The organism is Ruegeria sp. AD9, from assembly GCF_056542305.1.
This window is the reverse complement of the sequence record NZ_JBQFZP010000003.1, coordinates 57,672-113,317: the sequence shown is the minus strand read 5'-3', so window position 1 is coordinate 113,317 and position 55,646 is coordinate 57,672. Positions and strand designations below refer to the sequence as shown.

Sequence of the window (55,646 nt, the reverse complement as noted above, 5' to 3'; positions counted from 1 at the left end):
GCCGAGGCAGAACCTGTCGCGGACACCCCGCCCCCGGCTGCTGACAGCATCGCGGCGAAACTGCAACGCATTCGCGCAGTCGTCTCTCATTCCGACGTGCCCGCTGCCGAGTATTCCGAAGACGAAGAGTCGCCGCTGCTGGCCAATACCGCCCCCCCGGTAGATGCTGTGGCCGCTGCGTTTGAGGCCGGTGCGCTCAGCGCAGAAGACTTTGCCGAACCCACAGAGCCTGAATCCCAGGAAACCGAAGAGCCCGCGGCACCTGCGATTGATGAGTTGCAGGATCAGGAAGCTGAAGAACCGCAAGCGGCTGAGACAGCAGAAGCACTGATCCCCGAAGGTGCTGAAACTCAGATCGAAGAAACCGTTGACTTGCAGGCGCCCCTGACCCCCCAGCCCCTGCATATCGACGAAATCGAAGACGCGCCGGTGGCGGATCAGTCCGCTGCCGAGCCTTTGTTCGCTGATCTTGAAGACGTTGCCGAAGACGATTTCGACGAAGAAGATGCCCCCAACATCCTCAACGTTGAAGACGTAGCAATTGAATCCGACGATGAACCGGTCGAGGAAGACCTGACGCAGGGTGTATTGACGGCAGAAGACGAAATGCACCTGTTGACCGAAATTTCCGAGATCGAACAGCACCTGTCCGGTCGTTCGAGCCAAAAACTGGCTGACGATGCGGATCCCGATCAGGATATGTCGCGCCTGATGGCAAAGACCGGCGAGCATATGGATGACCCCAGCAGCAGCGATGCGCGCGAAACCTATTCGCACCTGCGCACCGCCGTCGCAGCCACCGAAGCCGACCGCGACGGTCAGGCGCGCTCGAAAGAGGCGGCCGACCGGGAATACCGCGGCGATCTGGCATCCGTGGTCAGCCCACGGCGACCCGAAATCAAGGTAACCAGCATGCGTCCGGCACCGGAAGCTCCGGCGCCACTCAAGCTGGTGGCCGAGCAGCGCGTGGATGAACACGGAACATCCGCAAGTCCGGTCTTGCCACGTCGCGTCACTACAGACCAGGAAGCAACCGGATCAGAGGAAGGCGGTTTTGCACAGTTTGCACAGGAACAGGGTGCGCAATCGCTGCCTGATCTTCTGGAAGCGGCTGCCGCCTATCTGTCCTTCATCGAAGGTCAGGAGCAGTTTTCGCGCCCGCAGCTGATGAACAAGGTGCGTTCGCTGAAACAAGACGAGTTCAATCGCGAAGAAAGCCTGCGTTCTTTTGGGCAGTTGCTGCGCGATGGTAAAATCGAGAAAGCCGGAGGCGGGCGTTTCGCGGCGTCCAACCTGATCGGTTTTCGCCCCGATGACGAGCGTGCCGTAGGCTGATCACGCTTGAAGGTTATCAATCAAGGCCGGGTTTACCCCCGGCCTTTTTGCTTTTGGCCATTGGACCAAACGCCCATCCTGAATGACAAAGCCCGAACGTTTCGACTGTTACCAGACGGTCGTCACCAAAGCGCCGAGGACCACGCGTTTTCCCGCACGGCACTCAGCAGGCCCGGTCATTTACACGTACCTCACGAGCGCTAGGACTGATCGGGGTCTTCTTTACCGACGCCGCGAAACACGAACTTGAACGGCAGGGCCCAAAGGATGCCCAGCACGATATAAACCAGCAACTCAATCCAGATCGGAGGACGCCCCAGCAAGTTCACGATCGTCACCACGGCGATGATGTACAGCGGAAGGCCAAGCACAAGGATCACCAGCGACCAGCGCCGGCGTGCCTTGTAACTCAACCCTGTCTTCTGTTTCTCGCGCATCAGTCAGCAAAGGGGTCCGTCACCAGAATGGTGTCGTCCCGCTCCGGGCTTGTGGACAAAAGCGCAACCGGGCATTCGATCAGTTCTTCGACCCGACGCACATATTTGATCGCATTTGCAGGTAAATCCGCCCAGCTGCGCGCGCCTTCGGTCGATTCGCTCCACCCCGGCATTTCTTCATAAATCGGGGTACAGCGGGCTTGCTGATCAGCAGCGGTCGGAAGGTAATCCAAACGTTCGCCATCCAGCTCATACCCGGTACAGATCTTAAGTGTCTCAAACCCGTCCAGAACATCCAGCTTGGTCAGCGAAATACCGTTCACGCCGCTGGTTGCGCAGGTCTGGCGCACCAGACAGGCGTCGAACCAACCGCAGCGGCGCTTGCGGCCTGTTGTCGTGCCGAATTCGTGCCCGCGTTCACCCAGACGCTGACCGTCTGCGTCTTCCAACTCGGTCGGGAACGGCCCTTCTCCAACACGGGTGGTATAGGCCTTAACAATGCCAAGCACGAAATTGATCGAGCCTGGGCCGATACCAACACCGGTTGCCGCCTGCCCCGCAATCACGTTTGACGACGTCACAAAGGGATAGGTGCCGAAATCGATATCCAGCAGCGCGCCCTGCGCCCCTTCAAACAGGATGCGTTTCCCGGCCTTGCGCTTTTCGTTCAGCACTTTCCAGACGGGGGCTGCAAACGGCAGAATTTGTTGCGCGATCTCTTTGAGTTGAGCAATCAGCGCGTCGCGGTCAACCGGCTCGATACCCAGACCCTTGCGCAACGGATCGTGATGTTGCAATGCGCGGTCCACGCGGGCCTCCAGCGTGGCTTCGTCCGCCAGATCGGCAACGCGAACAGAACGCCGCCCAACCTTGTCTTCATAGGCCGGGCCAATTCCGCGACCGGTTGTTCCGATCTTGGTGCCTTTGCTCGCAGCTTCCTCGCGCGCACGGTCCAGCTCGCCATGAATGGGCAGAATCAATGGCGTGTTTTCAGCGATCATCAGCGTCTCAGGAGTGATCTCAACACCCTGCGCCCGGATGGTTGCGATCTCATTGACCAGATGCCAGGGGTCCAGAACCACGCCGTTGCCAATAACGCTCAACTTGCCGCCGCGTACCACGCCCGAAGGAAGCGCGTGCAGCTTATAAACCTCACCGTCGATCACCAGCGTATGACCGGCATTGTGACCGCCCTGAAAACGCGCGATTACGTCCGCCCTTTCGCTGAGCCAGTCGACAATCTTGCCTTTTCCTTCGTCGCCCCATTGGGCGCCGACAACAACCACGTTGGCCATATCCGGTCCTTTTCGTGCTGAGTGATCAAACCCGGCTCATATAGCGGGGCAAAAACGGCAGGGAAACCGATATTTCGCCGCAGAGGAAAATCGCGCTCGCGCGCGATGCCTCCGGCGGGGATATTTTTAACCAGATGAAGAGTGGATCCCCTGCTTCACCTGGCTGTAAATATCCCGGGGGAGGCGCCCGGAACGGGCGACGGGGGCAGAGCCCCCTAACCCTGTCGCCGTAAGTGGACAGGTTGCCCATGCGGAGTGGTCAGGTAAGCCTCTTCCCAGGCCTTATGCAGATCAAGCACATCTTTCGGCCTTGCAGCGCCCTGTTCGGCCAGCAATGCCTCAAGCGTTTCCAGCCACGCGTGGAAGTAATCGTCACCGCCATCCAATTCCCGGGCAAGCCCATTGTGTTTCAATGTCGCTGAAAAGCGCGCCGCCCAATCCGCCCACTCGAACCGCCCAGCCTCGTTCAGCGCGACGGTGACGGCAAAGACCTGAGCGTGCCAGGGTTCAGCAAAAACCGGCTCGGGGGCTCCGTGTGAGATACAGTCGTTCATGCCGGTTGCAGGTAGCTTTGCCAGAGGTCCAGCACCACCTGGTCGGCGGGATGTTCGGTGGCGGCCCAGAGTTCTGATGCCGCAAAAGCCACTGCATAAATCGGCTCTGGCGCCTCACCCAACCCATGCGCATTGGAATCGGGCAGAACATGGGTTCCGTGCAGGCGCAGGATTCGGCCCCTGGCACCGGATGCATAGACAGGCAGGCGCGTGTGACCTCCATCCACGAGGCGATTTGCTGTCGGTCGGACCGTGACAACCTCTTGCCCCACAGAATACAGCGCCGCGACATTGGAAGGCCTGTCCGCAGGCCCGCCTTTGGCCAGCGCAGCGGACACCGCATCAGCCTTGAGTGCTCTGTCTGCCAAGGGGTGCGGATTGTCGCCACTCACGCCACGCAGATCATCCAAAGTCAGAACACCCTTTTCAACCAGCAGATCAGCCAGACCGGATATCCATTTCTCATAATACGAAAACCGGGTGTAATCCTTCGGAGACAAGCGTTCGCGCGCGTGGCGCGAAACGTCGATGTTCCACTGCCCCAGAAACCCGGATGCAAGTGTCACCGCAAGAGCGCGGGCGTGCCAGTCTTCGGCAAAAACAGGCGCGTCCTCTGCCTCGGGGTGTATCGGACCATCACCGAAACGGCCTCCCATATCGTGAACGCGGGTCATGATGGCACCTTGGGAAGGCCCGTGCCGATCATGCTGTCGCGCGTCACAAGCGCAGCAAGCTCATCTTCGCTCATTCCGTCTGTGCCTTCAGGGCGCATGGGCAAGACGAGATAGCGAATCTCGGCCGTCGAATCCCAAACCCGTACAGAGGTGTCTTGGGGCAAGGTGACGCCGAATTCGGCCAACACCTTGCGCGGTTCTCGCACTGCGCGGGCTCGGTAGGCGTCGGATTTGTACCATCCGGGCGGGATACCCAGCAGCGGCCAAGGGTAACAGCTGCACAGGGTGCAGACGACCATATTGTGCCGGTCCGGTGTATTCTCGACCACCACCATATGTTCGCCCTGGCGGCCATAGTAGCCAAGGTCCGCTACGACCGGAGTGGCGTCTTCAAGCAGGGCAGCTTTGAAGGCAGGGTCGCTCCAGGCTTTGGCAACGACGCGCGCGCCGTTTTGCGGCCCGATCCTGTTCTGATAAGTGTCGATGATCTCATCCAGAGCCGCCGGATCGATCAGCCCTTTGCGGGTCAGAATCGTCTCGAGCGCTTTGACGCGCAATGCGGGTTCAGGTGGCAACAGGGCATGCGGGTGGTCGTGATCGTCATGTGGCATGGCCGCAGCCTGCGTCACAAATCAACACACTGTCCAGTCCCTTTGACGTGATGGGATACATCAAAGAAGTTGATGCCAACTCCTGACTTGCCCCCGCTGGCAAACTTGCATAAGTACCACGCGATACACGCCACGCTGTACAGGACCACCATGGAAAACGTCGTTCTCATTATCCATCTTCTTCTGGCTCTGGGCCTGATCGCCGTTGTCCTGATGCAGCGGTCCGAAGGCGGTGGCCTGGGTATGGGTGGTGGCGGTGCCATGGCCGGTCGCGCAGCAGCGACGGCATTGGGCAAGCTGACGTGGATTCTGGCGGCCTGTTTCATCGTCACCTCGATCACGCTGACCATTCTTGCGGCTCAGAAATCTTCGGGCAGCTCGGTAATCGACCGTCTGGGCGTTCCGGCACCGGCTTCGACCGAGGAAAGCGCTCCGGCTATTCCGTCGGTTGATGATCTTCTGCCGCCGGCACAGGACGACAACGCGCCGCTGATCCCGCAGGCGGATTGATCCACAAAACCTAGAAACCTGAGAGAGGACTGCAACAGCATCTTGCGGTTCTCTTGCGCTTTTGGCGCGAATCCTTTATACGTGAAGTCCCGTGATGCAGCGGTTTTTCGGAACCGCCGGGCAGCTGATTTTGACGTCTCACGGGAGCAGCCGAAAAACTATGGCACGTTTTATTTTCATCACCGGTGGTGTGGTTTCGTCCTTGGGCAAAGGGCTGGCTTCGGCAGCTTTGGGCGCTTTGTTGCAGGCCCGCGGTTATTCGGTGCGTCTGCGCAAGCTGGACCCCTATCTGAACGTCGATCCGGGCACGATGTCGCCGTTTGAGCATGGCGAAGTGTTCGTCACCGATGACGGGGCCGAAACCGATCTGGACCTGGGCCATTACGAACGGTTCACCGGCGTGGCTGCCCGCAAGACCGACTCGGTCAGTTCCGGGCGGATCTATTCGAACGTGCTCGAGAAAGAACGCCGTGGCGATTACCTTGGCAAGACCATTCAGGTGATCCCGCACGTCACAAACGAGATCAAGGATTTCATCGCCATAGGCGAGGATGAGGTTGATTTCATGTTGTGCGAGATTGGCGGCACTGTGGGCGATATCGAAGGCCTGCCCTTCTTTGAAGCCATCCGCCAGTTCAGTCAGGACAAGCCGCGCGGGCAGTGCATTTTCATGCACCTGACGCTGCTGCCTTACATCAAGGCCTCGGGTGAGTTGAAAACCAAGCCGACCCAGCACTCGGTGAAAGAACTGCGTTCGATCGGTCTGGCCCCCGATATTCTGGTCTGCCGGTCCGAAGGGCCGATCCCGACCAAGGAACGGGAAAAGCTGGCCCTGTTCTGTAACGTGCGCCCAGACAGCGTGATCGCGGCACAGGACCTGTCCACCATTTACGACGCGCCGCTGGCCTATCACCGCGAGGGGCTGGATCAGGCCGTTCTGGATGCCTTCCAGATCAGCCCCGCTCCCAAGCCCGATCTGGCCAAATGGGAAGATGTGAGCGACCGCATCCACAACGCCGAGGGCGAAGTGAAAGTGGCCATTGTCGGCAAATATACGCAGCTTGAGGACGCCTATAAGTCGATTGCCGAGGCGCTGACCCATGGCGGTATGGCCAACCGCGTGAAGGTCAAGATCGAGTGGGTGGATGCCGAGGTTTTCGACACCGAAGACGCGGCCCCGTATCTGGAAGGCTTCCACGCCATCCTTGTCCCCGGTGGGTTTGGCGAGCGTGGCACCGAAGGCAAGATCAAGGCGGCGCAATATGCGCGCGAGCACAAGGTTCCCTATCTGGGCATTTGTCTTGGCATGCAGATGGCGGTGATCGAGGCTGCGCGGAACGCTGCGGGTATTACCGAAGCCGGGTCCGAGGAATTCGACCATGAGGCCGGGAAGAAACGGTTTGAACCGGTGGTCTATCACCTCAAGGAGTGGGTACAGGGCAACCACAAGGTCGAGCGCAAGGTCGGCGACGACAAGGGCGGCACAATGCGCCTTGGAGCTTACAACGCAGTATTGGCGGATGGATCCAAAGTGGCCGAGGTTTATGGCGGCACGCAGATCGAGGAACGACACCGCCACCGCTATGAAGTGGACATCAAGTATCGCGACAAGCTTGAAAAAGCGGGCCTGAAGTTTTCGGGCATGTCCCCGGACGGTCGTCTGCCCGAAATCGTGGAATGGGCGGATCATCCGTGGTTCATCGGCGTTCAGTACCACCCGGAACTGAAGTCCAAGCCGTTTGACCCGCATCCGCTGTTTCGCGAATTTGTGCGGGCCGCAAAAGACACCTCGCGGCTGGTCTAATCTCTGACTGTGTCGGACTGTCACCCCACGTTGTTTCGTGGGGGCTGACCTCTTAACTGTGTGGAGAGGCAGGTTTTCTGCTTTTGCATTTCACGGTTTCAGGAGATTTCCGATGAGCAACGCAACAACGATCACCAACCTTCAGCAAGCGCTTCATATGGAGCTTACTGCCGCGCACCAATACCAGTTGCACGCGCACGTTCTGGACGATTGGGGCCTTGATATTCTGGCTGAGAAAATGCGGGGCGAGATGCAGGAAGAACTGGTGCATTCTGACGCCTTTATTGAACGTATCCTGTTTCTGGGTGGAACCCCCGAGCTTGCGTTTCAGAAAAGCCCTGCCGCAGCGGGTACACTGGAAGAAATGTTTGCCTCTGATCTCCAAGACGAGAGTGAGGCCGTTGTTTTTTACACCAATGCAGCGCAACAGGCGGCCGAAGTCGGTGATGTTGGTTCGCGTTCACTGTTCGAACGCATCCTGATGGAAGAAGAAGGTCACAAAGCCTGGCTGGAGACACAGCTGAGCCTGCTGCAACGTCTGGGCGAATCTGCGTTTAGCGCGAAATTCGTCTCTGGCGCCGCGGGCGAAGCCTGAGGCCTTGGTTTCAAACCGGTGGATGTCACAGGTACTTTGCGCAGCTGACGCAATCTGTGCCTGTGCCGTCACCTCAAAGTGACCTGTCTGGGTGCAAAAACTCTGGCCGGGTCATTTTCGCAGCGTTAGCTGTAGGATACGCGACAACAGGAGAGTTCCGATGACCAGCCAGTCCCAGAAAGCCGTGACCTTTACCAGCCTTCACAAGAAAGGCGATCCTGTCATTCTGTTCAATATCTGGGACGCTGGCAGCGCTGGCGCTGTTCGGGACGCTGGTGCCCAGGCCATCGCGACCGGCAGTGCCCCTGTTGCCATGGCGCAGGGCTATGGCGACGGGCAGAACATTCCACTTGAGGCCGCGTTGGACAATGCACGCCGCATCGTTGCAGCGGTTGACTTGCCCGTAACACTGGATTTCGAGGGCGCTTATGCCGAAGACCCGCAAGGGATCGCGCAAAACGTTCAGCGCGCGCTGGACTGCGGTGTTGTTGGTTTCAACTTTGAAGACCAGATCATAGGTGGAGACGGTCTCTTTGACATCGCCACTCAAGCCAAACGTGTTGAAGCGATGTGCGACGCCTGCGCGCGCGCAGGCATTCCCGCCTATGTCAATGCGCGCACAGATATCTTCCTGAAGGCAGCAGCGGACACCCATGACGACACGATGCTGAATGAGGCCATTGCCCGTGCCAATGCCTATGCTGATGCAGGTGCCAGCGGATTCTTTGCACCCGGGCTAAAGAACGAAGCCCTGATCGCCCGGCTTTGCGAATCCACGGCCTTACCGGTCAATATCATCGCCCTGCCCGGCACGCCGGATACGCCCACCCTGGCAAAACTGGGGGTTGCGCGGATCAGCTACGGTCCGGTTCCCTATCGCCAAATGCTGGCCTGGTTGCAAACCGCAGCCAAAGAGGCCCTGACCTGGTAATCACAGGTCTTTGTTTCCTCAGCACAAATTGCAACCCATGGATATTGGGCTATGATTGATTGTTGGCCGGTGTGTAACCGGTGCCGCGCCGCTCTGATTCAGCCTGGGACACACGCAATACCATAGAGCGACCAGCAATTCGTGCTTGGCCGATCACGACCTGTCGTCTAGGTGTTTGTTATGTTGAAAAGGTTCTTTAAGGCGCTCAGACCGCCTCATCATGAACAGTTGCCGGACCCGGATGCAGAACTTGCTCTGGGTGCTCTGATGGTGCGCGTCGCGCAGGCAGATCGCGATTACAAGCTGGAAGAGATCAGTCTGATCGACAAGATACTGGCCCGTCTGTACCAGCATAACGCGATTGAGGCAGCCAAGGTGCGTGCCACCTGTGAAAAACTCCATGCTGCGGCACCGGAAACTGATACGTTCGGCAAACTGATCCGGGAAACCACGGATCTGAAAGAGCGGCTGGCAGCCCTTGACGCGTTGTGGGAAATCGTTCTGGCTGATGGCAGTTCGGACGAGGGCGAGATAAAGATCGTCGAAGAAGCCCGCATTGCCATGGGCCTGAGCTACAATGACAGTCAGGCAGCGCGCGAGCGCGTCCAAAGCCGCTTGGATGTGAGTTAAGCGCCCGCTATATCTTACCCATGTTCAGTGACTTTCTTTCCAGGCTCACACAGCCCAAGCCCGACCCGCTTGTCGAAGATGATGCCCGCCTGGCCCTGACGGCCCTGCTGGTGCGTCTGGCACGATCTGACAACGATTATTCTGCCTCCGAAATGTCGCGCATCGACCGCATATCGGCAGAACGATACGGTTTGTCCCCATTCGAAAGCGCGGCTTTGCGCGCCCGTGCCGAAGATCTGGAGGCTGAAGCCCCCGACACGGTCCGTTTTACCCGCGCCATCAAGGAAGCAGTCGCTTATGAAAACCGGCTGGCGGTGGTTCAGGCGCTGTGGTCAGTGGCCCTGGCTGATGGCCACCGCACGGGTGAGGAGGACTCGCTGCTGCGTCTGGTTGTCAGCCTGCTGGGTGTCAGCGACGTGGATTCGGCTTTGGCCCGGCAAAAGGCCGCCAAATCTTGATAGCCATGCTTGGCATGTACGACATGCCCGAGGTTCAGGCCGCCAATGGTCGGTTCTGGGGGTTGATTCGCGCGAATCTGGGTTACGGGCCAGAACAGCTGACCCGAGACGCCGATGTTTGGCAGGTTTGGCTTGATCCCGATCTGGTGCTGGCACAGACCTGTGGAATGCCCTATCGCACACGCTTGCATGGTCGTGTTCAACTGGTGGGCACCCCGGATTACGGCCTGCCCGGTTGCCCTGCCGGGCATTATTGCTCGGTCTTTGTGGCGCGGCGCGACGACGACCGCACGCTGGCGGGAATGACTGACGGTATCTTCGCATATAACGAAGCATTGTCCCAATCCGGCTGGGCGGCACCCATCACGCATTTATCCCGGGAGAACCTGTATCCCGCGTCGTTGTTGGAGACAGGCGGTCACGCGCTGTCAGCGCAGGCGGTCTCGGAGGGGAAGGCAGATTTCGCGGCGCTGGATGCGTTGACCTGGATGATGTTGCAAGAACATACCGATCTGGGCGAAAGCCTGCGCGAACTGGCAAAAACCGCTTCTACACCGACCCTGCCCTATATTACCGGACCCGACCAAAACGCGGATCTGGTCGCAGACGCAGTTCGGGCAGCAATAGAAAACCTTGCCGAACACGACCGCAAAACGCTGCACATTCAGGGGCTGATCGACATCCCGGCGGAGGAGTACCTGTCCGTACCGACCCCGCCACCGCCATGCGCCCAGCGGATAATCTGATGGCCAAATTGTCGGGTGCATTTGGTCAATTTGACAGTTTCCGACCCTGAATTTGCGAATTGCGCATTGCATTGAGCAAATTTTTCGGCCCTAGTACCGCACCAACACCACAAACTACTGGACTGCCCGTGACAGAAACCGCTCCCGTCATCGAAATCAAAAACCTTCACAAAAGCTTCGGCAATCTGGAAGTGTTGAAGGGGGTGGACATCACAGCGCATGGCGGCGACGTGGTCTCGTTGATCGGGTCATCGGGGTCAGGAAAATCAACTTTGCTGCGCTGCTGCAATCTGTTGGAAGACAGCCAGCAGGGCGAAATCCTGTTCAAAGGCGAACCTGTCAAATGGTCGGGCGATAGCCATGGGCGCCGCCCCGCGGACCCCAAGCAGGTCCTGCGCATCCGCACCAACCTGTCGATGGTGTTTCAGCAGTTCAATCTGTGGGCGCATATGACCATCCTGCAAAATGTCATGGAAGCCCCCGTGACCGTTCTGGGCCGCGACAAGGCCGAAGTGGAAGACAGCGCGCGCAAATACCTTGAGAAAGTTGGCATTGGCGACAAATGCGACGCCTATCCGGCGCAATTGTCCGGCGGTCAGCAACAGCGCGCCGCTATCGCGCGGGGGCTGTGCATGGAACCACAGGCGCTGTTGTTCGACGAACCGACCTCGGCGCTGGATCCCGAACTGGAACAGGAAGTGATCAAGGTGATCAAGGATCTGGCAGCCGAAGGGCGCACCATGATCATCGTGACTCATGACATGAAAATGGCGGCAGATATCTCGAGCCACGTGGTATTTCTTCATCAGGGCCTGATCGAGGAAGAAGGTTTGCCCGAAGATATCTTTACGTCACCCGAATCCGAGCGGCTTCGGGGCTTTCTCTCCGCCACTCAGGCGGCTTAACTTCAAGAACAGAACCAAAACTGGGGAGTAACCAATGAAAAACCTGATTCTGTCCACTGCGGCCCTGGCGCTGACTGCTGGTATCGCCATGGCCGACACGATCCGCATGGGCACCGAGGGCGCCTACCCTCCGTACAACTTCATCAACGATGCAGGTGAAATCGACGGGTTCGAGCGTGAAGTCGGCGACGAGCTGTGCAAACGCGCCAACCTGGAGTGTGAATGGGTCAAGAACGACTGGGATTCGATCATTCCGAACCTGGTCTCGGGCAACTACGACACCATCATCGCCGGTATGTCGATCACAGCCGAACGTGATGAGGTCATCGACTTTACCCAAGACTATTACCCGCCGACCGCTTCGGCCTATGTTGCGACCTCTGACTCGGCAGACGTAACCGGCGGTGTCGTTGCGGCGCAAACCGCCACGATCCAGGCGGGCCACGTTGCCGAATCCGGCGCAACCCTGGTCGAATTCGCGACCCCGGAAGAAACCATCGCAGCCGTCCGTAACGGCGAAGCCGATGCCGTTCTGGCCGACCGCGACTATCTGGTGCCGCTGGTCGAGGAATCGGGCGGTGAACTGGTGTTTGTCGGCGATCCGGTTCCGCTGGGCGGTGGCGTTGGCATGGGCCTGCGTGAAAGCGACGGTGAACTGCGCGGCAAGTTCGACGAAGCCATCACTTCGATGAAAGCCGACGGTACGCTGAACGAGATGCTGATCAAGTGGTTCGGTGAAGGCACCGCCACATACGGTACTGACGGTTCGGTCGTCACCAACTAAGACCTGACCAATCCCGGTCCGGTGCCTCGGCACCGGGCCGATTCCGGCCTAGCCGGAACAGACGTTGGAAAGACGCCATATGTTCTCGTACTGCGCTGATCCTGACACGCTGGGCACGTTCCGCTGGTTTTCATGCTACCTGACCAATGGCGTACACTGGTCGTTCTACCTGTCTTTCATCAAGGTTTTGGCCTTGCTGGCTGTGACCGCGCCCGTCGCACTTGGCTTCGGGTTTGCAGGTGCCATGGCAGCGCGCTCGCATTTCCCCCCGCTCAGCTGGCTGGGCAAAGGGTATATCGCGATTGTGCGCGGCGTGCCCGACATTGCGTTTTTCCTGTTTTTCGTCATCGCACTGGATCAGGCGTTCGAGTGGACGCGGCATAAGATATTGTGCCCGGACTGGACCGACCCAATCCGCCAGGGCAATGATTTCCTTGTTTGTCAGGCTGCCAAGCTGCCACTCGGGACCGCGCCTGAATGGATGCATGAAACCTATGGGTTTTTCCTGGCGGTCATCACCTTCTCTATCGTTTTTGGCGCCTTTGCGGCCAATGTCCTGTTCGGGGGGATGCGCGCCGTACCACATGCGCAGCTGGAAACGGCCGAAGCTTATGGTATGAACCGCCGCCAGACCTTCTGGCGCATCCTGGTGCCTCAGATGTGGGTCTACGCGCTGCCCGGCCTGTCCAATCTGTGGATGGTGCTGATCAAGGCGACGCCCCTGCTCTTCCTGCTGGGTGTTGAAGATATCGTGTATTGGGCGCGCGAACTGGGCGGCACCAAAACCTCGAAATTCACGCAATACCCGCATGGCGACTGGCGCATGTGGTATTTCCTGTTCCTGCTGATCTTCTACCTTGGCATGACCCGTTTCTCGGAACTTGGGCTAGAAAAACTGATGCGGCGATTGTCCCACGGACAGGCCACTTCGGGCGGAGAGCTTCTGCGCAAGGAGACCACGGCATGATGATCCGCATTCAAGACCGCAACCGGGTGCCGCACGCGATTGCACAGCAATCTCCTTCGCGCACGCAATCTCCTTTCCAGGGAGCCCGAGCATGAGCTGCATCCAGACCATTCAGGATTACGGCCTGCGTTCGCTTGGCATTGGGGAGCGCCTGCTGCCCAAGACCGATTTCACCCTGTGCGAACAGTTCACCCTGATCGGATCGGGCATGATCTGGAACATCTATTTCGGCGTCATGGCGCTGGCGACCGGGTTCTTTCTGGCCACTGCACTGGCCGTCGGCAAAGCCTCGACCAACAAATGGCTGCGCAAACCTGCCGAATGGTTCATCTTCCTGTTCCGGGGCTCGCCGCTCTTTATCCAGTTCTTCTTTGCCTATTTCTTCTTCCTGTCGCTGAAGAAAACCTATCCAATGTTTGACGCCTTCACCTCGGCTTGGCTCGGCGCACTGATCGTGCTGTTCCTGAACACCGCAGCCTATTCAGGTGAGATTTTTTATGGTGCTCTGCGCTCGATCCCCAAGGGAGATATCGAAGCGGCAGATGCCTATGGTATGTCCGGCTGGTCGCGGTTTCGGCGGATCGTCTGGCCAACCATGCTGCGGCTGGCCTGGCCTGCCTACACGAACGAAGCCATCTTTCTGTTCCACGCCACCACGCTGGTCTTCTTCTCGGCCTTTCCGGCCTGGCAGCAGCGCGGCGACGCGCTCTATTACGCCAGCTATTTCGCGGACAAGACGTTCAACCCGTTTATTCCCTATCCAATTCTGGCGTTCTATTTCATCTTGCTGACATTGGTGATTGTCGGGGGTTTTGGCCTCATCAACAAACGCCTGAACCGCCACCTGCCCACTGCGAAACGGGTGAAAATGCGGTTCAAACTGAACCTGGCGCGCTAAAGATCAGCGCGCCGGACTTTCCGGCGTTCGAGCCTACACTATGTTTGTAATGCGCTTGGCGGTGCGAACACGGACAGTCGATTATGGGGGAATGGTACCGCCTCCCTGGCTTGAACAGGGGACCTCTGGATCCACAATCCAGCGCTCTAACCAACTGAGCTAAGGCGGCACTTCGTGAGGGGCGATGTACCGAACGCGTCCGGGGAATGCAAGAGGATTAAAGCCGAATTCTCCAGCTTTGTTCGACAAGATCGACCCCAAAGGAATGCACCGGTTTGCTGTCTATCAGTTCCCAGCCAAACGCCCTGTAAAGCGCGCAGGCGGCCGTATGGCTTTCATGGGTCCACAGAACCATTTCCCGATATCCAGCCTCGCGTGCAAAATCTGTACAGGTCTGTAACAGCCGTTTCCCCAACCCAAGTCCGCGCGCCTCGGGGACAAGCAGGAAGAGGCGCAGTTTGGCGGTTGTTTGGTCCACGCGCACGCAGAAGATGCTACCCAATCTTTGTCCAGCCCGTTCAGCAATCCAGCCTTTTTCAAAGGACGGGTCGTTGTCTGCAATGAACTCCTCAAGGATGCGCGCAACCAATGGGGCAAAACTGTCATCAAATCCTTCGTCGCGCGCATAGAGCAACCCGTGCTGTTCAACCAGCCACGCGGCATCATCGGGGCGAAACGTTCTGAGAACCACTTTATCCATGTCTTATCTGACCGCAAAGGTGACTTGATTCTCAACCCCGTGCACGCTAGCACGAATGCTCAGTCTCGGAGGCACAGATGGGCATCAATACCGAACGCGATATACAGGCCAACCTGCAAATCGGCCCGACCGATCAGGGGATGGTGCGCTTGTTCATCGAAGCCGACGGCATCGAGATTCCGATGGATTTCGATCCCGAGGAAGCCGAAGAAATCGCAGACGAGATCCGCGCCGCGATACAGGCCGCCCTCGCCGTCAAAGGCTGAGCTTTTTACAAGCGCGGATCGCGCAGTGCATGCAGTCGGCGTGCTGCATCTGTTGCAAATTTCTGGATCATCTTTTTGCGCCGCGCTGGAGCAAGCTTGTCCTCGGGCGCCATGCGCACGATCTCGGCATCATAGGCATCAGCAATGATCAAGCCCGTTTCGTCAGGTAACAGATCGGTCGGAAACTCGGTATCCACGGCCCAGAAGAATCGGTCGCACCATTCCAGATAGCCCTGCCATTTGGCATCCGATTGATAATCGGCACGGCTGGATTTGCATTCGATCACCCAAATCTCACCTTTGGGACCCAGCCCCATCACATCGACACGCAGACCACGTGCCGGAACGAATTCTTCAACAGAAACAAAACCATGCGCGGCAAGGTGGCGTGCGACGCCACGCGCCAGTTTCTGTCCGGGCTGCAGATCTAAAGTCATGTCAGAAATGTGAACAATTAGGGAACAAAAGTAAAGTGCTGCGTCGTACTTGACATGATACCTTTGGGTGTCGCATTAATATGATACCAAATGGTATCTCTTCTGGGGTTGCTTATGGATAACCGAACTCAAAACGCGTTTCGTGCGCTGGCCGATCCCACACGTAGGGACATTGTGCAATTGCTCTCGTCTCAAGACATGACCATCGGGCAGTTGACAGACCGGTTCGACATGACCCGGGCCGCGGTCAAAAAACATCTGACCGTGCTATCCGACGGCGGCTTGATCACCGTTGAAACCCGCGGCCGCGAACGCATTAACCGTCTTGAACCACAGGGGATGGCCCCCGTTCTGGACTGGCTCAGATATTTTGACCAGTTCTGGGACGATCGCCTCAATTCTCTCAAGGAAGCTGTTGAAAGGAAATCGAAATGACCGATTCAGTTCTGAATAAATCGATCTTTCTGAGGGCCGAGCCGGAAACGGTTTGGGCTTATCTTACAGACCCGGATCGTCTGGCGGAATGGTTCCACAAACCTCAACATACTCTGTCTGCTGGTCAAAAGCTGGAGATGTTTGGCACAACAAGCGGCGACCTGTTGATCTGGGGTGAGGTTCGCGTTGCCAACCCTCCCAAGTATCTGGAATACACGTTCACCGTAAAACCGATGGGCGACGCGGTGAGCGTGGTCAAGTGGACCCTGGAACCCGTCGCAGGCGGGACGCGCCTTGACCTGCGGCATGAAGGCCTGCCGCAGGGGGCCGATGCCTTTGGCCTGATCCTGGCGCTGGACAAGGGTTGGGACGAGCACTTTGGCAAGATGCGCACGGCATTGCACGAAACTGTTGATGCCTGACCCCTTGTGCGAACCCGTCATACGCCCTACTTAAGCGCGTGGCGGGTTCTGCCCTTCTTGTGAAAGGTAGCATTCTGGTGGCCTTAAGCAATTCCGAGGGGGCTGGCTCTGTTCAGGTCCTGGCCTGATTACCTGGCGCCCACCTGTATATACAGGTCCTCGGGAATCAAACCACACGGTTGTTTGGTGGTCCCGCCACATTTTCCACGGAAGTTCAGCGCCCTGCGCGGGCTTCCTGCTTTGCAACCGCCGGTTCAAAGCTGTGTACAACAGGTGTCCCCCGGCGCGGGCCTTGCGGCTTTTCTGCCATGCTCATGATCTTGTAGGCGAACTGAACACCGGCAAAGACAATGCCGTTCATGAACCAGATCATCACCAAAGCGATAAAGCCGATTTCCGAACTGGTAATCAGATGGCGGAGATTTGCGACATTCAGAGCCAACAGAACGCCGACAAACACAGCCGAAATGACAAAGCCCCAGGCAACTTGCGTGATATAAAGACGGATCAATTTGGGCATGGCGAACCTCTTTGCGCTATGACATTCAGGTTAGCGCATATCTGGTTCTCGTAAAGGCGTCAGAATGCCTCGGGCTGTGCCTCGCGCGCCATGTGATCCAGCACAGCGTTGACGAATTTCGGCTCTTTGCCTTCCGGGAAAAACGCACGCGCCACATCGACGAATTCGGTGATGACAACCTTTGGCGGCGTGTCGCTTTGGGTCAGCTCGGCACCTGCGGCACGGAACACCGCACGAAGGGTCGGATCGATGCGCGCGATCGGCCATTTGGCCACCAACGCACGGTCAGTCATCTGGTCGATGGCCGCCTGATAGTTCACCGCGTTGTCAACTAGGGACCTGAAAACCGAGATGTCGCCGTCCAGCATCTCCTCGCCCTCATAGACGGCGCCAAACCGGTGATCCAGAAACTCGTTCACGACAGCTTCGGTCGTTTGCCCGGACTGTTCCATCTGGAACAGCGCCTGCACAGCATAAAGCCGGGCGGCGGATTTCATCAGGCGTTTCTGGTTGGCCGGTTTCGGCGCGTCTGTCTTGGTCATGCTGTCGAGGGTCCGTTGCTGTCGCCCGCCACGAGGATGGACTCGGACGGCGGTTTGAAACCAACGCCCTTTTTGGAAGAGCCCCACTTACGGCTGAGCGCGATCAGATGCAAGGCCGCAGCAGCAGCCCCACCCCCTTTATTCATCTTTTTGGGGTTCGCGCGGACTTCGGCCTGCGCGTCATTTTCTACGGTCAGAATACCGTTACCGATGCACAGGCCCTGCAGGCCCATCAACTGGATGGCCCGGCTGGAGTCGTTGCAAACGGTTTCGTAATGCGTTGTCTCGCCACGAATGACGCAGCCCAGCGCGACGTAGCCGTCAAAGTTGCACTGACGATCGGCCATTGCGATAGCGGTCGGGATTTCCAGCGCGCCGGGAACCTCGACCACTTCGCAGGTTCCGCCCGCGGCTTCGATTTCGGCCTTCGCGCCCGCAATCAGGTTATCGGCAATCGCACGATAAAACGGCGCCGCCACGATCAGCAGCTTGACCGGCTTGTCAAATTTCGGTGTCGGCAGAACGCCATGTTCGTCTTGAGCAGCCATGATTAGTCTTCCTTCAGGATCGAACGGGTGCCGACGATGGACAGGCCAAACGCGTCAAGCCCCAGATATACGGTTTGCGGCGAGTCGGTTAGCAGGACCAGTTCCTGAATTCCCATCTTGGACAGGATCTGCGCCCCCAGACCGGTTTGTTTGATGGTGCGCGGCCCCTCGTCACCCGTGGCGTATAGCGAGTTGCGCGGTTGACGGAACAGGCAGACCACGCCCCGTCCTTCTTCAGCAATCTTTTCCATGGCGCGCGGCAGTTCGCGCGAGGATTTCGGACCAAGACCCAGAATATCGGGGGCCTCGTGCAGGGCATGGGTGCGGGTCAACACCGGTTCGGGTGTGGTGATGTCGCCCTTGATCATGACCACATGTTCGATGCCGTGGGTCTGATCGGTGAACAGCCGCATCTCCCACTCGCCGCCATATTCTGACGTCACCATCTGACGCGAGGTTTCGACCACCAGATTGTCATTGCGCGACCGGTAGGCGATCAGGTCACTGATCGTGCCGATCTTCATGTTGTGCTCTTGCGCAAACTCAACCAGATCGGGCAGACGCGCCATGGTGCCGTCGGGTTTCATGATCTCGCAGATCACGCCCGAGGGGTTCAGACCGGCCAGACGCGAGATATCAACGGCAGCCTCGGTATGACCGGCACGCACCAGCACCCCACCCCGCTTGGCGCGCAAGGGGAAGACGTGGCCCGGCGTTGCGATATGGGCCATCGTGTTCTGCTCGTTGATCGCAGTTGCCACGGTCAGCGCACGGTCGGCGGCCGAGATCCCGGTACTGACCCCTTCGCGCGCTTCGATGGACACGGTGAATGCGGTTTCGTGCCGGGACGAGTTGTTCACCGCCATCATCGGCAACCCAAGCGCTTCGACACGTTCTGCTGTCATCGGCAGACAGATAAGGCCACGGCCATGGGTGGCCATAAAGTTAATGGCCTCGGCATCGGCGAACTCGGCAGCAATCACCAGATCGCCCTCGTTTTCGCGATCCTCGTGGTCGACCAGAATATACATCCGGCCCGCACGCGCCTCTTCAATAATGTCTTCGATCGGGCTGATCGCGTCGCGCAGCCGGGCCTCGACCGGGCCGGGTGTCTCAAAGCTCATTGGGCAGCCTTTCGCATGGCATGTTTGAACGGCGGAATAGACCACTGAGGGCACAAAGACCAGTCCACAAACGGCGCAGGTCTGCTCCGACGCGACGTATCGTATCAGGACATCTCGGCCAGACGCGACACATAACGGGCCAGCGTATCGATCTCAAGATTGACCCGGTCACCGACCTGCACGTCACCCCAGGTGGTGACCTCTTTGGTGTGTGGGATGAAGTTGATGCCGAAATCGCAATCTGTCACGTCATTGACCGTCAGGGATGTGCCATTCAGTGCCACCGACCCTTTGGGCGCAATGAACCGTGCAAGATCCTTTGGTGCGCGCAGGGTGACGCGGGTGCTGTCGCCGTCTTCCTTGATCGCGATCACCTCGGCTACGCCATCCACATGGCCCGAGACGATATGACCGCCCAGTTCGTCACCAACCTTCAGGGCACGTTCCAGATTGACACGCTTGCCGACAGTCCATGTGTCGAGATTGGTTTTCGAGACGGTTTCCGCGCTGATCTGGACATCATACCAATCGTCGCCCAGCGCGATCACGGTCAGACACACACCGTCACTGGCAATCGAGGCCCCGATATCGATGCCCGCAGTGTCATAGGCGGTCTTGATCCGCGCGCGCAGGTCACCCTGCTGCTCCAGCTCGGCGACGGTGCCCATGTCGGTGACGATCCCTGTAAACATTCCGTTAACCCTCAGTTCCTAACCTGTGCCTGACTATCACCGTCGAGGTAAGGCCAACGGGCCGCGCGGGCAAGCCCTGCCTTGCCGTACACCGACCAAACGGGCATAGTTTCGGCAACAACAACAATACGAGCAGTTCGGATGCAGCACCCGCCTTTAAGGTCTCATGATCGGGTCTTCCTGTTCCTTCAGGGCCCGCACGGACCTTTTTTCCCGGCCTTGGGGCGTATGTTGCGCGCGACGGGGGCTCGGGTCTGGCGAGTTGGATTCAATGCAGGCGATCAGGCGTTCTGGTTTGACAAAGCAAGTTACATCTCGTTTCAGGACAAACCGGAAAACTGGCCCGCAACACTGTCCTCTTTAATCGCTGAAAAAGCTGTTACGGACATTGTACTATATGGCGACACCAGACCCATACATGCGCGTGCGGTCGAAATCGCACGGTCTTGCGGAGTTACCGTACATGTATTCGAGGAGGGGTATCTGCGCCCCTGGTGGGTGACCTATGAGCGGGACGGGTCAAATGGAAATTCCCGGCTGATGACGCTGGACGTTCAGCAGATGCGTCAGGCTATGGCCCTGTCCGACCGAAAGGCGCCGCCGCCCCCGTCGCATTGGGGAGACATGCGGCATCATATCTTCTATGGCGCCCTTTATCATTGGTTCGTGATGACTCTGAACAGCCGCTACCGAAACTTTCAACCGCACAGGGAATTACCTGTCTCGCAAGAATTCAGATTGTACCTCAAGCGCCTGTTTTTGATGCCTTTTCATCGTCTTCAGCGAAGTGTGGCGACGGCGCGGGTCAGATGGGGCGGATACCCCTACCACCTCGTTCTGTTGCAGCTTGGGCATGACAGCTCGGTGAAAGCTCATTCCAGCTTTTCGGGCATGTGTGAATTTCTTGAGCTGGTAATCGAAGGATTTGCGCAAGGCGCGCCGACCCATCACAGGCTGGTGGTAAAGGAACACCCCCTGGAAAACCATCGCGAACCGTTGCGACGCCGGGCCCGTGAGATTGCCAGAAAACACGGCATCGACGACCGGGTTCATTATGTGCCGGGCGGCAAGCTGGCCAGATTGCTGGATGAGGCGAATTCGGCCGTCACCGTGAATTCCACCGCCGGACAGCAGGTCCTGTGGCGGGGCATTCCATTGCGCATTTTCGGGCGTTCGGTTTATGACAAACCCGATTTCGTCTCGCAGCAGCCGATCGCGGCGTTTTTTGCCGATCCTTGCCGCCCCGATTCCGAAGCCTATCGCTGTTATCGGCAATTTCTTCTGGAAACCAGTCAGGTACCCGGCGGGTTCTATTCAAGACGAGGGCGCCGTCAGCTGCTGCGCCGCGCCGTGGATATGCTTTTGGACACCAACGATCCCTACCAATCGGTTCTGAATACGAACGAGGCGCGAACGACACAGTTGAAAGTCGTCGAATGAAACGGGTGGTGTGTGACTGGAAGTTAAGCAACTTACCAGCTAATCTGCACGCAACTACAAAAGACTGAGGATATCGGGCGGTGAAAGTCTCTCCTAGGCGATGGATTCGGGGCGTGTCCTTTGTGGCTGCAATTGGCCTGCTGGCCGCGTGCCAGCTGCCAAAATCCGGACCGAACAAATCCGAAATTCTGGCCGGTTCAGTTCAAAAAGGGGGCAACGCATTTGTCGTTGAAGTTGATGACAACGTCACACGCGCGACATCCGCTATTCCTCAGTATGGTTTTTCTTCCTCCTTTAGCAGTGCCCAGACATTGACCGCGGATACCGTCCGCCCTGGCGACGTGCTGGGGCTGACCATCTGGGAAAACGTCGACGATGGCCTTCTGTCCGGCGAAACCGGTCTTGCGACCGCGTTGAATGAGGTTCAGGTCGACAGCGACGGATTTATCTTTGTTCCCTATGCAGGCAGGATTCGGGCTGCGGGAAACACGCCGGAACAGCTGCGCGTTCTGATCACAGACAAGCTTCAGGAACAAACGCCGGACCCGCAGGTCGAAGTGCGGCGCGTCGCTGGTGACGGGTCCACCGTCTCGCTGACGGGCACGGTCGCCGCGCCGGGCATTTATCCGATTGAACGGCCAACCCGGTCGCTGCTTGGTATGTTGTCCCAGGCGGGCGGAGTCTCGGTCGCGTCTGACATCGCGCTGGTGACCCTGATCCGGGGCGATCAGAAGGGTACCGTTTGGTACGAGGACCTGTTTCGCAACCCCAAGCTGGACGTCGCCCTGCGCGGTGGCGACCGCATTCTGGTGGAAGAGGACAGCAGATCGTATATCGCCCTTGGCGCAACCGGGGGCCAGTCGCGCGTGGCATTTGAAAGTCAGGACCTGTCGGCACTGGAAGCCTTGGCACAGGTCGGTGGTCTGCTGACGCTGTCCTCAGATCCAACCGGTATCTTTATCCTGCGCAAGGAACGTCAGGATGTCGCCCGCAGTATCACCGGACGCGCCGACCTCAAAGGGGATCAGCGCATGATCTACCTGCTGAACCTGACAGCCCCCAACGGCCTGTTCATTGCACGCGATTTCGTGATCCGGGACGATGATACGATCTACGTGACCGAAGCGCCCTATGCACAATGGAGCAAATCGATCTCACTTATCGCAGGCGGTCTGACACCCGTTGCAAACGTTGCCACCCTAACCGGCAATTGATGCATGAGGCCCGATCCCGACACGTCAGCCGGGAGCGGGCAAAATCGGCTGTTTGTCTATAACGGCGGCTTTCTGACCCAGAAACGTCTGAGAAGAATTCTGTCGCTTGCGGGTTACGACATTCGTCTGGGATATCCCAAAGACGGCGATTGCGTAGGTGTCTGGGGCAACAGCCCGACAGCGCATCGCGGTCTTAAGATTGCCGAAAAACACGCTGCCCCGGTTCTGCGGGTCGAGGACGCCTTTCTCAGATCTCTGCACCCGGGCCGGAATGGCGAGCCCCCTTTGGGGCTGTTACTGGATCGTTCCGGCCTGCATTTCGATGCCGCTGCGCCATCTGAACTTGAAACAGTGCTGGCCACGCACCCGCTGGATGACACGGCCCTGCTGAACCGTGCCCGCGCCGCGATCACGCGGATCAGGGAGCTTAACCTCAGCAAGTACTCCGCCTTCGATCTCGATCTTGACCCACCCGATCCGGGTTATGTTCTGGTGATTGATCAGACGGCCGGCGATGCGTCGGTAACAGCAAGCAGAGCGGACCGCGCCCGGTTTCTTGAAATGCTTGTCTTGGCGCAGGAGGAAAACCCCGGCGCGCGTATCCTGATCAAGACGCATCCTGAAACACTGGCTGGTCACCGTCAGGGGCATTTTACCAATCAGGACCTGTCAGACCGGATATCGCAGTTCAGCGACCCGATCAGCCCATGGCCGTTGCTTGAAGGGGCTGTCGCAGTCTACACCGTGTCCTCGCAACTGGGGTTTGAGGCAATTCTGGCTGGCCACAAACCGCGTGTTTTCGGCCAACCTTTCTATGCAGGATGGGGCCTGACGCAGGATGACCGCCCCGTTCCGCGTCGTCAGCGCAGCCTGACACGGGCACAATTGTTCGCGGCCGCCATGCTGCTTTACCCGACTTGGTACGATCCCTATCGCGATCAGCTGTGCGAGCTGGAAACGGTGCTGGACACGTTAGAGGCACAGACCCGCGTTTGGCGACAGGACAAGAACGGCTGGACGGCATCCGGGATGCGCTTGTGGAAACGCAGGCATCTGCAACAGTTCTTCGGACAACATGGAAAGCTGCGCTTTACGGCATCTCAACCCGGCACACCGGACCACCCCCACATGGTCTGGGCCAGCCAGGCAAGGAACACCGAAGGGGCGGTTCGGGTCGAAGACGGGTTCTTGCGTTCACGTGGACTTGGGGCGGCACTGGTCCCGCCACTGTCGCTGGTGACGGACGAATTCGGTATCTATTACGACCCGACAAAACCCAGCCAGTTGGAAGAGTTGATCACTTTGCGTGAAACGTTGAGGCCGGATCAGGACCTGCGCGCAGAGCGTCTTATCGAGAACCTCTTGGCCGCAGGCTTGAGCAAATACAATACCGGCAATCCCGCCAGCCCCCTGCCCGAAGGCCATCGTATTCTTGTGCCCGGACAGGTCGAGGACGATGCCTCGATCCTGTTGGGTACCAGCGCGGTTCGCAACAATCTGGACCTGCTGAAAGCTGCGCGGGACGCCAATCCCGACGCGATCCTGATTTACAAACCCCACCCCGATGTCGAAGCGGGTTTGCGCGAAGGCAGGATCGATGCCGAGGCAATTGCCGACATCGTCGCAACCCAAACAGACCCCGCATCATTGTTGCTGCACGTGCAGGAAGTATGGACCATGACGTCGCTTCTGGGGTTCGAAGCTTTGCTGCGCGGCGTGAAGGTTACAACTCTGGGCGCGCCTTTTTATGCGGGTTGGGGGCTGACCACGGATCTGGGGGCTGTTCCTGCCCGGCGTGGTGCGCGACCGACGTTGATGGGCCTCGTCCATGCCACCCTTATTGATTATCCTCGCTATTTCGACCCGGTCACGGGGCAACCCTGCCCCGTCGAGGTTGCCGTTGAACGTCTGGCGCAGGGCACTTGTGCCCCGACCGGTCCCTTCAATCGTGTTCTGTCAAAACTTCAGGGCGTGTTTGCGACACATGCGCACTTGTGGCGCTAAACCTAGTCAGACGCCCTGCGCCAACGGTGCAGGATATCCCCACCCACCCTATTGGTTTCCATCAGCTCGAATCTTGGCGCAGCGTCCAGCGTCGTTAACCCCAATGTTCCAACTGCCGCCAGCCCCTCGGCACCGATGGTCAATCCGGCAGTAAATCCGACCAGTTCATCCACCAGATCCTCGGCCAGCAGTGACGCCGCCAGCGCCGCCCCCCCTTCGCAGAAGACGCTAGTCAGACCGGCTTGCCCCAACTGATGGAGCAGATCGACCGCGTCAATCTGATGATCTTTCAACGCGCAGGGGATCAGCCTTGCGCCCAGTCCTTCCCAGGCTTTCGCGCGCTCGGAATCCGGGTGATGCGCATGGCAGAGCCAGACAGGTGTCTTTGATGCTGTGCGGGCCAAATGTCCCATCAGGGATATGTCCATATGGCGCGAAACGACAACGCGCACCGGTTGATGTTCAACGCCAAGATCCCGAACCGTCAGTGACGGATCGTCGGCCCGCGCGGTACCCGCTCCGACCATCACCGCATCGTGACGCGCACGCATGGCATGGACGACACGACGCGCCTGTGGCCCGGTGATCCATTGGCTGTGTCCGGTCGAGGTTGCGATCCGCCCATCAAAACTGCTGGCTAGCTTGAGGGTCACGAAAGGTCGGCCTTGTTCCGTCTTCAGGAAGAAGCCTTCCAGATCACGTTCCGCCTGCTCTGCGAGGACACCGGTTACGACCTTAATTCCGGCCTCGCGCAACTTGGCAAAGCCCTGCCCTGCGACGCGCGGATCACTGTCTTCCACGGCGGCCACGACACGGGCGACACCCGCAGCAATCAAAGCCTCGGCACAGGGGGGTGTCTTGCCGTGATGGGCGCAGGGTTCCAAAGTTACATAGGCGGTCGCACCGTGCGCGGCCTGCCCGGCTTGCGCCAAAGCCTCGGTCTCGGCATGGGGGCGACCGCCCGGCTGGGTCCAACCGCGCCCGACAATCCGGCCTTTGCGCACGATAACACAACCCACTGCAGGGTTTGGCCAGCACATCCCCTGGCCGCGCCGCCCCAGTGACAGGGCCAGCGCCATGAATCGCTTATCTGTTTCGCTCACTCGTCCGTCGGTGGCTGCGGCGGGCGCAGTTCGTGGACAAACTCCTCAAAATCATCGGCCGCCTGGAAATTCTTGTACACACTCGCAAAGCGAACATAAGCGACGGTATCGATCCGCGCCAGAGCTTCCATGACGATCTCGCCGATCTTGTGGGACGGGATATCCGTATCGCCCATGCTTTCCAGCCGACGTACGATACCCGATATCATCTGATCGATCCGCTCGGGATCAACTGGCCGTTTCTGCATCGAGATACGGATCGAACGTTCCAGTTTATCGCGATCGAAATCCTCGCGCTTACCATTGGTCTTTATGACAACCAAATCACGCAGTTGCACACGTTCATAGGTCGTGAACCGCCCGCCACAGGCCGGGCAGAACCGGCGTCGGCGGATTGCCACGTGATCCTCTGCCGGACGTGAATCTTTTACCTGAGTATCGATATTTCCGCAAAACGGGCAGCGCATCCGCCGTCTCCTCGTCCCTTGTTCCGCCTCTTTTTGTAAGCGCTGCGACTTACTTATCCACAACTATAGGGCAGCAACTAGGATTTGGGTAGTCGGAAATTTCAACCGCTAGATAAAGGGTCAGGCCAGGTGCGCTGCAATCCGTCTCTGGTGTGGTGCCGTGCGGTGTTCAAACAGATATATCCCCTGCCATGTTCCAAGGCATGGGCGACCCTGCGACACAGGTATCGACAAGGATACAGGCAACAGCGCAGCTTTTATATGCGCGGGCATGTCATCGGGGCCTTCATAAGTATGCCTTAGATACGACATTGACGGGTGATTGGATGACGGCACCAGCCTTTCGAAGAACGCCCGAAGGTCGGTTTGAACTTCGGGATCCGCGTTTTCCTGAATAAGCAACGAACAGGAGGTGTGGCGAACGAAAAGCGTCAGTAAGCCATCCGTCGCCACCTGCCCCAGCCAATGCGTCAACTCGGCCGTGAACTCGTAAAGACCTGAACCTTGGGTCTGTATTACAAATTCAGTCTGCATTCACGGTGTCTCGCCGTTTTGTCAGTCGTTAAAGAACGGTCGATAGTTACACCTGGCATTCGCGCCTTGTACAGACATGCTGTACCCCGGCTGAAAACCAACCGAAACAAAGCTGCTTGGCTGCGCACCAACATTCTGTGGCGGCTTGATCGAAAACTGAACCGCTGTTTTACGCCCTGTGGTGACGCTTGGCCCATACCCGCGCAACACGTAGATCGGATCGCGCCAGCCCGCGCCCAAAGTACGCCGTGCATAATCCGCTGCCGCGCACCAGTATCCTTCGGTACGCTGGTCGCCGCGCGGAATAACCTCGAAGTCAGTGGCGTTTATCGGCTCGGTCCGGTACCCGTGCGGCGCTGCGTCAGCAGCCATGGGAATGCTGAACGCCAGGGCGGCAATCGCGGCAAATGTCCGTGTATGTTTCATTGTCATTACTTCCCTGATTGTGTGTGTCAAAAAGGTTAGGCCATTAGCTTCGTCCGCACAGGGTCGCTCACGTTCTGTTTAATCTGTCTCGTGCGATACGTGAACCGGCGTGAGCCATCCCTGATACCTGATCAACATTCCCAGTCCCGGCGCGTCCGCAGACACAACAAACCGAAAGCGCCCCGTTTTGTCCTGCCATTCGCGCGTTCTTGATCGCGGCAAGGCAAAAGCTGGCATCGGAATACCAAACACGGTCAGGCGGAGGATTTTGATGTGCATTCCGTTTTCCCGCCAAATGGGCTTTAACCAGATTGAGATCGAGCCGAAAGATTCCCGAACACACTCTCTTTTCGTATCATATTTCAGAGTTGATCGGGTTTTGTGGCCCGCGAAATTCCGGTCCCATGACCAGAATTCGCCATTTGCACCAATTTGCAGGGAAACGGGGACGTCTTTGCCGCTTCGCGGAAATCCGGCCAGACGTGTTGCAAGGGCAACCCATAGCCCTTTGCCACGTTCGATGTCGCAGCGTCCCGCAAAGCAGCCCTCGCTCATGTGCAGAATTCGAACCGCCTTTGGCAACCTTTCGGTCGATCCTATCGCCTTAAGAAAGGGATCGCCCATCGCTAGTACCCGTTTTCGGCAAAACGAGCGCTGATATCGGGACCGGGAACCAGACATGTCTTGGAACGACCAAAGAACGCGTATCTGTTTCGTGCGATCAAGCGATAGGCCGGATCCTTGATGGGCCGAGGCAGAAACCGGCATATTGATAACAGCGACCACGGAGCGCGCAACTGTCGCATCGCCTCGGAAAATGCATCCAGATGCTGAAAAACAGCGCCATCCACGACCACCAGATTGGTTTGAAAATCCTGTGTGGGAAGGCCGAGATCTCGATACAGTTTTTGCCCAAGCGGGGACTGCGCCGTGGCAAATTGGAAAACATGGCGCCGGTCACGTTTCAGCATAAACTGGAAAAACCCCGAACACAGCACGCATTCGCCGTCAAACACAATCAGGTTTTGGTCATAAACCCCTGTATTCTCAAAAACATCTTGCAAGGTTTTTCACCGGTATTTTTGACTTAAAGCCAGCCTGACAAAACCACCTGAGCGAAGCAATGCGACATGTACGAAAGGTATGGGGGCGTGCCGGGGAGCCTTGACCAGAGGCTGGTGATTTCCCCGAGGCTCTGACCTCATCCCCATAAAGGTCTGGACCCGGCAACATTGCTGAATTGGTTCGTTGCACATGGCGACGCTTGTCCATACCGGTCAATAAAATTCGAGAATTTGCCACCGATGGCTTGTTTCTGTGTGAAATCGACTTGTCAGCACCGTCGATCATGAAAGAGAATTCTGTAATAGTCCGCTTATGTATTTGAAAATTTGAGGTACTGCTTCGCGATGGATGTCGATATCGGCCGACTTCATCTGTTTGTTCAGGCACTGGACCGCTATTCCGGAAATGGCGATATGTCCTGTAATGTCCTGAAGATGGCAGGGCTGCGCCCTCAGGATATCGCGCCGCCGGTCTCAACCTACAGCGTACAAAGCGAGGCTTTGTTTATCCGTTATGCATGTGACGCCACCCACGACGTCACGTTTGCAGCTCGCACGGGTCTTGAGGTTACGTCAGCCTCGACCGTGACCGCCTATATCAGCAAGTATTCCCGCGATCTGAAACAGGTGATGGAGAACCTCTCGCGCTTTCACGGCATCATCGACCCTGCCATCGCGCTTAACCTGCGCGTCGCGGGTAACTTTGCGACCTTGGAAGCCGAGTGGAAAGACCCCGGATTTACGCGGTATCACAGACGCACCGAGTTCCTGATATTTGCTGCCCTGGCCAGAATGCGGAACCTGACGCAAGTCAATCTCTATCCGATAGAAATTCGGTTTCAGCACAGGGTCGGCGACCACGCCCGAAGATTTGAGAAGCTTGCCGGTTTTCCCGTGACCTTTGGGGCTGAGAGCCTCGAGATTATCCTGCCACTTTCCGCGCTGGACCTGCCGGTGCCGACATATGACCCCCAACTCAGAGAGCACTTGCTGGGATATGCAGATCGCCTGCTTTCTGAGAGAGGCGCGCCCAAACATCTGACCCGCTCCAAGGTCGAAGGGCTGGTTACCCGTTCCCTGCCCGGCGCAATCCCGCAGGCCGAAAGCGTCGCGGCTGATCTGGGGATGAGCCTTAGAACCTTCAGCAGGCGCCTCAGGGATGAAGGCACCAGCTATCGCGATGTTGTCGACGATCTGCGGTGCGACCTGGCGCAGACCTTTATCAAGAATGAAATGCCCTTGTCCGAAATCGCCTATTCGCTGGGCTATGCGGATCAGGCCGCATTTTCGACCGCTTTCAAACGTTGGACAGGCCAGCCGCCCAGCGCGTTCAAGACACGGTTGGCACACCCGATACGGACGTGAGACCGGGGGTCATCAGCTTGAAAAACCTCGCCCCGGCCCGTCCCATGAGTGGACAGACCGGATATAGAAGGACAGAAGGTCCGGGCCTTGTGCGTTCCCGCCAATGTGATGGGAGAACAGGCCATCGTGAAGAGCGCCTTGATTGAAAAAAGGCGCCTCGGGTGAGGCGCCTTGGAAATTATTGATCCAGGAAGGACCGAAGCTTTCGGGATCGGCTGGGATGCTTCAGCTTCCGCAGCGCCTTCGCTTCAATCTGGCGGATACGTTCGCGGGTCACGCTGAACTGCTGACCCACCTCTTCAAGCGTGTGATCGGTGTTCATACCGATGCCGAAACGCATCCGCAGCACACGTTCTTCGCGCGGGGTGAGCGAGGCCAAAACCCGTGTGGTGGTTTCCTTGAGGTTTTCCTGAATGGCGCTGTCCAGAGGCAGAACGGCATTCTTGTCCTCGATGAAATCACCCAGCTGGCTGTCTTCTTCGTCACCAATCGGCGTTTCCAGCGAAATCGGCTCTTTGGCGATTTTCATCACCTTGCGAACCTTCTCAAGCGGCATTTGCAGCTTTTCGGCCAGTTCCTCAGGTGTCGGTTCGCGGCCGATCTCGTGCAGCATCTGGCGACCGGTCCGGACCAGCTTGTTGATCGTTTCGATCATATGAACCGGAATACGGATTGTGCGCGCCTGATCCGCGATTGAACGCGTGATCGCCTGACGAATCCACCACGTTGCATAGGTCGAAAACTTATAGCCGCGGCGGTATTCGAACTTGTCTACCGCCTTCATCAGGCCGATATTACCTTCCTGAATAAGATCAAGGAATTGCAGGCCGCGGTTCGTGTACTTCTTGGCGATCGAGATCACCAGACGCAGGTTGGCTTCGACCATTTCCTTCTTGGCCTGCCGCGCCTCTTTTTCACCCTTCTGGACCTGCTGAACGATGCGGCGGAATTCGCTGATGTCCAGACCCACATACTGGCCGACCTGAGCCATGTCGTTGCGCAGTTCTTCGACCTTCGCGGTTGAGCGTTCGATGAACATCTGCCAACCCCGACCCGGCTTTTCCGCCATCTCGGCCAGCCAGTTCGGGTCCAGTTCGCGGCCGCGGTATTCGTCGATGAACTCGCGACGGTTGATCCGCGCCTGATCGGCCAGCTTCACCATCGAGCTGTCCAGCGCCATAACGCGACGGTTGATACCGTAAAGCTGATCGATCAAAGCCTCGATCCGGTTGTTGTGCAGGTGAAGACCATTCACCAGTTGCACAATCTCGGCCCGCAACTTCTGATAAGTCGCTTCGTCCTCTTCGCTGAACGTGCCATCCTCGTTCAGGGTGGCCGAGATACGGCTGTCCTGCATTTCAGACAGCATCGCGAAATCGGTAGAGATCCGTTCCAGAGTGGTCAGAACCTGATCCTTCAATGCCGCTTCCATCGCGGCCAGCGACATATTAACCTGATCGTCTTCGTCATCATCGTCGTCGCTGGTGATCGGGTTGCCATCCGCATCCAGTTCCGGCCCGGCCTCTCTTGCAGGTTTTGCAGCCTGCACGGCAGACGCATCAACGACTGGCGCGTCGCCGTCTTCGTCCAGCTGGTTGCCGAACGTGGTTTCCAGATCGATGACATCCCGCAGCAGAATGTCTTCGGACAACAATTCATCGTGCCAGATGGTGATCGCCTGGAAGGTCAACGGGCTTTCGCACAGGCCTGCGATCATGGTGTTGCGCCCTGCTTCAATCCGCTTGGCGATGGCAATCTCGCCCTCACGGCTGAGCAGTTCAACCGAACCCATCTCGCGCAGATACATGCGAACAGGGTCGTCGGTGCGGTCCAGCTTTTCAGTGGCGGCCCCTGCCAACGCAACCTCGCGGTTGCTTTCGGTGGTTGTCAGATCGGTCGAGCCTTTGTTCTCTTCCTCTTCGGCCTCTTCATCTTCGATGATGTTGATGCCCATCTCGGACAGCATCGACATAACGTCTTCGATCTGTTCCGAACTGACCTGATCAGGCGGCAATACCTGATTGAGCTGATCGTAGGTGATGTAACCTTTCTCGCGGGCCTCGGCGATCATCTTCTTGACGTTGGCCTGGCTCATGTCCAGCGAGATTTCCTGTTCCTGCTCGTCGGATTTGCTATCTTCGGTCGTATCTTTGGCGGCCATTCAATGCTCCTGCAGGGATGGGTGATTCGTTTGAACCGAATCATTAGCGCGTAGAAGTGATTCGACCACCCGTTTACCTGTTTTTCTTTTCCAGTGCCTTACGAAAACACCATTTTACCGGCGTTTCCGAGTGAAATCGATCTTGGCAAGGGAATCAGCAAAGCCATCTCGTTCAGCTTTCTTCAAACGAGCACCGTTGTGTGCAACATCGTATACAGCCTTGTCTTCGTTTTGACTTCGTGTTGCGCGATTAAGTTCTTCTGCCGCCTGACCAAGTCGGTATGTAAGTGTTTCATCCGGAGTAGCTGTGATCTCTTCTTGACCCTCAACTACTTCTTCCTCACGCCCCCGGAGCGCTTTGATTTTCGCGAGTTCTTCGGCCAGTGTCATCTCGGCCTTTTCGACGTCGCCTGGTTTGAACACACAGGGGATTACGGCGACATGGCGAAGGGCCAGCAGGTTTTCAAGGGCCGAGGGCCCTAAAGTTTCGGTAATGTGGTCCTTCAGATTGTCCGGGTCATCGATCGCGTGGCGCAGGATTGCAGTTCGCAATGCAGCATGATCGGGATCACGGCATTCCATTTCTTCCATTTGGTGTTCGAACTGCACGACGACTTGGGGGTTAAGCGCGGCAATAGCCAGAATGGCCGCTTCGCGCAGTTGAATCTCGGCATTCTCGGACGAGGCTAAAAACGAGGACCGCGCGCCGGGCGTGGCGGGCTGTTTTGGCGGCACCCATTTGCCGCGCGGTTGCCATTGCCGGGATTTCGGCTGCCGTTGCGGGCGGAACAAGTGCCAGCGCAGGTCCTTGATCTCTTGCCCATAATGCGCCCGGATCGATGGGTCGCGGATAAGCTTGATTTTCTCGCGCAGGGACTTGTCCAAAGCCGCCTTGCGTTCGGGGCTGTCGAACACCTTGCCGTCGGTCTCGCGCTGCCACAGCAGCTTGACCATCGGAATGGCTCCATCCAGCACGGCCTTCACGGCGCCTGCCCCATCGACGCGCAGCAGGTCGTCGGGGTCTTTGCCCTCGGGCATCAGGGCAAACCGCAGCGACTTTCCAGCTTCGAGCAGCGGCAAAGCCAGATCAACCGCCCGCATCGCAGCGCGCAGACCTGCTGTGTCGCCGTCCAGCGCAATGATCGGCTCGTCCGATATCCGCCACAGCAGTTGCAATTGATGTTCGGTGATGGCCGTTCCCAAAGGGGCAACCGACGCGCCAAAGCCGGCTTCGACCAGCGCGATCACGTCCATATAGCCTTCGGCCACGATCAGCGGCTGACCCTTCCCCGCCGCCTGACGTGCCGGGCCTTGATTGTAAAGACTGCGTCCTTTGTCGAACAGCTCGGTCTCGGGCGAGTTCAGATATTTCGCGTTGTCATTGGGGTCCATCGCCCGCCCACCAAACGCGATACAACGTCCGCGTGGATCGCGGATCGGGTACATGATGCGGTTGCGGAAGGTGTCATAAGGCTTTTTGCCCTTGTTCGAGGGCTTGGCCAGCCCGGCCCCAAGGATCAGGTCCTCGGCCACGTTCTTGCCGCGCAGATGGTCCCAAAGCGCCTGCCAATCGTCCGGGGCAAATCCAATCTCCCACCGGTCCAGCGCTTGCGCGTTCAACCCGCGGCGCATGAGGTAGTCTCGTGCGGCGGCTCCTGCCCCGGTCTTGAGTTGCAGGCGGAAGAACTGCGCTGCCTGCTCCATCACATCAGCCAGCTGTGTTCGGTGGTCCTGTTTTTCCTGCGCCTTCGGATCGCGCGCAGGCATCGGCATCCCGGCTTCGCGGGCCAGAATCTCGACAGCTTCGATGAACGAGACATTCTCGGTCTCTTTCACAAAACTGATCGCGTCGCCTTTGGCGTGACAGCCAAAGCAGTAGTAAAACCCCTTTTGGTCATCCACGTGGAACGAGGCCGTCTTTTCATGATGGAACGGGCAAGGCGCCCACATATCCCCTTTGCCCTGATTGGACTTGCGTTGGTCCCACATGACTTTGCGCCCGACAACCTGAGACAGGCTGAGCCGCGTGCGCATTTCGTCCAGAAATCCGGGGGGCAATGACATATCAATTGTTGAGGTTGTTTTTTATTGCCTGAACTTGATCCCAGTTGTCCACGCATTGTTGGTACATGATCTCACTGAGATCATTTTTTCGCAGATCTCGTTTCTTTTGTTGGAATACCCAGGAAGTCAAATGTGGGATCGCAGCGTTGTAACCCGCTGGCCAAGTCGGGCTCGTAGAAGCGATTGCGCTCGCAACATCCTCTTCTTTTACGCGATCCAGCCGTGCTTTCTGGATCGCCCTGACAACATCTGCCTGATATCCACAACTTTGTTCTTTGGTTTCCGCTGCCGCCAAAGGCGTAGCCAGCAAAGCTGCGGTGATAGCGATACGTAACATAGGGAGCTCCCTGAATCGTTTCTGAACGTCAGTTTAACGACGCGAGCCGAGACCTTCCACAATCGTTTTTTCCACATCACCGGGGAATGCGGACAAGCGGGTGGCCGAACACGGCCACCCGAAATCACATTAGAGACCTTTGGCACGGTAGCTTTTCGCAACACGGTCAATCGCCACGATATAAGCCGCCGTACGCAGGTCCTCGACATCATCACGGCTGTGCCAAACCTCACGCATCGACTGATAAGCAATGCGCATTGTGTCATCGAGACCCGAGCGCACCAGCTCAAGCTCATCCGCACCTTTGAGGTACTTGGCCTTAAAGTCCGGCGACATCGACCATGCATCGCCCAGGTACCGGTCCAGCCTTTCCAACTCGCTGACGATCAGTTCGTGACGCGACTCTTCCTGACGACGCTGCATCCGGCCAAAGCGAATATGGCTAAGGTTCTTGACCCATTCGAAATAGGATACTGTCACACCGCCTGCGTTGGCATACATGTCGGGGATGATCACTGTGCCCTTCTTACGCAGGACTTCATCCGCGCCAGCGGTAACCGGACCATTGGCAGCTTCGATAATCAGCGGTGCCTTGATCCGATCGGCGTTCGACAGGTTAATAACACCCTCCAAAGCCGCCGGGATCAGAATGTCGCATTCGGCCTCCATCACTGCTGCACTTTCAGCGGAATGGGTCGCATCGGGATAGTCTTTTACGCCGCCGTGTTTGACAATCCACTGCCGCACGGCTTCGACGTCAATGCCGTCGGGATTAAATAGTGCACCGTCCCATTCGATGATTCCGGTGATGCGCGCGCCATCTTCCTCGCTCAGGAACTTGGCTGCGTGATAACCTACATTGCCAAGCCCCTGCACGATAATGCGCTTACCATCCAGTTTGCCCGACAAACCTGCTTTCTCAATGTCTTCAGGGTGGCGGAAAAACTCGCGCAGCGCATATTGGATGCCACGTCCGGTCGCCTCGACCCGCCCGGCAATGCCGCCTGCATTCAAGGGCTTGCCGGTGACACAGGCGCGCGCGTTGATATCCGTTGTGTTCATCCGCGCGTATTGGTCGGCGATCCAGGCCATCTCACGTTCGCCGGTGCCCATATCGGGCGCAGGCACGTTTTGCGATGGGTTTATCAGGTCTCGCTTTGCAAGCTCATACGCAAATCGCCGCGTGATCTGTTCCAGCTCATGCTCTTCATATTCTCGTGGATCAATGCAAAGCCCCCCCTTGGAGCCACCAAACGGCGTTTCAACAAGCGCGCACTTATACGTCATCAGCGCAGCCAGGGCTTCGACTTCGTCCTGATTCACTGCGGTGGCATATCGAATACCGCCCTTAACCGGTTCCATATGTTCCGAGTGGACAGATCTGTAGCCGGTGAAGGTATGAATTTCACCACGCAACCGAACACCAAATCGAACTGTGTAGGTTGCGTTGCAGACACGGATCTTTTGCTCCAACCCCGGCGGCAGCTCCATAAGGGCGGCTGCCCTGTTGAACATCAGGTCAACACTTTCACGAAAGCTGGGTTCTTTGATGCCGGTCATAAAATCCTCCGTAGCGGTACATGACGATACGTCACGACGTTTTGTCGCACCACTGGCGGCATGCTGCAATCAAACAATGCACTTTTTTTAATCATTTTATGAACGCAGGCTTAGTTGCCCTAGGGTGAGTCGCTCAGATCGGCCAACTCCTTAACGAATTGTTTTCAATTCATCGACAGATCACCTGAAACGCTCCGAATTATACCCCTCGGGCGCGTAAAAAGGCCAAAACCAAGCCTTTTTCGCCCAATTCACGCCACGTTTGAAAATTAACTTTATCCCAAATCTCTTTTTCTTTGACGCACGAATTCGACGTGTGAAGCGGAGTAACCAGAATGCTTAATTCCTTGCTTTGTAACGACGGCTCGAAACCGAAGCGCAAAACGTTCAAGTTAGAGCAGTTCGCTCGGAACGAAGATGGCGTCTTCACCATTTTCGTATTGTTTATGGTGGTCCTGATGCTGGCGATTACCGGCATGTCCATGGATGTCATGAAGTATGAGCGCGACCGTGCCAGCCTGCAATCCACACTGGACCGTGCTGTGCTAGCAGCCGCAGACCTCGACCAGGACCTTCCCGCCAAGACGGTTGTCGATTCCTATATGGACAAGGCCGGGCTGGGCAATCTGAACGCCGTTACGACAGTTGTTGAAGGTTTTGGCTCCAAGAAAGTGTCTGCAACTGCTGAGGCTGTTCTAACAACGCGTTACCTGCGGTATGGCGGCGTTCCTAAACTGAACCTGAAATCAAGCAGTACGGCCGAAGAATCCATTGGCGCTGTCGAAATCTCGTTGGTTCTCGACATCTCCGGCTCCATGTCCCAAGCATCTGCCACGCCATCTAAGACCAAAATCGCAGTTCTCAAAGAAGCTGCATCGGAATTTGTAAGGCTCATGCTAGACAAACCGAACGAAACGCAGATTTCAATCTCGATTGTTCCTTACGCAACGCAGGTAAGCGCAGGAGCGTCAATCCTGGACAAGTTCACGAATGTCACGCAGGAACATAGTTATTCGCACTGCGTAAACTTTATTCCGGAACAGTACAGCGATTCTGATCTGGAACGGGATGACAGGCTGGAACGTACCGCCCATTTTGATCCATTTTACTATGCTGAAGGAACTCTCAAAGAACCTGTTTGCCCGGTCCGCGCAGGGAGTGCGATCACCCCTGTCACCGACAACATGAACAAACTGCTTGCTCAGATTGCGTCCCTCACCCCCGGTGGCAACACATCGATCGATATTGGGATGAAGTGGGGTACCGCCCTGCTCGACCCAAGTATGCGCGGAATTGTTCGCGACCTGTCACTGGAACCGGATCCGGCCTATGCGTATACAACTATTGTGCCTTCAAAATTCTCGGTCCGACCTTCGGACTATGACGGTGATGTTCTGAAAATCGCCATTGTTATGACCGACGGTCAGAACACCGATCAATACATGCTTAACCCGTCGTTACGCGAAGGCATGTCCGACGTCTGGTACAACTCAGAATCCGGTGAATACACTGTCTACCATTCTGAGGGCCGCCCGAATTATTTCTGGCCTCAGCAAGGCGTTTGGGCGGATCATCCTTACGGAAATCTGGAATCCGAGACCGCTGCGGACGAAGAACCGGGAACCGCGATTCGGTTAACATATCCTGTACTGTTTAACCGGATATCTTTGGCCTCGAATGCACGCGACAACTATTACTGGCAGTCCAGCGGATGGGCAGAATGGTATTCTAAAGCCTTTTCGAAAGTCGAAACGTCGGCCAAGAACCAGCGCACCAAGCACATTTGTGATGCGGCCAAAGATCAGGGAATCATCGTTTACGGTATCGCGTTCGAAGCGCCCAGAAGCGGATACAGGACCCTCAAAGACTGTGCCAGCTCTGACAGCCACGTCTATGACGTAAGTGGCCTGAACCTTGAGAAAGCCTTTGAATCCATCGCATCGTCGATCCGCAAGCTGAGGCTAACCCAATGATCAGTAAAAAACTCTTGAAGCTCCGTCTATTTCGGCACTCTGAGGCCGGAAATGCGACAATTGAGTTTGTCATGCTCATTCCGTTTTTCCTGGCGCTTCTTGTAGCCGGTGCCGAGCTGTCGATCATCACAATGAAACATGCTGCACTGGAGCGTGGGGTCGATCTGGTCGTACGGGATATTCGACTGGGTACCGGCACTGACTGGCAACACGACCAGATCAGGGATCAGATTTGCGATGTTTCCGGCATCAAGGATTGTAGCGGTAATTTGCGGCTGCAAATGATCAAACAGAATGCGTTTGAAGGAATCAATCTTCCAGAAAAAGTTGCATGCACTGATACTTCTGAAGAGGCCGATCCATTGCAGGTGTTCAAGTTTGACAATGGCTTATCCAATGAATTGATGATCCTGCGGGCCTGTCTGCGTATCGATCCAGTTCTTGAGGCTTCAGCCATTGCAAAGCTTGTCCCGGATGAAACCGGTCACTATGTGGTGACCGCGACGACAGCATTCGTACAGGAGCCACTGTAAGATCATGTCTGCGCTCAGAAAATTGAAGAACTGTGCCAAAGCCTTCAAGAATGATGAAAACGGCATTCTGACCGTAGAAGCCCTCATGATTTTCCCGTTGATGCTTTGGACAATCACGTTCACCTTCACCGCTTTTGAAGGATTTCGTCAAAGTGCGTCAAATCTCAAGGCAGCCTACACAATCAGCGACCTGATATCGCGTGAAACGGATGCCGTAACCGATGTGTATATCGACTCGCTGCACGATTTGGCGGGCAAGATGATCAATAACCGGTCAGACGTGAAAATGCGTGTCTCGCTGATCGTTTACGACGAGGACGATGAACGCCACTATGTGCGCTGGTCGACCGTTCGCGGCTTTGACAATGAATGGGACGACAACAGCATCGATGAAATCAAGGATCGCCTGCCGCCAATGCCCAATCAGGACACGGTTATTCTGGTCGAAACGTCGAATGAATACATCCCCACGTTTAGACCGGGTTGGGACTTTGCGACAGGTATCACTTTTGAGAACTTCATCTTCACCCGTCCCCGCTTTACCAACGAAGTTGCGTGTAACTTATCCAGGACCCCGTTCGTCTGCACAAATAGCGGATAGAATTTCGGACATGAACTTGGCTTCGGCGGCAGATGTCATGCCGCCAACGCCAACCCGGTGACCTACCCGCCACCACAATCCCGGAGCCCAGCGGTTCGCCGCTTTGTTTCGCGTACGGACCAGAAAGCCGTTTGACGGTTTGAACGCGAATACACCCCGATCTACCGTTTCAATATCGGCCACTTCCGCGATGACCTGACCCGATCCCGTTCGCAACTCGGTCCGGGTCAGTTCGATACAGTCTTCTGTGGCTCGCCAGACCCGAAGCGCCAGCCAAAGCGATGCACCGCCAACGACAAACAGAAACACCTGCCAAACCGGTTCGGGTGGCGATGCCAGCGCGACATAAGTAACCAGCATTCCAACCGTTGTCAGCATCCCTACCCCGGTCCATCGTCTGGGGGATGAGGCCTGAATCGTTGCCAACACGTCGTCCTGCATGGATGTCTCCTGTCTGATCCGCTTCGATCTAGCCATTTTGCGCCGGAAACAACAGGGGTTTGGCTGCAAAACAATTTCGCACAGGTCTGGTTATTTCGTGCAAATTGATTGCTGTGGCGCAGAGATTACATGCTGCCCAGACGAAACGGAGGCAAACATGTCCCTTAGACCGACGTTGGAAACACGCAAAGCCATCCCGACAATGGAAGGGGCTGGTGTGAAACTTCACCGCGCATTCGGGTTTCAGGACCCGTCCGAACTGGATCCCTTTCTGCTGTTCGATGACTTCAGAAACGACCGACCGCAGGATTATCAGGCCGGTTTTCCGTGGCACCCCCACCGGGGAATTGAAACGATCACTTACGTCCTGACCGGCACGGTCGAACATTCGGATTCGCTGGGTAACACCGGCACGCTTGGCGCCGGTGATGTGCAATGGATGACCGCAGGATCCGGTATCCTGCATCAGGAAATGCCAAGCGGCAACATCTCAGGCCAGATGCACGGCTTCCAGTTGTGGGGCAACCTGCCTTCGAACCAGAAGATGACCGCCCCGCGCTATCAGGACGTCCAAAGCAAGGACATCCCCGAAATCACCGATGACGATGGCACGACTGTGCGGGTGATCGTAGGTGATTTCTGGGGCAAAACCGGACCCGTAGACGGGATAGCTGCTGACCCGCAATATCTGGATATCTCTGTCCCGGCGGGTGTGAAGAAAACTTTCCGGATCGATACGTATCGCCGTGCTTTTGCATATGTGTTTCAGGGTCAGGCCGCCTTTGCCGATGCCTCGCAGCCGACAGGCGTGCTGCTGGAAAAGGAAATCGGCGGGCAAGAGGTCAATATCCGCGACATGTCCGGGGATCGCACGCTTGTCCGTTTTGGCACTGGCGATGAAATCACTGTTCAGGCTGGCCCCCAAGGCGTGCGGTTCCTACTGATCTCAGGGGCTCCCATCAACGAACCCGTCGCCTGGCATGGCCCCATCGTGATGAACACGCGGGCCGAACTGGAACAGGCATTTCGCGAGTTGCGCAATGGTACGTTCATTCGCCCCGCGCACTAACAGCGTGACGGTTTGACTTTGTCAGGCCGTCACTGCCTTGTGAACCATGTTCCAATAGATCTCCTCGACCTCGTCCAGTGACAGGCGACCGCCCGAGCGGTACCAGGTCATCACGCCATTCAGCATGGCAATCACGGCCAGCGTTGCAATCTTCGTGTCCGAAATTGCGAAATGTCCGGCCTGCTGCCCTGAATCAAGGATGCTTTCCAGCACGTTTTCGTACTGGCGCCGCAGGTCTTCGATTTCAGCAAAGTTTTCGGGCGAAAGATTGCGCAACTCCATATAGGCGATGAAAACTTCGTCGGGGCGTTGCAAATGGAAGCGGATGTGAAAGCCGATAAACTGGCGCAAGGCGTCTTTTGCATCGTCGCAACGGCCCATTGCATCTTGCGCCTCAAGCAGGTCCTGCATGTGTTCGCGCATCAACCGGTGCAAAAGGCTCTGTTTGTCGGGCGTATAGTTATAAAGCGCGCCTGCCTGTACGCCGACCTCTTTTGCGATCTGCCGCATCGAGACAGCGGCATACCCATAGCGCGCAAACAGGTGCAGCGCAGCCTTGCGGATACGTGGGCCGGTTATGTCGGAATGTGAGCCTTGAGTGCGTGCCATGGGTCTACAGTATATGAACAGACGTTCATATAGAACCCCGCTTGAACGATGTCGTCAAAACGTGCATCACGATGGGGCAACAAAGACCGAAAAGCCTGCGACATGAAACTGCTGCCTGTTTTGCCCCTTATTCTATTTTGCACCGCCTGTGCGGACATTCCCGAGCTGGAAGGCAGCGAACCGGCTGCAGTCAGATCCGCCCCCTACCCGCGCCTTATTCCGTTGCAGGAAACGTTAGGGCCACCGATGGACCCGATCCATCAGGCAGCAGCCGTCGAAGACGATCTGACACAACGCAGCAATGCCTTGGCTCAAAAGGCGCAGGCGCTACAAAACGCGCAAACCAACTGACGCGCCATAAATCACCCCCACTATCCCCCGGTGACGGATTGCACCCTTGACCTGAACCCGCTAAGGCAGCGCTGATTGGACAATCATCCGACACCAAAAATACTCGAGCGGAAAAGGACCACAACATGACACAGGCACTGCGGCTGGGAATTGCGGGCTTGGGAACGGTCGGCGTGGGTGTCGTCAAGATCGTCCGCCGCCATGCTGAGTTGTTGCAGGCCCGAACAGGCCGTTCGATTGAAATCGTGGCTGTTTCCGCGCGCGACCCGAACAAGGACCGTGGCGTGAACCTGTCGGACTATGCCTGGGAAACTGATCCGGTTGCATTGGCAAAACGCGACGACATAGACGTTTACGTCGAATTGATGGGTGGCGAGAATGGTCCAGCCAAAGCCTCGGTCGAAGCAGCATTGGCCAGTGGCAAGGATGTGGTCACGGCCAACAAGGCGTTGCTGGCCATCCACGGGCAGGAACTGGCTGAAAAAGCCGAGGCCGCCGGTCGTGTGATCCGGTTTGAGGCCGCTGTCGCTGGTGGTATCCCGGTGATCAAGTCCCTGACCGAAGGTCTGGCGGGTAACGAGATCACCCGCGTGATGGGAGTGATGAACGGGACGTGCAACTACATCCTGACTCGGATGCAGTCGCAGCGTCAGGGCTACAACGCGCTTTTCGATGAATGCGCCGAATTGGGATATCTTGAGGCTGACCCCAATCTGGATGTCGGAGGTATCGACGCTGCGCACAAGCTGGCTCTGCTATCCTCGATCGCGTTTGGGACCAAGCCGAATTTCGACGCGATCGAGATTGAGGGTATCCAGCAGATCAGCCTGGACGACATCAATCAGGCCGAAGACATGGGCTTTCGCATCAAATTGCTGGGCGTGGCGCAGCGCACCGCGCGCGGGCTGGAGCAACGCATGCAGCCTTGCCTGGTACCTAGCGACTCGCCACTGGGCCAGCTGGAAGGCGGCACCAATATGGTCGTGATCGAAGGCGACGCGGTTGAGCAGGTTGTTCTGCGCGGCCCCGGCGCGGGTGAAGGCCCGACAGCCAGCGCTGTGATGGGCGATGTCTGCGATCTGGCGCGCGGATTGCAAATCCCGACCTTTGGCCGCCCGGCCACCACGCTTGAAACCGCAGTTCCCGCCGTCACCGGCCGACCTGCGCCGTATTATCTGCGACTGGGCCTGCTGGATAAACCTGGTGCATTGGCCAAGGTTGCGGCCATTCTGGGCAATGCCGGGGTGTCAATCGACCGGATGCGCCAATATGCACATGCCGAAAGCACAGCGCCTGTACTGATCGTCACCCATAAGACCACCCGAACGGCGCTGGACGTCGCGTTGGAGGGTTTCCGCGAAACCGATGTGGTGGCAGGCGACCCAGTTGCATTGCGGATTGAAGCGGTTTGACCTTGCGGCCTGCATGAAACGCAAGCTATGCCGGAAGACACGGCTATACTGACCAGAGGATACAGAAACATGAGTGCTGCCAAGACCGATTTCAATGACCGCCTGCTGTCTCTGGGGCTGGCGAGGGTAGCGGAACAGGCTGCACTGGCTTCGGCTTCGCTTGTGGGCCGGGGCGATGAGAAGGCCGCGGATCAGGCCGCAGTGAACGCGATGCGGGAACAGCTGAACCTGCTGGATATAGCAGGTGTCGTGGTCATCGGTGAAGGCGAGCGTGACGAGGCACCGATGCTGTATATCGGCGAAGAGGTTGGCACCGGAAATGGCCCCGGCGTGGATATCGCACTTGATCCGCTGGAAGGCACCACGCTGACCGCCAAGGATATGCCGAACGCACTGACCGTCATCGCAATGGGCCCGCGCGGCTCGATGCTGCACGCGCCGGATGTCTATATGGACAAACTGGCGGTTGGCCCGGGTCTGCCGGAAGGCGTTGTCAATCTGGACATGACGCCGCGCGAGCGTGTCGAAGCGCTGGCCAACGCCAAGGGGTGCAAACCGGCCGACATCACCGTCTGCATTCTGGAACGCCCGCGCCACGAAGCGATGATTGCCGAAGTGCGCGAAACCGGTGCCGCGATCCGTCTGATCACTGATGGTGACGTGGCGGGTGTCATGCACTGCGCCGAAAGCGAAGTGACCGGCATCGACATGTATATGGGCCAGGGCGGCGCGCCCGAAGGTGTGTTGGCCGCCGCTGCGCTGAAATGTATGGGCGGGCAGATTTTTGGCCGCCTGTTGTTCCGTAACGATGACGAACGTGGCCGGGCCGCCAAGGCAGGCATCACCGATCTGGACCGAGTTTATGCACGTGATGAGATGGTGACGGCGGATGTGATCTTTGCCGCCACCGGCGTGACTGGCGGCTCTTTGCTGCCTCGGATCAAGCGCGAGCCCGGCTGGGTGGAAACCACGACGCTGTTGATGCGGTCCAAGACCGGGTCGGTACGCCGCATGTCCTACCGCACGCCGACTTGGCCGCATGACAATTCATAACGGCTTGCGCCGTTGCCTTCGGCCAGAGTATTTCTGAAAAGGTGAAGAGGCCGGGTCCGCAAGGGTCCGGCCTTGGCGCATAAGAGGCGAGCAATGAGTTTTCTTGGAGTCGAGCAATCACTGACGGGACGGCTTTGGGTTGGACCTAGCCCCGAGATTGAGCGGGCGGCCGAGATGATGGTGCAACAAACCGACCTGCCCCGTGCCGTTTGCCAAGTTCTGGCCCGGCGCGGCGTGCCGGTATCGGAGGCGCCCGGCTTTCTTGACCCAAAGCTGAAGGAGTTGCTGCCTGATCCGCGGGCCTTAAAGGATATGGAAGTTGCCGCCACGCGCTTTCTGGAAGCCGTCCGCAATCGTCAGAAAATCGCGGTGTTTGCAGATTACGATGTCGATGGCGGCAGCTCTGCTGCGTTGCTGCTGGTCTGGCTGCGGCAGATGGGCGTGCAAGCGACGCTTTATGTGCCGGACCGGATCGACGAAGGGTATGGCCCCAACGTTCCCGCAATGCAGGAGCTTGCGGCCAGGCATGACCTGATCATCTGCGTTGATTGCGGCACGCTCAGCCATGATCCGATTGCGGCGGCTACGGGTGCGGATGTGATCGTTCTGGACCACCATCTGGGGGGCGAGACGCTGCCCGATTGCGTCGCTGTGGTAAATCCAAACCGACAGGATGAAAGCGGCGATCTTGGTTATCTTTGCGCGGCAGGCGTGGTGTTTCTGATGCTGGTCGAAGCCGGTCGCCAGCTGCGTGACTCAGGCGCAAGGGGACCGGACCTGATGGCCCTTCTGGATCTGGTGGCCCTGGCGACCGTTGCCGATGTGGCGCCGCTGATAGAAGCTAACCGCGCCCTGGTGCGACAGGGGCTGAAAGTGATGGCACAGCGGCAGCGCCCCGGCCTTGTCGCGCTGTCTGATATATCGCGCATGGATACAGCACCCAACAGTTATCACCTGGGGTTTCTGCTTGGGCCCCGTGTGAATGCCGGGGGAAGGATCGGTCAGGCCGATCTGGGCGCGCGCTTGCTGAGTACCGATTCTCTGCATGAGGCGCAGGCGTTGTCCGAACGTCTGGATGCATTGAACACTGAGCGCCGCGACATTGAAACCGCGGTGCGTTCCGCCGCGCTGGCGCAGGCCGAGGCGCGTGGCTTGGACGCCCCTTTGGTCTGGGCGGCAGGCGAGGGCTGGCACCCCGGTGTCGTTGGTATCGTGGCGTCTCGGTTGAAAGAGACAGCCAATCGACCGGCAATCGTGATCGGTTTTGATGGGGATGAGGGTAAGGGTTCGGGCCGCTCGGTTTCTGGCGTCGATCTTGGGGCTTCGATCCAGCGTCTAGCAGCCGAAGGGTTGCTGGTCAAAGGAGGCGGCCACAAGATGGCCGCAGGTTTGACCGTCATGCGCGATCAGTTGGAACCCGCAATGGAGCGCCTGAGCGAGTTGCTGGCCAGACAGTGGGCCGGCCAGGGCGGGCCTGCGGATTTGAAACTGGATGGCGCGTTGATGCCCGGCGCGGCAACCGTGGATCTGATCGAGCAGATCGAACAGGCCGGACCGTTTGGCGCCGGTGCTCCGGCCCCGCGCTATGCGTTGCCTGACCTGCAGGTTCGCTTTGCCAAACGGGTCGGTGAATCGCATCTGAAACTGTCGCTGACCGATGGAATGGGCGGCGGGCTGGATGCGATTGCCTTTGGTGCTTTTGACGGGCCGATGGGCGAAAAACTGTCAAATCACGGCGGTGCGCGCTTTCATTTTGCGGGTCGGCTAGAGGTCAACACCTGGGGCGGACGCCAATCTGTGCAGCTCAGGCTGGAGGACGCGGCAGAAGCCCGTTAACACGCAGCTTTGGTGCGCTAAAAAACTTTCCAATCCCTGCGTTTTTACGCTTGCGGGGGTCACGGCGAAACCGTAAAAGGCCCTCCACAAGCCAGCGTGGCCCGTTCGTCTATCGGTTAGGACGCCAGGTTTTCAACCTGGAAAGAGGGGTTCGATTCCCCTACGGGCTGCCATTTACGCTTGTGACCTGATACCAAGTGGCCCGTTCGTCTATCGGTTAGGACGCCAGGTTTTCAACCTGGAAAGAGGGGTTCGATTCCCCTACGGGCTGCCACTCTTCCTTAGCTTCTTCCATCCCAAAGCAGCAAGACCATCCGGGCTGCGCCTGAAAACAGCAACCTAGCTGTCATCAGCGATCTGAATTTCGATGCCCCAACGGTCAAGGAATCTGGCCACCCCACCTTTTGGCACAGCATCCGTGACCAGCGAATGCACCAGCCGAGGATCCGGCCCCACATAAGGTGCCCTTTCACCAAACTTGGAATGCGCTGCAGCCATAACAACCTGGTCCGCGCACCTGACCACCACCGATGCAAGATCCGCTTCGGCCGCGCTTTGATACAGAAACCCTTTGCTGTCTGAAATCGCATCCGTGCTCAGGATCACGATGTCAAAGGCATAGCGTTGCAGCTGCTTATGGGTGACGTGACCAAAGGTACCCCTTTCATCGATCTGCAACTCACCCCCCAAAAGGTGCACCCGGTTTCCGTTGACCCCGGCCAAGGTCTGCACGACACCGATGGAGTTGCTGACAACCGTGAGGTTACTGACCTGGCGCAGTTCTTCGGCGACAAAGGCGGTCGTCGATCCCACATCCAGGAAAACGGTCATCTGATCGCGAACCAGTTTCGCGGTATGCCCGGCGATCAAACGCTTTTCATCCGCGTCTTGCGAAATCCGGTGAAAGAAGTTGGGGGCGCCCTGCACTCCGGCAAGATAGGCACCGCCATGAACGCGCTCGACCGTACCCGCCTTTGACAAGGCTTTGATCGTTCGGCGCACCGTCTCTTCGGAGACGCCGAGCATATTCGCCAAGTCTGAATTCCGGGCCGTTCCACCCAAACGTCTTAGGGCATCAAGCAATTCCAGCTCACGATGGGTGTTGAGGGTATTCTTCTTCACGAACCGGCTCCGGAAATTTTCTTTATATGGACACGGAATACCGTGAACGGCAAGGCAGTGCCACATCCGCATTGCCACATCCGGCCTTTTGTCGGACCGGATTGGTGCTATGTGAGCACTGAGTTTTAGCAATAATGATCTGGGAAGCTGGTTTGCCTGACTTCCCACTCAGTGCCGGATCAGTGTCGGTGCCTCACGAAACACGAGTGCAATTCTGCGCGCCAGCCGTCATTGCAAGCCCGCATTGAGTCACGGTGGATTTCCCTATTTACCCCGCTTGAACTCAATAGATTTTCACAAGAAAAATTAGTTGTTTACAATCAATCTCTGCACTGGAAGGACGCTCGAATCACCTGTCTTCTGAATGCCTGAACGTCAATTACTAAAAATTTAGTTTGACACATACGCAAAAAATCGCTGATGCTGTTCTGCATCCGGTTCCCGCCGGAGAACCATAATTTTTGGGAGGAGACAGATGCGGAGACATCTACTTTCCGCAGTGGCGGCGGCTGCCGTCATTGCGGGGCACGGGTCCGCTTGGGCCGACGAAGCCGCAGCACAACGTTGGATCGACGACGAATTCCAGCCATCGACCTTGTCGAAAGACGAACAGATGGCCGAGATGCAATGGTTTATCCAAGCTGCACAGCCCTACGCTGGCATGGAAATCAACGTCCTGTCCGAAGGTATTCCGACGCATTCCTACGAGTCGGAGGTTCTGACCAGGGCGTTTGAAGAAATCACCGGCATCAAGGTCAATCACCAAATCCTTGGCGAAGGCGAAGTGGTCCAGGCTGTTCAGACCCAGATGCAGACAGGTCGGAACCTGTATGACGGCTATGTCAACGACAGTGACCTGATTGGTACCCACTCGCGCCTGCAACTGGCCTATCCACTGACCGACATGATGGGCGGCGACTGGGCGGCGACAACTTCGCCAACAATCGATCTGGATGACTTCATGGGCATTCAGTTCACCACCGGGCCGGACGGCAAGCTGTATCAGCTTCCCGACCAGCAGTTTGCGAACCTTTACTGGTTCCGCAAGGACTGGTTCGATGACGAGGCCAACAAGGCCGCGTTCAAAGAGAAATACGGCTATGATCTGGGCGTTCCGGTCAACTGGTCGGCCTATGAAGACATCGCCGAGTTCTTCACCAATGACGTGAAAGAAGTCGACGGCGTGGCGATCTACGGCCACATGGATTACGGCAAGCGCGCGCCTGACCTTGGCTGGCGCATGACCGACGCCTGGCTTTCGATGGCCGGTGCCGGTGACAAGGGCGAGCCGAACGGTATTCCGGTTGACGAATGGGGCATCCGCATGGAAGCGGGCACCTGTAACCCGGTCGGCGCCTCGGTGTCGCGCGGTGGTGCTGCAAATGGCCCCGCAGCGGTCTATGCGATCCGCAAATGGGACGAATGGCTGCGGGCCTACGCGCCTCCAGGTGCGGCGTCTTACGACTTCTACCAGTCGCTGCCGGCACTGAGCCAGGGCAACGTGGCCCAGCAGATTTTCTGGTACACCGCCTTTACCGCCGACATGGTGAAGCCGAAGTCCGAAGGCAACAACACCGTGGATGACGAAGGCACGCCGCTGTGGCGGATGGCGCCCAGCCCGCACGGCCCCTACTGGGAAGAAGGCCAGAAGGTTGGCTATCAGGACGTGGGTTCCTGGACGTTCCTGAAATCAACCCCCTCGGATCGTGCGCAGGCAGCCTGGCTTTATGCCCAGTTCGTTACGTCCAAGACTGTTGATGTGAAGAAGTCCCATGTGGGTCTGACCTTCATCCGCGACAGTTCGGTCAACCACGAGTCGTTCACGGAACGCGCATCCAAGCTGGGTGGTCTGGTCGAATTCTATCGCTCGCCTGACCGCGTGGCATGGTCGCCGACCGGCATCAACGTACCGGACTATCCAAAGCTGGCCCAGATCTGGTGGCAGCAGATCGGTGACGTGAACTCGGGCGCCTTCACCCCGCAAGAGGCGATGGACCGTCTGGCCGAAGAGATGGACATCACCATGGCCCGTATGCAGGCCGCGGATGAAAGTGCCGGTGTCTACGGTGGCTGTGGCCCGCGTTTGAATGAACCGCAGGACGACGCATTCTGGCTGGAAAAAGCGGGTTCGCCCAAGGCCAAGCTGGAAAACGAAAAGCCGCAGGGCCAGACCGTCAACTATGACGAACTGGTTAAGCGCTGGCAGTCCCAGTAAAAGCAACATCGTAGGCCGGGCTTAAGCCCGGCCTACCCCTGAATGCCCCGCGAGTTTCCCAGATGATCGAACTTCAAGACGCGACCAAACGGGTCGGCAACGTCATCCATATCAAGCCAACAAACCTGACGCTGCAAACCGGCCATTTCAACGTGCTATTGGGCGCGACAGGTTCCGGAAAAACGTCACTGATCAAGATGATGGCCGGGTTGGACCCGATCGCCTCGGGCAAGGTCCTGATGGACGGGCAGGACGTGACACGGTTGAACACGCAAAAGCGGCAGATCAGCCTGGTGCACCAGTTCTTCGTGAACTACCCGCATATGACCGTATTCGACAATATCGCCTCGCCTCTGCGCGTGGCTGGCATGGCCAAGTCCGAGATCGATGGCCGCGTGGAAGAGGCCGCCGATCTGCTGCAATTGCGCCCCATGCTCCACCGCCGCCCGCATGAGCTGTCGGGCGGGCAACAACAGCGAACCGCGCTGGCGCGTGCCATTGCAAAAGAAAGCCGCGCCGTCTTCCTTGATGAGCCGCTGGCGAATCTTGATTATAAACTGCGCGAAGAGTTGCGCGAACAACTGCCCGACCTGTTCGCTGGTCGCGGGGCCGTCGTTGTCTACGCCACCTCGGAGCCTGAAGAGGCATTGCTGCTGGGGGGCTACACCGCGCTGATGGAAGACGGCCGCGTGACCCAATTCGGCCCAACCACCGACATCTACCGTAATCCGGAAAACATTGCCGCGGCGCGTGTATTCTCGGACCCGCCTATCAATGTGGCTCGTATCACCGTTGCCAGCGCCCGGGCGCAATTGGCAGGCAATGTCGGCTGGGCAGTCTCGGACATGTCCGACGGGGAATATATGGTCGCCGTGCGCCCTCATCGCGTGACGCCAATTCGTACGTCTGACGCCGATGTCGAACTGACCGGACGTGTGATCGTGACCGAACTGTCAGGTTCTGATTCCAGCGCGCATTTCCAGCATGGTGATGAAGCCTGGGTTTCACTCGCCGCTGGTGTGCATCCCTATCAGGTCGGCGAAGATCACAGTTTCTATATGAACCCGGCGCATTGCCGGTATTTCAGCCAAGACGGCAAAAGGGTGGCCTGACATGGCACAGATCAAGCTTTCAAGCCTCCGACACAGCTATATGCCATCGCCAAAAGGCCCCGAGGACTATGCGCTGAAGGAAATCGACGTGACATGGCGCGATGGCGGGGCCTATGCGCTTTTGGGGCCATCAGGTTGTGGCAAGTCCACGCTGCTGAACATCATATCCGGTCTTCTTACCCCCTCGGAAGGCCGGATACTGTTCGATGATCAGGACGTCACCGCCCTGCCCCCGGACCAACGCAACATCGCGCAGGTCTTTCAGTTCCCGGTGATCTACGACACGATGACCGTGGGCGAGAACCTGGCCTTCCCGCTGAAAAACCGGGGGGTTGATCCTGCGACAATCAAGCGCCGTGTTCTAGAAATCGCCGAGATGCTGGATGTTACGGATATGCTGAACACCCGCGCATCGGGCCTGAGCCCGGACAACAAGCAGAAGATCTCGATGGGTCGCGGCCTTGTTCGCGACGACGTGAATGCGGTGATGTTCGATGAACCGCTGACCGTGATCGACCCGCACCTGAAATGGAAACTGCGATCCAAGCTGAAAGAGCTGCACCAGCGCGTGCAGGCCACAATGATCTACGTGACACACGACCAGACCGAGGCGCTGACCTTCGCCGACGAGGTGGTGGTAATGCAAGACGGTGAAGTGGTTCAGATCGGAACGCCGGTCGAACTGTTTGAACGGCCGCAGCACACATTTGTCGGCCATTTCATCGGCTCGCCGGGTATGAATGTCCTTCCGTGTGAAGCCAAAGGCGACCGCGCCGTATTTGAAGGGCACGAGGTCATGCTGGAAGGTCCCACACACGGTGACGGCGGCCGCACCGATTTGGGTATCCGCCCGGAATATGTAGGTTTCGGCGACACTGGCATTCCGGCACATGTGACCAAGGTCGCCGATATCGGCCGCCACTATGTGGTCAGCGCCGTGGTCGGCAACACCGCCCTCAAGGTCGTGACCGAACACAGTGTACCGGAACCGGGATCACAGGTCTTTTTGCAATTCAAACCCGAACATTCCCGCGTCTACCGCGACGGCTGGATCGCAACTCAGGAGCGGGTGCAATGAGAACGGAAAACCAAAAGGCGTGGTTCTTTGTCCTGCCCGTACTTGCGCTGGTAGCGTTCAACGCGCTGGTGCCTATGATGACGGTGGTCAACTACTCGGTGCAGGAAACCTTCGGCAACAACCAGTTCTTCTGGGAAGGACTGGGCTGGTTCGAACAGATCCTGCGATCCGACCGGTTTCAGGCAGCACTTGGACGGCAGTTTCTGTTCACCTTCCTGATCCTAATCATCGAGGTACCGCTGGGCATCATCGTCGCCCTGTCGATGCCGCGCAAAGGCTTTTGGGTGCCTGTCTGTCTGGTGCTGATGGCCTTACCGATGCTGATCCCTTGGAACGTTGTAGGGTCGATGTGGAACATCTTCACCCTGCCCAAGATTGGATTGCTGGGATATTTCCTGAATGACGTGCTAGGCATCAACTATGACATGACGCAACAGCCGCTTTCGGCCTGGATAACCGTCATCGTCATGGATGTGTGGCACTGGACGTCGCTGGTCGTGCTGCTGTGCTATGCGGGCCTCGTATCAATCCCCGACGCCTATTATCAGGCCGCCAAAATCGACGGCGCCAGCCCGTGGTCGGTGTTCCGCTATATCCAGCTGCCAAAGATGAAGACGGTTCTGACCATCGCGGTTCTGCTGCGGTTCATGGACAGCTTCAATATCTATACCGAGCCTTTTGTTCTGACCGGGGGCGGTCCCGGCAACTCGACCACCCTGCTGTCGATTGACCTTGTGAAGATCGCGCTGGGGCAGTTCGACCTTGGCCCGGCGGCAGCGATGAGCCTGATTTATTTCGCCATCACGCTGCTGGTGTCGTGGCTCTTCTACACCCTGATGACAAAGGACGACGCAGAATGAAAAAGCGGTCCATCATCCCGATCCTCTATATAGCGTTCCTGATGCTTCCGATCTATTGGCTGGTGGCGATGTCCTTCAAGACCACGAACGAGATCCTGTCGGGCTTTTCCTTGTTTCCCCAGACTTTTACGCTGGAAAACTATATCACCATCTTCACTGACCCGACGTGGTACTGGGGTTACATCAACTCGATTACCTATGTGACTCTGAACACAGTGCTTTCCGTCTGCGTTGCCCTGCCTGCGGCTTATGCGTTCTCACGCTATCGGTTCCTCGGCGACAAGCAGCTGTTCTTCTGGCTGTTGACCAACCGCATGGCCCCGGCGGCCGTGTTCGCCCTGCCATTCTTCCAGCTCTATTCGTCGATCCACCTTTTCGACACCTATCTGGCCGTGGCTTTGGCCCATACGCTGTTCAACGTGCCGCTGGCGGTGTGGATTCTGGAAGGGTTCATGCGTGGTATCCCAAAGGAGTTGGATGAAACCGCCTATGTGGATGGATATTCGTTCCCGCGCTTCTTCGTGACAATCTTCCTGCCCAACATCAAGGCAGGTGTCGGTGTCGCGGCGTTCTTCTGCTTCATGTTCTCATGGGTGGAAATGCTGCTGGCCAAGACCCTGACTGCGGTTGAGGCCAAACCCATCGCTGCCGTGATGACCCGCACAGCATCCAGTGCCGGGTACGAGTTGGGTCTGCTGGCCGCTGCGGGCACCCTGACCATCATCCCCGGTGCCATCGTCATCTGGTTTGTTCGCAACTACATCGCGCGTGGCTTCGCGATGGGACGTGTGTGAGGTTCGACATGCGAAAACTGCTTCTCACCCTCCCCTTCCTGCCCTCAGCAGCCTTTGCCCAGGCCAAGGCCGGATGGGGCAATGTCGGACAGGAGGCCGAAAAAGGGTTCTCGTGGACGGACCCCTTGTGGCCCGATTTCTGGATGGCATGGACACCTGCCACGCTGGCCGTGTTTGTCGGCATCTTCTCGGCCATAGCATGCATTGGCCTGCTGGAAGGTTTCAAGTTCCGCGACGGGATTGAACGACGCGGGGTTCTGGGGCTGACAACCACGCTAGGGGATCGCCTGTTCATTACCCTTCTGGGGTCCGCGTACATTTTCCTGGCGTGGCTTGGATTGGTCGGGCAACCGGTCTGGACACCGCTATTCCTGTCGATTGGCTGGGGCGTTTTTGTGTTCTGGAAAGTTTAGACTTTGAGAAATCGCGAAAGGATGCTTGTCTGTCAGGCATAGTAACCATGACGACACCGAGACCGATGCGAAAGAAAAAGACGACAAATCTGCTGACCGAGGTCGAACTGGAGTTCATGAACGAGCTCTGGGCCCTCGGGCAAGGCTCGGTGCGTGATGTCCTGGACCGCCTGCCGTCAGAACGCAACCTGGCCTATACATCCGGGGCCACGATCCTGCGCATTCTGGACGAGAAGGGTTTTGTGGAAAGCCAAAAGTCGGGAAAAACCCTGATCTATACGCCGCTTCTGGAAAAGGACAGATATCAGGCCCGTTCGCTGCAAAATCTGTCGCGCACGCTTTTTGACGACACCCCCGCCACACTGGTGGCGCGGCTGGTCGACGACGCGGGGCTGAGCGAAGCCGACCTGGAGGAAATTCGAGCACTGGTAGAGAGGAGACTGCAAAATGACAGCGGTTAGACCGGTTCTCGACGCATTCATCGAACTCAACATCGTGCTGGCCTTTTCGGCGGTCATCTGGCTGATGACCCGCACGGCCCTAAGCCGCACCGCACTGCGCAATGGCTATGTTGTACAGTTGCGGGCCCTCAAGACCCTGTGCATCTGCGTCCTTGCCAGCCCGTTTCTGGCGGTTTGCGTGTCGTCGCTGACGACCTACGCTTGGCCGGGCAGTGCCGTGGCCCTTGGTGATATCGCTGTTGCGGCCTATCTGCGCGGTGACATCGCAATGCCTGCGACGCAGTTTGAAGCACTGCTGAACACTCGCGAAAGGTGGGTAGATCTTGCATTGTCGGGACAGCAACCTGTGATCACCCTCGTTGCCGCCATACTTGCCTGTGTCGCTGCCGTGTACGCCGCGCGTGCCTTGCGGGACGCAATGGCGATCCGTCAGACTGTCAATTCCAGTTTTCTTTGGCGGCGGTCTGCCAAGGTGGATATTCGCCTGTCCGATCGCATCACCGTGCCGTTCGCCGTGCGCGGACTTCGCCGCCGCCACGTCGTTCTGCCTAGCCATTTGCTGGACACCCCGCGAGAGTTGCGTTTTGCGCTCGCTCACGAGTTTCAGCATATCCGTACTGGTGATGTGGAATGGGAACTGGGGTTTGAGCTGCTGCGTCCGCTTTTGTTCTGGAACCCTGCCTACCTGATGCTCAAGTATCAATTCGGCCGGCTGCGCGAGTTGGCCTGTGACCAGTCGGTTGTTGCGCGCAAACGGATTGATGCGCGGGAATACACGGCGTGCCTGCTGGACTATTGCGCCCGGACAATCTCAACCAACAGCCCACGCGTTCTGAATGTTGCTTTTGTGACAGGCGGCAAGGCAAAGCGCGTACTGCGGCAACGTGTAATCGCACTGACCGATGTTCAGCCTTCGGTACCCGCCTTGCCGGCATTGTTCCTCGGCATGACGCTGATCTTTGGCGCCCTTTTGGCTCTGGGGTCGGCCTCAATCCAGCAGACACGGGATTGGAGCCATGACCGCCTGATGCTGTCAACGGTGGTCAACTTGGAACGACTGGAGGCGCGCAATCAGGGGAACTGACCTGATCGCTTACCAGCCGCGACGCCCGAACAGCGAGTGAAGTCGCCCCTGATCGGTAAAAGGCTCGGGCGATTGCACGCGTTCCAGCCGCGCAACAACGCGCGCGACAAGAACCCATCCTATGACAGCAAAGATGACGCCCCCAAAAGCCTGCCCCAACAGAACGCCCGACGCCCCGGCGATTTGTGAGCCAATTGTGGCAAACACCCATGTGCCAATGGTGTGACGACCCCAGTTTATCCACGTGGAATAGACCGGATGGCCTAGATTGTTGAAACTGGCATTTGTCACAAAAATCACACCGTTGAAGAAAGAAGCCAATGCCAGCGGGCCACAGAACAAGTAAATTAGTACGCGCGTTTCCCCCTGGGCTGCGAACAAATTTGCAATTGGGGACCGCAGCAAAAACAAAATAGCCGACATGCAAAGAACATAGATTGCGGTGAACTTGATCCCGGCCAGAAACGCAGTGCGCACGCGATCAAATTTTTCTGCCCCGAAATTCTGCCCGATGATTGGCCCTATCGCGCCGGACAGCGCAAAGATGACCGAAAACGCCACCGGCAACAGCCGCCCGATCACCGCCATACCCGCAACTGCATCCGTTCCGAACTGCGCGATTTCCCGAACAACGATGGCATTCCCGATCGGCGTGGCGACGTTCGTCAGAACAGCAGGGATTGCGATGGCCCGCACGGGCCGAAAATCCTGTGCCACCTGTTTCATCGATGGGCGTGCAAACCCCTGATGCACCCGCAGCGCGGGCCATAAGGCTGCGCCCAACATACATAGCCGCGCCAGAACTGAGGCTATCGCGGCCCCATCCAACCCCAGTCCAACGGCAAATATCAAAATCGGGTCAAGAACTGCATTCACAACGCCGCCGTAAATCGTTGCCATCATTGATCGGCGCGCATCGCCGTGGGCGCGCAGCACAGCCATCGCCGCCATCGCAATCGACATCACCCACATAGTCGGCAGAATGATCGACACATAGCGCGTCGCCAGCCGCAAAACCTCGCCCTTTGCGCCAAGCAGCGACAGCAGAAAGCTGACGTTCAGCAGCACCA

61 protein-coding genes and 3 tRNA genes (2 of these 64 cut by a window edge) are annotated in these 55,646 nt (G+C 57.6%); 37 read left to right on the top strand and 27 right to left on the bottom strand.

Translation table 11 applies throughout. The features are described from left to right. Positions 1–1,335, top strand: partial view of a hypothetical protein gene (locus ACR0AM_RS05950; RefSeq protein ID WP_480622387.1) — the 3' portion only. 369 nt of this gene lie to the left of the window's left edge; 1,335 of the gene's 1,704 nt are visible here — the last part of the coding sequence; its start codon lies off the left edge, out of view; it ends in the stop codon at positions 1,333–1,335. Positions 1,336–1,535: 200 nt separating this feature from the next. Here the strand turns inward: ACR0AM_RS05950 and ACR0AM_RS05945 are convergent, their stop codons facing one another. From ACR0AM_RS05945 to nthA, 5 genes are all read right to left on the bottom strand, one after another. After that, positions 1,536–1,772, bottom strand: a complete 237-nt coding sequence (locus ACR0AM_RS05945; protein WP_480476464.1) for a DUF2842 domain-containing protein — start codon at positions 1,770–1,772, stop codon at positions 1,536–1,538. Beyond that, on the bottom strand, positions 1,772–3,067 hold the full coding sequence (locus ACR0AM_RS05940; RefSeq protein ID WP_480516578.1) for an adenylosuccinate synthase: 1,296 nt from the start codon (positions 3,065–3,067) through the stop codon (positions 1,772–1,774). Before ACR0AM_RS05940 ends, ACR0AM_RS05945 begins: the two co-directional genes overlap by 1 nt. 215 nt (positions 3,068–3,282) lie before the next feature. Continuing rightward, positions 3,283–3,621, bottom strand: a complete 339-nt coding sequence (locus ACR0AM_RS05935; protein WP_480554654.1) for a nitrile hydratase accessory protein — start codon at positions 3,619–3,621, stop codon at positions 3,283–3,285. Beyond that, entirely contained in the window at positions 3,618–4,295 is a 678-nt protein-coding gene (nthB, locus tag ACR0AM_RS05930; protein WP_480622386.1) for a nitrile hydratase subunit beta, read from the bottom strand. Before nthB ends, ACR0AM_RS05935 begins: the two co-directional genes overlap by 4 nt. After that, positions 4,292–4,906: a nitrile hydratase subunit alpha gene (gene nthA / locus ACR0AM_RS05925; RefSeq protein WP_480476456.1), complete on the bottom strand. Its 615-nt coding sequence runs from the start codon at positions 4,904–4,906 to the stop codon at positions 4,292–4,294. The genes nthB and nthA overlap by 4 nt, the downstream gene beginning before the upstream one ends. Positions 4,907–5,056: 150 nt before the next feature. On the opposite strand from nthA, the gene secG reads away from it, so the two are divergent. From secG to ACR0AM_RS05870, 11 genes are all read left to right on the top strand, one after another. After that, positions 5,057–5,416 carry a preprotein translocase subunit SecG gene (secG, locus tag ACR0AM_RS05920; RefSeq protein WP_480476944.1) on the top strand — a complete coding sequence of 120 codons (360 nt, stop codon included), beginning with the start codon at positions 5,057–5,059 and terminating at the stop codon, positions 5,414–5,416. Positions 5,417–5,576: 160 nt separating this feature from the next. Further along, positions 5,577–7,220, top strand: coding sequence for a CTP synthase (locus tag ACR0AM_RS05915; protein ID WP_209595839.1), 1,644 nt, complete (start codon positions 5,577–5,579; stop codon positions 7,218–7,220). Positions 7,221–7,332: 112 nt separating this feature from the next. Beyond that, the gene (locus tag ACR0AM_RS05910) at positions 7,333–7,815 is read left to right on the top strand and encodes a bacterioferritin (protein WP_480622385.1); all 483 of its coding nucleotides are present in this window, start codon (positions 7,333–7,335) and stop codon (positions 7,813–7,815) included. 160 nt (positions 7,816–7,975) lie between these two features. Further along, entirely contained in the window at positions 7,976–8,746 is a 771-nt protein-coding gene (locus tag ACR0AM_RS05905; RefSeq protein ID WP_480622384.1) for an isocitrate lyase/PEP mutase family protein, read from the top strand. Positions 8,747–8,926: 180 nt separating this feature from the next. Then, on the top strand, positions 8,927–9,376 hold the full coding sequence (locus ACR0AM_RS05900; RefSeq protein WP_209504295.1) for a tellurite resistance TerB family protein: 450 nt from the start codon (positions 8,927–8,929) through the stop codon (positions 9,374–9,376). 20 nt (positions 9,377–9,396) lie between these two features. Beyond that, positions 9,397–9,834, top strand: a complete 438-nt coding sequence (locus tag ACR0AM_RS05895; protein WP_480476448.1) for a tellurite resistance TerB family protein — start codon at positions 9,397–9,399, stop codon at positions 9,832–9,834. Next, positions 9,831–10,580, top strand: a complete 750-nt coding sequence (locus ACR0AM_RS05890; protein ID WP_480604123.1) for a phosphate/phosphite/phosphonate ABC transporter substrate-binding protein — start codon at positions 9,831–9,833, stop codon at positions 10,578–10,580. The genes ACR0AM_RS05895 and ACR0AM_RS05890 overlap by 4 nt, the downstream gene beginning before the upstream one ends. A gap of 128 nt (positions 10,581–10,708) precedes the next feature. Beyond that, positions 10,709–11,485, top strand: coding sequence for an ABC transporter ATP-binding protein (locus ACR0AM_RS05885; protein ID WP_209504298.1), 777 nt, complete (start codon positions 10,709–10,711; stop codon positions 11,483–11,485). 34 nt (positions 11,486–11,519) lie between these two features. Continuing rightward, on the top strand, positions 11,520–12,269 hold the full coding sequence (locus tag ACR0AM_RS05880) for a transporter substrate-binding domain-containing protein (RefSeq protein ID WP_480476444.1): 750 nt from the start codon (positions 11,520–11,522) through the stop codon (positions 12,267–12,269). Between the two features lie 79 nt (positions 12,270–12,348). Then, positions 12,349–13,236 (top strand): ABC transporter permease, encoded by an 888-nt coding sequence (locus tag ACR0AM_RS05875; RefSeq protein WP_480517728.1) that lies wholly within the window; start codon positions 12,349–12,351, stop codon positions 13,234–13,236. A gap of 91 nt (positions 13,237–13,327) precedes the next feature. Then, a complete protein-coding gene (locus ACR0AM_RS05870) occupies positions 13,328–14,134 on the top strand; it encodes an ABC transporter permease (protein ID WP_480476442.1) in 807 nt (268 codons plus the stop codon). A 92-nt stretch (positions 14,135–14,226) separates the two neighbouring features. Here ACR0AM_RS05870 and ACR0AM_RS05865 read toward each other — a convergent pair. After that, positions 14,227–14,303: transfer RNA gene (locus ACR0AM_RS05865), tRNA-His, on the bottom strand. Between the two features lie 48 nt (positions 14,304–14,351). Beyond that, entirely contained in the window at positions 14,352–14,834 is a 483-nt protein-coding gene (locus tag ACR0AM_RS05860; RefSeq protein ID WP_480476440.1) for a GNAT family N-acetyltransferase, read from the bottom strand. 77 nt (positions 14,835–14,911) lie between these two features. Here ACR0AM_RS05860 and ACR0AM_RS05855 point away from each other — a divergent pair, with 77 nt between their 5' ends. Further along, a complete protein-coding gene (locus ACR0AM_RS05855; RefSeq protein WP_117869403.1) occupies positions 14,912–15,100 on the top strand; it encodes a DUF6324 family protein in 189 nt (62 codons plus the stop codon). A 5-nt stretch (positions 15,101–15,105) separates the two neighbouring features. Here ACR0AM_RS05855 and ACR0AM_RS05850 read toward each other — a convergent pair whose 3' ends face one another. Then, a complete protein-coding gene (locus ACR0AM_RS05850; protein WP_480493473.1) occupies positions 15,106–15,537 on the bottom strand; it encodes an MmcB family DNA repair protein in 432 nt (143 codons plus the stop codon). A 114-nt stretch (positions 15,538–15,651) separates the two neighbouring features. Here ACR0AM_RS05850 and ACR0AM_RS05845 point away from each other — a divergent pair, with 114 nt between their 5' ends. Next, positions 15,652–15,972, top strand: a complete 321-nt coding sequence (locus tag ACR0AM_RS05845; RefSeq protein ID WP_480476940.1) for an ArsR/SmtB family transcription factor — start codon at positions 15,652–15,654, stop codon at positions 15,970–15,972. Then, positions 15,969–16,394, top strand: coding sequence for an SRPBCC family protein (locus tag ACR0AM_RS05840; protein ID WP_480622383.1), 426 nt, complete (start codon positions 15,969–15,971; stop codon positions 16,392–16,394). Before ACR0AM_RS05845 ends, ACR0AM_RS05840 begins: the two co-directional genes overlap by 4 nt. 214 nt (positions 16,395–16,608) lie before the next feature. Here ACR0AM_RS05840 and ACR0AM_RS05835 read toward each other — a convergent pair whose 3' ends face one another. From ACR0AM_RS05835 to ACR0AM_RS05815, 5 genes are all read right to left on the bottom strand, one after another. Then, positions 16,609–16,914 carry a hypothetical protein gene (locus ACR0AM_RS05835; protein ID WP_480476434.1) on the bottom strand — a complete coding sequence of 102 codons (306 nt, stop codon included), beginning with the start codon at positions 16,912–16,914 and terminating at the stop codon, positions 16,609–16,611. Positions 16,915–16,973: 59 nt separating this feature from the next. Beyond that, complete coding sequence (gene nusB / locus ACR0AM_RS05830) at positions 16,974–17,456, bottom strand: transcription antitermination factor NusB (RefSeq protein WP_209504306.1); 483 nt, start codon at positions 17,454–17,456, stop codon at positions 16,974–16,976. Next, a complete protein-coding gene (locus ACR0AM_RS05825; protein ID WP_480557352.1) occupies positions 17,453–18,004 on the bottom strand; it encodes a 6,7-dimethyl-8-ribityllumazine synthase in 552 nt (183 codons plus the stop codon). Before ACR0AM_RS05825 ends, nusB begins: the two co-directional genes overlap by 4 nt. A gap of 2 nt (positions 18,005–18,006) precedes the next feature. Then, positions 18,007–19,128, bottom strand: a complete 1,122-nt coding sequence (gene ribB, locus ACR0AM_RS05820; RefSeq protein WP_209504308.1) for a 3,4-dihydroxy-2-butanone-4-phosphate synthase — start codon at positions 19,126–19,128, stop codon at positions 18,007–18,009. A gap of 104 nt (positions 19,129–19,232) precedes the next feature. Further along, entirely contained in the window at positions 19,233–19,820 is a 588-nt protein-coding gene (locus ACR0AM_RS05815) for a riboflavin synthase (protein ID WP_480476428.1), read from the bottom strand. Between the two features lie 141 nt (positions 19,821–19,961). On the opposite strand from ACR0AM_RS05815, the gene ACR0AM_RS05810 reads away from it, so the two are divergent. From ACR0AM_RS05810 to ACR0AM_RS05800, 3 genes are all read left to right on the top strand, one after another. Continuing rightward, a complete protein-coding gene (locus tag ACR0AM_RS05810; RefSeq protein ID WP_480622382.1) occupies positions 19,962–21,260 on the top strand; it encodes a capsule biosynthesis protein in 1,299 nt (432 codons plus the stop codon). Positions 21,261–21,340: 80 nt separating this feature from the next. Then, entirely contained in the window at positions 21,341–22,474 is a 1,134-nt protein-coding gene (locus tag ACR0AM_RS05805; RefSeq protein WP_480622381.1) for a polysaccharide biosynthesis/export family protein, read from the top strand. 3 nt (positions 22,475–22,477) lie between these two features. Next, the gene (locus ACR0AM_RS05800) at positions 22,478–24,478 is read left to right on the top strand and encodes a capsular polysaccharide biosynthesis protein (protein ID WP_480622380.1); all 2,001 of its coding nucleotides are present in this window, start codon (positions 22,478–22,480) and stop codon (positions 24,476–24,478) included. Positions 24,479–24,480: 2 nt separating this feature from the next. On the opposite strand, the gene ribD is transcribed toward ACR0AM_RS05800, so the two are convergent. The 6 genes from ribD to ACR0AM_RS05770 form a co-directional block, all read right to left on the bottom strand. Continuing rightward, positions 24,481–25,581 carry a bifunctional diaminohydroxyphosphoribosylaminopyrimidine deaminase/5-amino-6-(5-phosphoribosylamino)uracil reductase RibD gene (gene ribD / locus ACR0AM_RS05795; protein WP_480622379.1) on the bottom strand — a complete coding sequence of 367 codons (1,101 nt, stop codon included), beginning with the start codon at positions 25,579–25,581 and terminating at the stop codon, positions 24,481–24,483. Continuing rightward, positions 25,578–26,048, bottom strand: a complete 471-nt coding sequence (gene nrdR / locus ACR0AM_RS05790; RefSeq protein ID WP_267367325.1) for a transcriptional regulator NrdR — start codon at positions 26,046–26,048, stop codon at positions 25,578–25,580. Before nrdR ends, ribD begins: the two co-directional genes overlap by 4 nt. A 120-nt stretch (positions 26,049–26,168) precedes the next feature. Further along, on the bottom strand, positions 26,169–26,582 hold the full coding sequence (locus ACR0AM_RS05785) for a secondary thiamine-phosphate synthase enzyme YjbQ (RefSeq protein ID WP_480554634.1): 414 nt from the start codon (positions 26,580–26,582) through the stop codon (positions 26,169–26,171). Between the two features lie 21 nt (positions 26,583–26,603). Continuing rightward, positions 26,604–27,008, bottom strand: a complete 405-nt coding sequence (locus tag ACR0AM_RS05780) for a hypothetical protein (RefSeq protein ID WP_480476416.1) — start codon at positions 27,006–27,008, stop codon at positions 26,604–26,606. A 78-nt stretch (positions 27,009–27,086) separates the two neighbouring features. Further along, complete coding sequence (locus ACR0AM_RS05775; RefSeq protein WP_480622378.1) at positions 27,087–27,632, bottom strand: DUF4166 domain-containing protein; 546 nt, start codon at positions 27,630–27,632, stop codon at positions 27,087–27,089. A 2-nt stretch (positions 27,633–27,634) separates the two neighbouring features. Continuing rightward, positions 27,635–28,072: a thiol-disulfide oxidoreductase DCC family protein gene (locus ACR0AM_RS05770; RefSeq protein ID WP_480622377.1), complete on the bottom strand. Its 438-nt coding sequence runs from the start codon at positions 28,070–28,072 to the stop codon at positions 27,635–27,637. A 345-nt stretch (positions 28,073–28,417) separates the two neighbouring features. Between ACR0AM_RS05770 and ACR0AM_RS05765 the strand changes: the two genes are divergently transcribed. Further along, a complete protein-coding gene (locus tag ACR0AM_RS05765) occupies positions 28,418–29,437 on the top strand; it encodes a helix-turn-helix domain-containing protein (protein ID WP_480622376.1) in 1,020 nt (339 codons plus the stop codon). Positions 29,438–29,615: 178 nt separating this feature from the next. Here ACR0AM_RS05765 and rpoD read toward each other — a convergent pair whose 3' ends face one another. The 4 genes from rpoD to ACR0AM_RS05745 form a co-directional block, all read right to left on the bottom strand. After that, on the bottom strand, positions 29,616–31,598 hold the full coding sequence (rpoD, locus tag ACR0AM_RS05760; protein ID WP_480476408.1) for an RNA polymerase sigma factor RpoD: 1,983 nt from the start codon (positions 31,596–31,598) through the stop codon (positions 29,616–29,618). A 114-nt stretch (positions 31,599–31,712) separates the two neighbouring features. Beyond that, complete coding sequence (dnaG, locus tag ACR0AM_RS05755) at positions 31,713–33,662, bottom strand: DNA primase (protein WP_480622375.1); 1,950 nt, start codon at positions 33,660–33,662, stop codon at positions 31,713–31,715. A 1-nt stretch (position 33,663) separates the two neighbouring features. After that, complete coding sequence (locus ACR0AM_RS05750; protein WP_480516534.1) at positions 33,664–33,999, bottom strand: hypothetical protein; 336 nt, start codon at positions 33,997–33,999, stop codon at positions 33,664–33,666. A gap of 129 nt (positions 34,000–34,128) precedes the next feature. Then, positions 34,129–35,559, bottom strand: a complete 1,431-nt coding sequence (locus tag ACR0AM_RS05745; RefSeq protein WP_480622374.1) for a Glu/Leu/Phe/Val family dehydrogenase — start codon at positions 35,557–35,559, stop codon at positions 34,129–34,131. Between the two features lie 335 nt (positions 35,560–35,894). Between ACR0AM_RS05745 and ACR0AM_RS05740 the strand changes: the two genes are divergently transcribed. From ACR0AM_RS05740 to ACR0AM_RS05730, 3 genes are read left to right on the top strand one after another with little or no spacing between them, the layout of a single operon-like run. After that, entirely contained in the window at positions 35,895–37,532 is a 1,638-nt protein-coding gene (locus ACR0AM_RS05740; protein ID WP_480622373.1) for a pilus assembly protein TadG-related protein, read from the top strand. After that, the gene (locus tag ACR0AM_RS05735) at positions 37,529–38,065 is read left to right on the top strand and encodes a TadE/TadG family type IV pilus assembly protein (RefSeq protein WP_480622372.1); all 537 of its coding nucleotides are present in this window, start codon (positions 37,529–37,531) and stop codon (positions 38,063–38,065) included. Before ACR0AM_RS05740 ends, ACR0AM_RS05735 begins: the two co-directional genes overlap by 4 nt. Before the next feature lie 4 nt (positions 38,066–38,069). After that, positions 38,070–38,666, top strand: coding sequence for a TadE/TadG family type IV pilus assembly protein (locus ACR0AM_RS05730; protein ID WP_480476396.1), 597 nt, complete (start codon positions 38,070–38,072; stop codon positions 38,664–38,666). Here ACR0AM_RS05730 and ACR0AM_RS05725 read toward each other — a convergent pair. After that, complete coding sequence (locus tag ACR0AM_RS05725; protein ID WP_480476394.1) at positions 38,628–39,107, bottom strand: hypothetical protein; 480 nt, start codon at positions 39,105–39,107, stop codon at positions 38,628–38,630. The two genes, ACR0AM_RS05730 and ACR0AM_RS05725, sit on opposite strands and share 39 nt — an antisense overlap. Before the next feature lie 157 nt (positions 39,108–39,264). On the opposite strand from ACR0AM_RS05725, the gene ACR0AM_RS05720 reads away from it, so the two are divergent. Then, a complete protein-coding gene (locus ACR0AM_RS05720; RefSeq protein WP_480622371.1) occupies positions 39,265–40,176 on the top strand; it encodes a pirin family protein in 912 nt (303 codons plus the stop codon). A 21-nt stretch (positions 40,177–40,197) separates the two neighbouring features. On the opposite strand, the gene ACR0AM_RS05715 is transcribed toward ACR0AM_RS05720, so the two are convergent. Continuing rightward, positions 40,198–40,785, bottom strand: a complete 588-nt coding sequence (locus ACR0AM_RS05715; RefSeq protein ID WP_480622370.1) for a TetR/AcrR family transcriptional regulator — start codon at positions 40,783–40,785, stop codon at positions 40,198–40,200. A gap of 102 nt (positions 40,786–40,887) precedes the next feature. Between ACR0AM_RS05715 and ACR0AM_RS05710 the strand changes: the two genes are divergently transcribed. The 6 genes from ACR0AM_RS05710 to ACR0AM_RS05685 all read left to right on the top strand — a co-directional run bounded on the left by ACR0AM_RS05710 (position 40,888) and on the right by ACR0AM_RS05685 (position 45,711). Next, positions 40,888–41,136, top strand: a complete 249-nt coding sequence (locus ACR0AM_RS05710) for a hypothetical protein (protein WP_480622369.1) — start codon at positions 40,888–40,890, stop codon at positions 41,134–41,136. 125 nt (positions 41,137–41,261) lie between these two features. Further along, complete coding sequence (locus ACR0AM_RS05705) at positions 41,262–42,548, top strand: homoserine dehydrogenase (protein ID WP_480622368.1); 1,287 nt, start codon at positions 41,262–41,264, stop codon at positions 42,546–42,548. 69 nt (positions 42,549–42,617) lie between these two features. Further along, positions 42,618–43,601 (top strand): class II fructose-bisphosphatase, encoded by a 984-nt coding sequence (glpX, locus tag ACR0AM_RS05700; RefSeq protein WP_480622367.1) that lies wholly within the window; start codon positions 42,618–42,620, stop codon positions 43,599–43,601. Between the two features lie 93 nt (positions 43,602–43,694). Next, on the top strand, positions 43,695–45,437 hold the full coding sequence (gene recJ, locus ACR0AM_RS05695; protein WP_480622366.1) for a single-stranded-DNA-specific exonuclease RecJ: 1,743 nt from the start codon (positions 43,695–43,697) through the stop codon (positions 45,435–45,437). Positions 45,438–45,535: 98 nt separating this feature from the next. Beyond that, positions 45,536–45,610, top strand: a tRNA-Glu gene (locus tag ACR0AM_RS05690). 26 nt (positions 45,611–45,636) lie between these two features. Beyond that, positions 45,637–45,711: transfer RNA gene (locus ACR0AM_RS05685), tRNA-Glu, on the top strand. Between the two features lie 65 nt (positions 45,712–45,776). Here the strand turns inward: ACR0AM_RS05685 and ACR0AM_RS05680 are convergent. Further along, complete coding sequence (locus ACR0AM_RS05680; RefSeq protein ID WP_480554625.1) at positions 45,777–46,559, bottom strand: DeoR/GlpR family DNA-binding transcription regulator; 783 nt, start codon at positions 46,557–46,559, stop codon at positions 45,777–45,779. Positions 46,560–47,034: 475 nt separating this feature from the next. Here ACR0AM_RS05680 and ACR0AM_RS05675 point away from each other — a divergent pair, with 475 nt between their 5' ends. From ACR0AM_RS05675 to ACR0AM_RS05640, 8 genes are all read left to right on the top strand, one after another. After that, positions 47,035–48,774, top strand: coding sequence for an ABC transporter substrate-binding protein (locus ACR0AM_RS05675; RefSeq protein ID WP_480622365.1), 1,740 nt, complete (start codon positions 47,035–47,037; stop codon positions 48,772–48,774). Positions 48,775–48,836: 62 nt separating this feature from the next. Beyond that, positions 48,837–49,886, top strand: coding sequence for an ABC transporter ATP-binding protein (locus tag ACR0AM_RS05670; RefSeq protein WP_480622364.1), 1,050 nt, complete (start codon positions 48,837–48,839; stop codon positions 49,884–49,886). Position 49,887: 1 nt separating this feature from the next. After that, the gene (locus tag ACR0AM_RS05665) at positions 49,888–50,964 is read left to right on the top strand and encodes an ABC transporter ATP-binding protein (protein ID WP_480622363.1); all 1,077 of its coding nucleotides are present in this window, start codon (positions 49,888–49,890) and stop codon (positions 50,962–50,964) included. Then, entirely contained in the window at positions 50,961–51,824 is an 864-nt protein-coding gene (locus ACR0AM_RS05660; RefSeq protein WP_480493503.1) for a carbohydrate ABC transporter permease, read from the top strand. The genes ACR0AM_RS05665 and ACR0AM_RS05660 overlap by 4 nt, the downstream gene beginning before the upstream one ends. Next, positions 51,821–52,618: a carbohydrate ABC transporter permease gene (locus tag ACR0AM_RS05655; RefSeq protein ID WP_155139158.1), complete on the top strand. Its 798-nt coding sequence runs from the start codon at positions 51,821–51,823 to the stop codon at positions 52,616–52,618. The genes ACR0AM_RS05660 and ACR0AM_RS05655 overlap by 4 nt, the downstream gene beginning before the upstream one ends. A gap of 8 nt (positions 52,619–52,626) precedes the next feature. Further along, the gene (locus ACR0AM_RS05650) at positions 52,627–53,031 is read left to right on the top strand and encodes a DUF2160 domain-containing protein (protein ID WP_480486089.1); all 405 of its coding nucleotides are present in this window, start codon (positions 52,627–52,629) and stop codon (positions 53,029–53,031) included. Between the two features lie 65 nt (positions 53,032–53,096). Continuing rightward, entirely contained in the window at positions 53,097–53,492 is a 396-nt protein-coding gene (locus ACR0AM_RS05645) for a BlaI/MecI/CopY family transcriptional regulator (RefSeq protein ID WP_480476368.1), read from the top strand. Then, a complete protein-coding gene (locus ACR0AM_RS05640; protein ID WP_480554620.1) occupies positions 53,479–54,576 on the top strand; it encodes a M56 family metallopeptidase in 1,098 nt (365 codons plus the stop codon). Before ACR0AM_RS05645 ends, ACR0AM_RS05640 begins: the two co-directional genes overlap by 14 nt. 9 nt (positions 54,577–54,585) lie before the next feature. Here the strand turns inward: ACR0AM_RS05640 and ACR0AM_RS05635 are convergent, their stop codons facing one another. Continuing rightward, a protein-coding gene (locus tag ACR0AM_RS05635; protein WP_480622362.1) for an MATE family efflux transporter crosses the window boundary here: on the bottom strand, positions 54,586–55,646 show its 3' portion. Its footprint extends 340 nt past the window's final position; only the last 1,061 of its 1,401 coding nucleotides appear in the window; its start codon lies beyond the right edge, outside the window; it ends in the stop codon at positions 54,586–54,588.

Bases quoted from the DNA above. Each gene is read 5' to 3' on its own strand.
- ACR0AM_RS05665 (WP_480622363.1), top strand. From the start codon at position 49,888: ATGGCACAGATCAAGCTTTCAAGCCTCCGACACAGCTATATGCCATCG.
- ACR0AM_RS05785 (WP_480554634.1), bottom strand. From the start codon at position 26,582: ATGCAGACTGAATTTGTAATACAGACCCAAGGTTCAGGTCTTTACGAG.
- ACR0AM_RS05895 (WP_480476448.1), top strand. From the start codon at position 9,397: ATGTTCAGTGACTTTCTTTCCAGGCTCACACAGCCCAAGCCCGACCCG.
- ACR0AM_RS05745 (WP_480622374.1), bottom strand. From the start codon at position 35,559: ATGACCGGCATCAAAGAACCCAGCTTTCGTGAAAGTGTTGACCTGATG.
- nthB (WP_480622386.1), bottom strand. From the start codon at position 4,295: ATGACCCGCGTTCACGATATGGGAGGCCGTTTCGGTGATGGTCCGATA.
- nrdR (WP_267367325.1), bottom strand. From the start codon at position 26,048: ATGCGCTGCCCGTTTTGCGGAAATATCGATACTCAGGTAAAAGATTCA.
- ACR0AM_RS05740 (WP_480622373.1), top strand. From the start codon at position 35,895: ATGCTTAATTCCTTGCTTTGTAACGACGGCTCGAAACCGAAGCGCAAA.
- ACR0AM_RS05845 (WP_480476940.1), top strand. From the start codon at position 15,652: ATGGATAACCGAACTCAAAACGCGTTTCGTGCGCTGGCCGATCCCACA.
- ACR0AM_RS05940 (WP_480516578.1), bottom strand. From the start codon at position 3,067: ATGGCCAACGTGGTTGTTGTCGGCGCCCAATGGGGCGACGAAGGAAAA.
- ACR0AM_RS05835 (WP_480476434.1), bottom strand. From the start codon at position 16,914: ATGCCCAAATTGATCCGTCTTTATATCACGCAAGTTGCCTGGGGCTTT.
- recJ (WP_480622366.1), top strand. From the start codon at position 43,695: ATGAGTTTTCTTGGAGTCGAGCAATCACTGACGGGACGGCTTTGGGTT.
- ACR0AM_RS05800 (WP_480622380.1), top strand. From the start codon at position 22,478: ATGAGGCCCGATCCCGACACGTCAGCCGGGAGCGGGCAAAATCGGCTG.
- ACR0AM_RS05735 (WP_480622372.1), top strand. From the start codon at position 37,529: ATGATCAGTAAAAAACTCTTGAAGCTCCGTCTATTTCGGCACTCTGAG.
- ACR0AM_RS05655 (WP_155139158.1), top strand. From the start codon at position 51,821: ATGAAAAAGCGGTCCATCATCCCGATCCTCTATATAGCGTTCCTGATG.
- ACR0AM_RS05945 (WP_480476464.1), bottom strand. From the start codon at position 1,772: ATGCGCGAGAAACAGAAGACAGGGTTGAGTTACAAGGCACGCCGGCGC.
- ACR0AM_RS05720 (WP_480622371.1), top strand. From the start codon at position 39,265: ATGTCCCTTAGACCGACGTTGGAAACACGCAAAGCCATCCCGACAATG.
- glpX (WP_480622367.1), top strand. From the start codon at position 42,618: ATGAGTGCTGCCAAGACCGATTTCAATGACCGCCTGCTGTCTCTGGGG.
- ACR0AM_RS05900 (WP_209504295.1), top strand. From the start codon at position 8,927: ATGTTGAAAAGGTTCTTTAAGGCGCTCAGACCGCCTCATCATGAACAG.
- dnaG (WP_480622375.1), bottom strand. From the start codon at position 33,662: ATGTCATTGCCCCCCGGATTTCTGGACGAAATGCGCACGCGGCTCAGC.
- ACR0AM_RS05640 (WP_480554620.1), top strand. From the start codon at position 53,479: ATGACAGCGGTTAGACCGGTTCTCGACGCATTCATCGAACTCAACATC.
- rpoD (WP_480476408.1), bottom strand. From the start codon at position 31,598: ATGGCCGCCAAAGATACGACCGAAGATAGCAAATCCGACGAGCAGGAA.
- ACR0AM_RS05645 (WP_480476368.1), top strand. From the start codon at position 53,097: ATGCGAAAGAAAAAGACGACAAATCTGCTGACCGAGGTCGAACTGGAG.
- nusB (WP_209504306.1), bottom strand. From the start codon at position 17,456: ATGACCAAGACAGACGCGCCGAAACCGGCCAACCAGAAACGCCTGATG.
- ACR0AM_RS05815 (WP_480476428.1), bottom strand. From the start codon at position 19,820: ATGTTTACAGGGATCGTCACCGACATGGGCACCGTCGCCGAGCTGGAG.
- secG (WP_480476944.1), top strand. From the start codon at position 5,057: ATGGAAAACGTCGTTCTCATTATCCATCTTCTTCTGGCTCTGGGCCTG.
- ACR0AM_RS05765 (WP_480622376.1), top strand. From the start codon at position 28,418: ATGGATGTCGATATCGGCCGACTTCATCTGTTTGTTCAGGCACTGGAC.
- ACR0AM_RS05855 (WP_117869403.1), top strand. From the start codon at position 14,912: ATGGGCATCAATACCGAACGCGATATACAGGCCAACCTGCAAATCGGC.
- ACR0AM_RS05850 (WP_480493473.1), bottom strand. From the start codon at position 15,537: ATGACTTTAGATCTGCAGCCCGGACAGAAACTGGCGCGTGGCGTCGCA.
- ACR0AM_RS05730 (WP_480476396.1), top strand. From the start codon at position 38,070: ATGTCTGCGCTCAGAAAATTGAAGAACTGTGCCAAAGCCTTCAAGAAT.
- ACR0AM_RS05860 (WP_480476440.1), bottom strand. From the start codon at position 14,834: ATGGATAAAGTGGTTCTCAGAACGTTTCGCCCCGATGATGCCGCGTGG.
- ACR0AM_RS05670 (WP_480622364.1), top strand. From the start codon at position 48,837: ATGATCGAACTTCAAGACGCGACCAAACGGGTCGGCAACGTCATCCAT.
- ACR0AM_RS05710 (WP_480622369.1), top strand. From the start codon at position 40,888: ATGAAACTGCTGCCTGTTTTGCCCCTTATTCTATTTTGCACCGCCTGT.
- ACR0AM_RS05905 (WP_480622384.1), top strand. From the start codon at position 7,976: ATGACCAGCCAGTCCCAGAAAGCCGTGACCTTTACCAGCCTTCACAAG.
- ACR0AM_RS05825 (WP_480557352.1), bottom strand. From the start codon at position 18,004: ATGGCTGCTCAAGACGAACATGGCGTTCTGCCGACACCGAAATTTGAC.
- ACR0AM_RS05775 (WP_480622378.1), bottom strand. From the start codon at position 27,632: ATGGGCGATCCCTTTCTTAAGGCGATAGGATCGACCGAAAGGTTGCCA.
- ACR0AM_RS05935 (WP_480554654.1), bottom strand. From the start codon at position 3,621: ATGAACGACTGTATCTCACACGGAGCCCCCGAGCCGGTTTTTGCTGAA.
- ribB (WP_209504308.1), bottom strand. From the start codon at position 19,128: ATGAGCTTTGAGACACCCGGCCCGGTCGAGGCCCGGCTGCGCGACGCG.
- nthA (WP_480476456.1), bottom strand. From the start codon at position 4,906: ATGCCACATGACGATCACGACCACCCGCATGCCCTGTTGCCACCTGAA.
- ACR0AM_RS05915 (WP_209595839.1), top strand. From the start codon at position 5,577: ATGGCACGTTTTATTTTCATCACCGGTGGTGTGGTTTCGTCCTTGGGC.
- ACR0AM_RS05840 (WP_480622383.1), top strand. From the start codon at position 15,969: ATGACCGATTCAGTTCTGAATAAATCGATCTTTCTGAGGGCCGAGCCG.
- ACR0AM_RS05650 (WP_480486089.1), top strand. From the start codon at position 52,627: ATGCGAAAACTGCTTCTCACCCTCCCCTTCCTGCCCTCAGCAGCCTTT.
- ACR0AM_RS05750 (WP_480516534.1), bottom strand. From the start codon at position 33,999: ATGTTACGTATCGCTATCACCGCAGCTTTGCTGGCTACGCCTTTGGCG.
- ACR0AM_RS05875 (WP_480517728.1), top strand. From the start codon at position 12,349: ATGTTCTCGTACTGCGCTGATCCTGACACGCTGGGCACGTTCCGCTGG.
- ACR0AM_RS05725 (WP_480476394.1), bottom strand. From the start codon at position 39,107: ATGCAGGACGACGTGTTGGCAACGATTCAGGCCTCATCCCCCAGACGA.
- ACR0AM_RS05705 (WP_480622368.1), top strand. From the start codon at position 41,262: ATGACACAGGCACTGCGGCTGGGAATTGCGGGCTTGGGAACGGTCGGC.
- ACR0AM_RS05880 (WP_480476444.1), top strand. From the start codon at position 11,520: ATGAAAAACCTGATTCTGTCCACTGCGGCCCTGGCGCTGACTGCTGGT.
- ACR0AM_RS05870 (WP_480476442.1), top strand. From the start codon at position 13,328: ATGAGCTGCATCCAGACCATTCAGGATTACGGCCTGCGTTCGCTTGGC.
- ACR0AM_RS05675 (WP_480622365.1), top strand. From the start codon at position 47,035: ATGCGGAGACATCTACTTTCCGCAGTGGCGGCGGCTGCCGTCATTGCG.
- ACR0AM_RS05910 (WP_480622385.1), top strand. From the start codon at position 7,333: ATGAGCAACGCAACAACGATCACCAACCTTCAGCAAGCGCTTCATATG.
- ACR0AM_RS05780 (WP_480476416.1), bottom strand. From the start codon at position 27,008: ATGAAACATACACGGACATTTGCCGCGATTGCCGCCCTGGCGTTCAGC.
- ACR0AM_RS05715 (WP_480622370.1), bottom strand. From the start codon at position 40,785: ATGGCACGCACTCAAGGCTCACATTCCGACATAACCGGCCCACGTATC.
- ACR0AM_RS05810 (WP_480622382.1), top strand. From the start codon at position 19,962: ATGCAGCACCCGCCTTTAAGGTCTCATGATCGGGTCTTCCTGTTCCTT.
- ACR0AM_RS05660 (WP_480493503.1), top strand. From the start codon at position 50,961: ATGAGAACGGAAAACCAAAAGGCGTGGTTCTTTGTCCTGCCCGTACTT.